The organism is Pseudomonas sp. WS 5051 (genome assembly GCF_012985715.1).
GTDB lineage: Bacteria > Pseudomonadota > Gammaproteobacteria > Pseudomonadales > Pseudomonadaceae > Aquipseudomonas > Aquipseudomonas bubulae.
Genome location: NZ_JAAQWV010000012.1, coordinates 1 through 57,671, shown reverse-complemented (window position 1 = coordinate 57,671; position 57,671 = coordinate 1). Strand labels below are relative to the sequence as shown.

50 protein-coding genes (1 of these 50 running past the window's edge) are annotated in these 57,671 nt (G+C 57.6%); 20 read left to right on the top strand and 30 right to left on the bottom strand.

The window, feature by feature from the left end:
* Window positions 1–1,203, bottom strand: partial view of a DNA helicase II gene (uvrD, locus tag HBN79_RS18170; RefSeq protein WP_094999547.1) — the 5' portion only. 981 nt of this gene lie to the left of the window's left edge; 1,203 of the gene's 2,184 nt are visible here — the first part of the coding sequence; the start codon lies at window positions 1,201–1,203; the stop codon falls past the left edge of the window.
* A gap of 193 nt (window positions 1,204–1,396) precedes the next feature.
* On the opposite strand from uvrD, the gene HBN79_RS18165 reads away from it, so the two are divergent.
* The 3 genes from HBN79_RS18165 (at window position 1,397) to HBN79_RS18155 (ending at window position 4,378) form a co-directional block, all read left to right on the top strand.
* Window positions 1,397–2,932 (top strand): EAL domain-containing protein, encoded by a 1,536-nt coding sequence (locus HBN79_RS18165; protein WP_095024793.1) that lies wholly within the window; start codon window positions 1,397–1,399, stop codon window positions 2,930–2,932.
* A gap of 157 nt (window positions 2,933–3,089) precedes the next feature.
* Window positions 3,090–3,956, top strand: coding sequence for a transcriptional regulator HexR (gene hexR, locus HBN79_RS18160; RefSeq protein ID WP_094999545.1), 867 nt, complete (start codon window positions 3,090–3,092; stop codon window positions 3,954–3,956).
* A 209-nt stretch (window positions 3,957–4,165) separates the two neighbouring features.
* Window positions 4,166–4,378, top strand: coding sequence for a hypothetical protein (locus tag HBN79_RS18155; protein WP_094999544.1), 213 nt, complete (start codon window positions 4,166–4,168; stop codon window positions 4,376–4,378).
* Here the strand turns inward: HBN79_RS18155 and HBN79_RS18150 are convergent.
* Window positions 4,320–5,282: a LysR family transcriptional regulator gene (locus HBN79_RS18150; protein WP_094999543.1), complete on the bottom strand. Its 963-nt coding sequence runs from the start codon at window positions 5,280–5,282 to the stop codon at window positions 4,320–4,322. The genes HBN79_RS18155 and HBN79_RS18150 overlap by 59 nt on opposite strands.
* Before the next feature lie 190 nt (window positions 5,283–5,472).
* Between HBN79_RS18150 and HBN79_RS18145 the strand changes: the two genes are divergently transcribed.
* Both HBN79_RS18145 and oadA read left to right on the top strand, forming a co-directional pair.
* A complete protein-coding gene (locus tag HBN79_RS18145) occupies window positions 5,473–6,888 on the top strand; it encodes an acetyl-CoA carboxylase biotin carboxylase subunit (protein ID WP_016782925.1) in 1,416 nt (471 codons plus the stop codon).
* Window positions 6,889–6,899: 11 nt separating this feature from the next.
* Window positions 6,900–8,708, top strand: coding sequence for a sodium-extruding oxaloacetate decarboxylase subunit alpha (gene oadA / locus HBN79_RS18140; protein ID WP_094999542.1), 1,809 nt, complete (start codon window positions 6,900–6,902; stop codon window positions 8,706–8,708).
* A gap of 341 nt (window positions 8,709–9,049) precedes the next feature.
* On the opposite strand, the gene HBN79_RS18135 is transcribed toward oadA, so the two are convergent.
* Genes HBN79_RS18135 through HBN79_RS18125 form a run of 3 tightly spaced genes read right to left on the bottom strand, consistent with a single transcriptional unit; the run spans window position 9,050 to window position 10,830 of the window.
* Window positions 9,050–9,730, bottom strand: a complete 681-nt coding sequence (locus HBN79_RS18135) for a GNAT family protein (RefSeq protein WP_169916981.1) — start codon at window positions 9,728–9,730, stop codon at window positions 9,050–9,052.
* A 14-nt stretch (window positions 9,731–9,744) separates the two neighbouring features.
* Window positions 9,745–10,194, bottom strand: a complete 450-nt coding sequence (locus HBN79_RS18130) for a GNAT family N-acetyltransferase (RefSeq protein WP_094999540.1) — start codon at window positions 10,192–10,194, stop codon at window positions 9,745–9,747.
* A 6-nt stretch (window positions 10,195–10,200) separates the two neighbouring features.
* Entirely contained in the window at window positions 10,201–10,830 is a 630-nt protein-coding gene (locus HBN79_RS18125; RefSeq protein ID WP_095017943.1) for an FMN-binding negative transcriptional regulator, read from the bottom strand.
* An 89-nt stretch (window positions 10,831–10,919) separates the two neighbouring features.
* On the opposite strand from HBN79_RS18125, the gene HBN79_RS18120 reads away from it, so the two are divergent.
* Entirely contained in the window at window positions 10,920–12,476 is a 1,557-nt protein-coding gene (locus HBN79_RS18120) for a PLP-dependent aminotransferase family protein (RefSeq protein WP_169916980.1), read from the top strand.
* Between the two features lie 102 nt (window positions 12,477–12,578).
* Here the strand turns inward: HBN79_RS18120 and HBN79_RS18115 are convergent, their stop codons facing one another.
* From HBN79_RS18115 to aspA, 5 genes are all read right to left on the bottom strand, one after another.
* The gene (locus tag HBN79_RS18115; protein WP_095020581.1) at window positions 12,579–13,610 is read right to left on the bottom strand and encodes a histone deacetylase family protein; all 1,032 of its coding nucleotides are present in this window, start codon (window positions 13,608–13,610) and stop codon (window positions 12,579–12,581) included.
* Between the two features lie 140 nt (window positions 13,611–13,750).
* Window positions 13,751–14,743, bottom strand: a complete 993-nt coding sequence (locus HBN79_RS18110; RefSeq protein ID WP_094999536.1) for an AraC family transcriptional regulator — start codon at window positions 14,741–14,743, stop codon at window positions 13,751–13,753.
* Between the two features lie 180 nt (window positions 14,744–14,923).
* A complete protein-coding gene (locus tag HBN79_RS18105) occupies window positions 14,924–15,928 on the bottom strand; it encodes an asparaginase (protein WP_094999535.1) in 1,005 nt (334 codons plus the stop codon).
* A 56-nt stretch (window positions 15,929–15,984) separates the two neighbouring features.
* A complete protein-coding gene (locus HBN79_RS18100; protein WP_094999534.1) occupies window positions 15,985–17,406 on the bottom strand; it encodes an alanine/glycine:cation symporter family protein in 1,422 nt (473 codons plus the stop codon).
* Window positions 17,407–17,902: 496 nt separating this feature from the next.
* The gene (gene aspA, locus HBN79_RS18095) at window positions 17,903–19,327 is read right to left on the bottom strand and encodes an aspartate ammonia-lyase (protein ID WP_094999533.1); all 1,425 of its coding nucleotides are present in this window, start codon (window positions 19,325–19,327) and stop codon (window positions 17,903–17,905) included.
* Between the two features lie 180 nt (window positions 19,328–19,507).
* Between aspA and HBN79_RS18090 the strand changes: the two genes are divergently transcribed.
* Window positions 19,508–20,413 (top strand): LysR substrate-binding domain-containing protein, encoded by a 906-nt coding sequence (locus tag HBN79_RS18090; RefSeq protein ID WP_095017945.1) that lies wholly within the window; start codon window positions 19,508–19,510, stop codon window positions 20,411–20,413.
* Window positions 20,414–20,434: 21 nt separating this feature from the next.
* Here the strand turns inward: HBN79_RS18090 and HBN79_RS18085 are convergent, their stop codons facing one another.
* Both HBN79_RS18085 and HBN79_RS18080 read right to left on the bottom strand, forming a co-directional pair.
* Window positions 20,435–21,031 (bottom strand): hypothetical protein, encoded by a 597-nt coding sequence (locus HBN79_RS18085; RefSeq protein ID WP_169916979.1) that lies wholly within the window; start codon window positions 21,029–21,031, stop codon window positions 20,435–20,437.
* Between the two features lie 52 nt (window positions 21,032–21,083).
* Window positions 21,084–21,638, bottom strand: a complete 555-nt coding sequence (locus HBN79_RS18080; protein ID WP_095023128.1) for a reprolysin-like metallopeptidase — start codon at window positions 21,636–21,638, stop codon at window positions 21,084–21,086.
* Window positions 21,639–22,053: 415 nt separating this feature from the next.
* Between HBN79_RS18080 and purE the strand changes: the two genes are divergently transcribed.
* From purE to HBN79_RS18060, 4 genes are all read left to right on the top strand, one after another.
* Entirely contained in the window at window positions 22,054–22,545 is a 492-nt protein-coding gene (gene purE / locus HBN79_RS18075; RefSeq protein ID WP_016782937.1) for a 5-(carboxyamino)imidazole ribonucleotide mutase, read from the top strand.
* Between the two features lie 11 nt (window positions 22,546–22,556).
* Window positions 22,557–23,642, top strand: a complete 1,086-nt coding sequence (locus tag HBN79_RS18070) for a 5-(carboxyamino)imidazole ribonucleotide synthase (protein ID WP_094999530.1) — start codon at window positions 22,557–22,559, stop codon at window positions 23,640–23,642.
* Window positions 23,643–23,748: 106 nt separating this feature from the next.
* On the top strand, window positions 23,749–23,997 hold the full coding sequence (locus HBN79_RS18065; protein WP_016782939.1) for a GlsB/YeaQ/YmgE family stress response membrane protein: 249 nt from the start codon (window positions 23,749–23,751) through the stop codon (window positions 23,995–23,997).
* Window positions 23,998–24,078: 81 nt separating this feature from the next.
* A complete protein-coding gene (locus HBN79_RS18060; protein WP_169916978.1) occupies window positions 24,079–24,615 on the top strand; it encodes a DUF3299 domain-containing protein in 537 nt (178 codons plus the stop codon).
* An 81-nt stretch (window positions 24,616–24,696) separates the two neighbouring features.
* Here HBN79_RS18060 and HBN79_RS18055 read toward each other — a convergent pair whose 3' ends face one another.
* Complete coding sequence (locus HBN79_RS18055; protein ID WP_095017948.1) at window positions 24,697–25,596, bottom strand: D-hexose-6-phosphate mutarotase; 900 nt, start codon at window positions 25,594–25,596, stop codon at window positions 24,697–24,699.
* 22 nt (window positions 25,597–25,618) lie between these two features.
* Window positions 25,619–26,020 (bottom strand): acyl-CoA thioesterase, encoded by a 402-nt coding sequence (locus HBN79_RS18050; protein WP_003438129.1) that lies wholly within the window; start codon window positions 26,018–26,020, stop codon window positions 25,619–25,621.
* A 373-nt stretch (window positions 26,021–26,393) separates the two neighbouring features.
* Between HBN79_RS18050 and HBN79_RS18045 the strand changes: the two genes are divergently transcribed.
* From HBN79_RS18045 to HBN79_RS18015, 7 genes are all read left to right on the top strand, one after another.
* Window positions 26,394–27,683: an MFS transporter gene (locus HBN79_RS18045; RefSeq protein ID WP_094999527.1), complete on the top strand. Its 1,290-nt coding sequence runs from the start codon at window positions 26,394–26,396 to the stop codon at window positions 27,681–27,683.
* 166 nt (window positions 27,684–27,849) lie between these two features.
* Window positions 27,850–28,836, top strand: a complete 987-nt coding sequence (locus tag HBN79_RS18040) for a phosphate ABC transporter substrate-binding protein PstS (RefSeq protein WP_094999526.1) — start codon at window positions 27,850–27,852, stop codon at window positions 28,834–28,836.
* A 217-nt stretch (window positions 28,837–29,053) separates the two neighbouring features.
* Window positions 29,054–31,339: an ABC transporter permease subunit gene (locus tag HBN79_RS18035; RefSeq protein WP_169916977.1), complete on the top strand. Its 2,286-nt coding sequence runs from the start codon at window positions 29,054–29,056 to the stop codon at window positions 31,337–31,339.
* 15 nt (window positions 31,340–31,354) lie between these two features.
* Window positions 31,355–33,025, top strand: a complete 1,671-nt coding sequence (gene pstA / locus HBN79_RS18030; protein WP_095017950.1) for a phosphate ABC transporter permease PstA — start codon at window positions 31,355–31,357, stop codon at window positions 33,023–33,025.
* A gap of 154 nt (window positions 33,026–33,179) precedes the next feature.
* The gene (gene pstB, locus HBN79_RS18025; protein ID WP_094999523.1) at window positions 33,180–34,013 is read left to right on the top strand and encodes a phosphate ABC transporter ATP-binding protein PstB; all 834 of its coding nucleotides are present in this window, start codon (window positions 33,180–33,182) and stop codon (window positions 34,011–34,013) included.
* 85 nt (window positions 34,014–34,098) lie between these two features.
* A complete protein-coding gene (phoU, locus tag HBN79_RS18020) occupies window positions 34,099–34,860 on the top strand; it encodes a phosphate signaling complex protein PhoU (RefSeq protein WP_094999522.1) in 762 nt (253 codons plus the stop codon).
* 77 nt (window positions 34,861–34,937) lie between these two features.
* Entirely contained in the window at window positions 34,938–35,828 is an 891-nt protein-coding gene (locus tag HBN79_RS18015; protein WP_095017951.1) for a response regulator, read from the top strand.
* Window positions 35,829–35,897: 69 nt separating this feature from the next.
* On the opposite strand, the gene HBN79_RS18010 is transcribed toward HBN79_RS18015, so the two are convergent.
* The 16 genes from HBN79_RS18010 to HBN79_RS17935 all read right to left on the bottom strand — a co-directional run bounded on the left by HBN79_RS18010 (window position 35,898) and on the right by HBN79_RS17935 (window position 54,721).
* Window positions 35,898–36,614, bottom strand: a complete 717-nt coding sequence (locus HBN79_RS18010; RefSeq protein ID WP_095017952.1) for a hypothetical protein — start codon at window positions 36,612–36,614, stop codon at window positions 35,898–35,900.
* Between the two features lie 43 nt (window positions 36,615–36,657).
* The gene (locus HBN79_RS18005; RefSeq protein ID WP_095021419.1) at window positions 36,658–37,233 is read right to left on the bottom strand and encodes a hypothetical protein; all 576 of its coding nucleotides are present in this window, start codon (window positions 37,231–37,233) and stop codon (window positions 36,658–36,660) included.
* A 347-nt stretch (window positions 37,234–37,580) separates the two neighbouring features.
* Complete coding sequence (locus HBN79_RS18000) at window positions 37,581–41,198, bottom strand: tubulin-like doman-containing protein (protein WP_169916976.1); 3,618 nt, start codon at window positions 41,196–41,198, stop codon at window positions 37,581–37,583.
* Between the two features lie 104 nt (window positions 41,199–41,302).
* Window positions 41,303–41,713 carry a hypothetical protein gene (locus HBN79_RS17995; RefSeq protein WP_095024788.1) on the bottom strand — a complete coding sequence of 137 codons (411 nt, stop codon included), beginning with the start codon at window positions 41,711–41,713 and terminating at the stop codon, window positions 41,303–41,305.
* A 30-nt stretch (window positions 41,714–41,743) separates the two neighbouring features.
* The gene (locus HBN79_RS17990; protein WP_095031583.1) at window positions 41,744–43,219 is read right to left on the bottom strand and encodes a hypothetical protein; all 1,476 of its coding nucleotides are present in this window, start codon (window positions 43,217–43,219) and stop codon (window positions 41,744–41,746) included.
* Window positions 43,207–44,673, bottom strand: a complete 1,467-nt coding sequence (locus tag HBN79_RS17985) for a hypothetical protein (RefSeq protein WP_095021416.1) — start codon at window positions 44,671–44,673, stop codon at window positions 43,207–43,209. Before HBN79_RS17985 ends, HBN79_RS17990 begins: the two co-directional genes overlap by 13 nt.
* 197 nt (window positions 44,674–44,870) lie before the next feature.
* A complete protein-coding gene (locus HBN79_RS17980; RefSeq protein ID WP_169916975.1) occupies window positions 44,871–46,832 on the bottom strand; it encodes a DUF4105 domain-containing protein in 1,962 nt (653 codons plus the stop codon).
* Window positions 46,829–47,149, bottom strand: coding sequence for a DUF2388 domain-containing protein (locus tag HBN79_RS17975; protein ID WP_016782951.1), 321 nt, complete (start codon window positions 47,147–47,149; stop codon window positions 46,829–46,831). Before HBN79_RS17975 ends, HBN79_RS17980 begins: the two co-directional genes overlap by 4 nt.
* A gap of 26 nt (window positions 47,150–47,175) precedes the next feature.
* Complete coding sequence (locus tag HBN79_RS17970; RefSeq protein ID WP_094999513.1) at window positions 47,176–47,469, bottom strand: DUF2388 domain-containing protein; 294 nt, start codon at window positions 47,467–47,469, stop codon at window positions 47,176–47,178.
* Window positions 47,470–47,673: 204 nt separating this feature from the next.
* The gene (locus tag HBN79_RS17965; protein ID WP_094999512.1) at window positions 47,674–47,991 is read right to left on the bottom strand and encodes a DUF2388 domain-containing protein; all 318 of its coding nucleotides are present in this window, start codon (window positions 47,989–47,991) and stop codon (window positions 47,674–47,676) included.
* 300 nt (window positions 47,992–48,291) lie between these two features.
* Entirely contained in the window at window positions 48,292–48,507 is a 216-nt protein-coding gene (locus HBN79_RS17960; protein ID WP_169916974.1) for a DUF1127 domain-containing protein, read from the bottom strand.
* A gap of 318 nt (window positions 48,508–48,825) precedes the next feature.
* The gene (locus HBN79_RS17955) at window positions 48,826–50,316 is read right to left on the bottom strand and encodes an acetyl-CoA hydrolase/transferase family protein (protein WP_094999510.1); all 1,491 of its coding nucleotides are present in this window, start codon (window positions 50,314–50,316) and stop codon (window positions 48,826–48,828) included.
* Between the two features lie 181 nt (window positions 50,317–50,497).
* The gene (locus tag HBN79_RS17950; RefSeq protein ID WP_094999509.1) at window positions 50,498–51,934 is read right to left on the bottom strand and encodes an NAD(P)(+) transhydrogenase (Re/Si-specific) subunit beta; all 1,437 of its coding nucleotides are present in this window, start codon (window positions 51,932–51,934) and stop codon (window positions 50,498–50,500) included.
* The gene (locus tag HBN79_RS17945; protein WP_003438157.1) at window positions 51,931–52,254 is read right to left on the bottom strand and encodes an NAD(P) transhydrogenase subunit alpha; all 324 of its coding nucleotides are present in this window, start codon (window positions 52,252–52,254) and stop codon (window positions 51,931–51,933) included. The genes HBN79_RS17950 and HBN79_RS17945 overlap by 4 nt, the downstream gene beginning before the upstream one ends.
* Window positions 52,255–52,265: 11 nt before the next feature.
* Window positions 52,266–53,387 carry a Re/Si-specific NAD(P)(+) transhydrogenase subunit alpha gene (locus HBN79_RS17940; RefSeq protein ID WP_094999508.1) on the bottom strand — a complete coding sequence of 374 codons (1,122 nt, stop codon included), beginning with the start codon at window positions 53,385–53,387 and terminating at the stop codon, window positions 52,266–52,268.
* Between the two features lie 437 nt (window positions 53,388–53,824).
* Window positions 53,825–54,721 carry a LysR family transcriptional regulator gene (locus HBN79_RS17935; RefSeq protein WP_169916973.1) on the bottom strand — a complete coding sequence of 299 codons (897 nt, stop codon included), beginning with the start codon at window positions 54,719–54,721 and terminating at the stop codon, window positions 53,825–53,827.
* A gap of 158 nt (window positions 54,722–54,879) precedes the next feature.
* Here HBN79_RS17935 and HBN79_RS17930 point away from each other — a divergent pair, with 158 nt between their 5' ends.
* On the top strand, window positions 54,880–56,061 hold the full coding sequence (locus HBN79_RS17930; protein ID WP_094999506.1) for an acyl-CoA dehydrogenase: 1,182 nt from the start codon (window positions 54,880–54,882) through the stop codon (window positions 56,059–56,061).
* 14 nt (window positions 56,062–56,075) lie between these two features.
* A complete protein-coding gene (locus tag HBN79_RS17925; protein WP_095021413.1) occupies window positions 56,076–57,296 on the top strand; it encodes a CaiB/BaiF CoA-transferase family protein in 1,221 nt (406 codons plus the stop codon).
* The last annotated feature ends 375 nt before the right edge of the window (window positions 57,297–57,671 follow it).

Here is a 57,671-nt window from a genome sequence, read left to right as displayed (position 1 = left end):
TTCGAGCAGGCGCATATAGGCCATGGCATTTTTGATTTCCGCGCGTTCGAAGAAGCGCTGGCCACCATAGATGCGGTAAGGGATGCGCTCGCGCAGCAAGGCTTCTTCAAGCACTCGCGACTGGGCGTTGGAACGGTACAAGATGGCGATATCGCTATGGGCGATGCCGGTTTTCAGAGCGCTTTCGATGGTTTCGACCACGTAGCGCGCTTCGTCATGTTCGTTGAACGCGGCGTACAGATTGATGGCTTCGCCTTCGCCGCCGTCAGTCCACAGCTCTTTGCCCATGCGCCCGGTGTTGTTGGCAATCAGGGCATTGGCCGCTTTGAGGATGCCCGCCGTGGAGCGGTAATTTTGCTCCAGACGAATGGTCTCGGCATCCGGGAAGTCGGTTGAGTACTGATAGATGTTTTCGATTTTTGCGCCGCGCCAGCCGTAGATCGACTGGTCGTCATCACCGACCACCATCAAGCTGTCGCCGCCCTGGGCCAGCAACCGTAGCCAGGCATATTGCACGGCGTTGGTATCCTGGAATTCGTCTACCAGGATGTGCCGGAAGCGTTTCTGGTAATGCGCCAGCAAGCCCGGGTTGTCGCGCCACAAATCAAGGGCACGCAGCAGCAGCTCGGAAAAATCGATCACACCGGCGCGTTGGCACGCGACCTCATAGGCCTCGTAAATATTGCGCATGGTGGCCAGGAACAAGTCGCCGCTGGCCTGGATATGTTTGGGGCGAAGGCCTTCGTCTTTTTGACCGTTGATAAACCACTGGGCCTGACGTACGGGCCAGCGTTGTTCATCCAGCCCCAGCTCACGGATCACACGCTTGACCAGGCGTTGCTGGTCGTCGCTGTCGAGGATCTGGAATGTCTGGCTAAGGCCGGCTTCTTGCCAGTGAGCCCGCAGCAGACGGTGAGCCAGGCCGTGGAAGGTGCCGACCCACATGCCTGCCGGGTTGATACCCATCAACTGCTCGATGCGGTGGCGCATCTCGGCAGCGGCCTTGTTGGTGAACGTCACCGACAGCACGGAGTGTGGGGACGCGTTTTCGACCTGGATCAGCCAGGCGATACGGTGCACCAGCACACGGGTTTTGCCGGAACCAGCGCCGGCCAGGACCAACTGACGCCCGACACTGGCCGTGACGGCCTGACGTTGGGCATCGTTGAGAGAATTTAACAAGAGAGAGAGATCATCGCGCATCGGGGCATTTTAGGGGCTGTTGGTGTTTCATTGCTAGCTGCGTGGCCGCCTTGGGCCGAGCGGTCTAAAAGCCGGACAATAAATGTGCCTGGCTGATTTCATCCATTTAATAGCGCCTGTGCGTTTGGTCACGGGCATTGCTTGTGTATGCTCGGGCGACTTTTTGGCTCATCTACTGATAAGAATTTCGCCGATGGTTCAGAGTTTAAATTCGCCGGGTATTTTTTTCGGCATAGGCATCGGTTTTTTCCTGCTGGCGGGCGGCCTGGGATGGCAGGTCAAGCGGATCAGGCAACGGCGCATGGTGCGCCGCTTGCGGCATCAAGGTTTGCGCGAAGATTTGCAGCAAGCCAATGTCCGTAGTGAGCAACTCAATACCGAGCTTGCCTATGAGGTCGAGCAGCGCCGTTTGAGCGAAGCGCGGGTGCGCCACCTGACCCGTTTTGATGAGCTGACCGGGCTGGCCAACCGCCTTCTGTTCAAGGAACGCCTGGAGGAGGCTAGCCAGCGTGTACGCCAGGGCTCGTGCAACCTGACGTTGCTGCACATCAATCTCGATCGTTTCAAATTGCTCAATGACAATTTCGGGCATGAGCTGGCGGACCATGTGCTGCAAAAAATGGCCGAACGCATCACCAAGGCCTTGCCTGAGGCCGACACCATTGCGCGCCTGTCGGGTGATGAATTTGCAGTGCTGTTTGATGCCTATAACAGCCTGACCAGCCTGGCGCGGGTCGCGACCCGGCTGCTGGACAAGCTCGGTCGGCCGCTGGTGGTGGATGGCCATGAGCTGGTCATCAGTGTGTCAATGGGCATCAGCATGTTGCCCGACAGCGCGCGCGATATTGCCAGCCTGGTCCATCAGGCCAACAAGGCCATGCAGCAGGCCAAGCACCTGGGCGGTGGCAGGTTTCAGTTCTACAGTGACAGCCTGCATGGCAGCTCCCTTGAACGGCTGCAGCTGGAAAACCAACTGCGCAAAGCCATTAGCGAACGCCAGCTCAACGTGTTCTATCAACCCAAGCTGTGCCTGGCCACAGGGCGTCTGCACGCCGCCGAAGCGTTGGTGCGCTGGGATCACCCGCAACTGGGTAACGTGCCGCCAGGCAACTTTATTGTCCTTGCCGAAGAGACCGGCCTGATCAGCGCCATCGGTGAATTTGTACTGCGCGAAGCCTGCCGACAAGCGTGTGAATGGCAACGAGCAGGGCTGGCGCCAATACGGGTATCGGTGAACTTGTCGGGGCATCAGTTGCGCCAGGGCAAGCTGGTCAGCCTGGTGCGCCAGGTACTTGAAGAAACCGGGCTGGCGCCGCACTGCCTGGAACTGGAACTGACAGAAAGCCAGTTGCTCGACAATGTTGAATACGTCATCGCTACCTTCCAGCAATTGCATGAACTGGGGGTGAAGCTGGCAATCGATGATTTTGGCACCGGCTATTCATCGCTCAGTTACCTCAAGCGATTTGCGGTGGATTACGTAAAAATCGATAAAACGTTTATTCACGGCGTGGGCCGTTGCAGCGAAGACGAGGCCATCACCCTCGCAATTATTGCCATGGCCCACAGTCTGGGCCTTAAAGTGGTGGCAGAAGGCGTTGAAAACGAGGCGCAGCTGGCATTTCTCAAGACTCGCCAGTGCGACGAAGTGCAGGGCTATTTGATCAGTCGTCCGATAAACGCAGTGCAATTCAGCGATTTACTGCGTAACGGTGTAGTGGTCTTGTAGTGCCAAAAAGGGCTACATGGCCCTCAAGCGGCTTGAATCAAGGGAGATAACTGGATAGTTGATGGCGTATTGGCTGGGCAGAAAACGAATTCTTGTAGTATAACTACAAGATTGCTACATCCCCGGCGCCCGCCGCTTACAGACCGAGTCCTGCCCTTTGAACCTGCTGCAACATATTGCCCAGTCACGCCACCTGTTACGTAAATCGGAACTCAAGGTCGCCGATCACGTGCTGCTTGATCCTGCGGCTGTAATGCACAGTTCCATGGCCGACCTTGCCCACAGTGTCGGAATCAGCGAGCCGACCATCGTGCGTTTTTGCCGGGCGATAGGCTGTTCCGGGTTTCAGGACCTGAAGCTCAAGCTGGCGCAAAGCCTGGCGGCCGGCGCCAGTTTTGGTCAGTTCGCGATCCATGAAGACGATTCGGTAGCGGACTACAGCCTGAAAATTTTCGACACCACGCTGCATACCTTGATGGACGTGCGCGAGAAGCTCGATCCGATAGCGCTGCAGCGTGCCGTGACAGCCATGTCGCAAGCGCAGCGTGTCGAGTTTTATGGGTTTGGTGCCTCGGGCGCGGTTGCGGCGGATGCCCAGCACAAGTTTTTCCGTCTGTTGCTGACCGCGGCGGCCTATTCCGACCCGCATATGCAAGCGATGTCGGCCGTGACCTTGAAGCCTACCGACGTGGCGATCTGCATTTCCCAGTCGGGCCGTTCCAAAGACTTGCTGATCACCGCCAACCTGGTGCGTGAAAGCGGCGCGACCCTGATTACCTTGTGCCCGAGCCAGACGCCGCTGGCGGAGCTGGCAACCGTCAATCTGGCGATCGATGTGCATGAAGACACCGAAATCTATACCCCGCTGACCTCGCGTATTGCCCACCTGGTAGTGATTGACGTGTTGGCAATGGGTGTTGCCATGGCCCGAGGCCCGAGCCTGGTCAACCACCTCAAGAGCGTCAAGCGCAGCCTGCGCAGCTTGCGTCTGTCGCCTAAATCACTGAAAAGCCACGAAGATTAAAAGCGCACAACATCTTCTGTGGGAGCGGGCTTGCTCGCGATAGGGAATGCCGCCGTGTGACAGACACACCGCAGCGCCTGAATCGCGAGCAAGCCCGCTCCCACGCAGAGCTCACATTCAGCGTTCATCCCCCTGTCATCCCACCTTCGCCAAGTCGTCATAAACAACGTGCATCGTAAAGCTCCCGTACACGCCTTGGGAGACTCGAAATGGCTCAGCCTTACGAAGAACGCAATAGCGCCGTCAAAACCCGCCGTCAGCAAGAAGACCAGCGCCGCATGGCCTTCCGTCGCGCGATTGAAGACCATACGAGCCAGCGCCAACTGCGTCTGGAAACCTCTGACTACCCTGACCTCGGGTCGATCAACTACTGGCAGTCTGCGTCGGCAAGTGACCGTCGAAGCGCTCAACCAACGCGCTGATTTGCAGGCGCTCACTGCGAATAAACCCCAGAAATGCATGCGCTACCGGTGACAGGCGCTTGGCCTTGGCCTGCACCACGCACCAGCTGCGATACAGCGGCAACTCCTCGACCGGCAGTTCGCACAGCAGGCCGGTCGCCAGCTCCAGGCTGACGGCGTGGCGGGTCAATAACGCCACGCCCAACCCGGCTACCGCGCACTCGCGCTGCGACTCGTTGGACGACACTTCCAGCGTCTGATTGAAGTGCACGCGCTTTTCCTTGAAATACTCCTCACACGCCATGCGCGTGCCCGAACCCTGCTCGCGCATCAGCAAGGTATAAGGCTCCAGATCCTGCAAATGCAGCGGACCCCGGTTGCACAACGGATGATCAGCGGGAGCCACGGCCACAATCGGGTTGTTCAGAAACGGCAAGAATTCCAGGCCCATGTCCTGGGGCACCATCGACATGATCACCAGATCATCGCGGTTATCTGACAGCCGACGAACGGCCTGCGCCCGGTTGACCACCGTCAGTTGCAAATTGACTTCCGGATGCTGGCGCTTGAAGGCCGCAAACAGATGCGGCACAAAATATTTCGCGCTCGACTCTACGGCCAGTTTCAACTGGCCTTGCAATGACCCGAGCATGTCGGAAAGTTGCATGTCGAGGTTTTCCAGCCGGCCGAAAATATCCCGACTGGCCAACTGAAGCGCTTCAGCGGCTTCGGTCATGTACAGCTTTTTGCCGACGTACTCGAACAATGGTTGGCCAACCAGCTCTTCAAGCTGACGAATTTGTAGACTTACGGCGGGTTGCGTCAGCGACATTTCTTCTGCTGCGCGGCTGTAAGAACGCAAATCACAGACTTCGTTAAACACCTGTAATTGGCGAAAAGTGATACGCATCAATGACTTACGCATTTTTATAAAATTATCCGAAGCGACAAGTGATCTGACTATAAGTTGTTACTTATGCACGACCCAAGAATTATTGATTTTTGTTTATCACTGCGTGGGTCTAGTGTGACGACACAACGGTTCAGACACATTTGGACACGTGCCGACCTGGTCTAGCAGGTCGTTTGTTCCATAGGCTTTAGGGAAAATCCAAGTGATAAAAAAGATCCTGATCGCCAACCGCGGAGAAATCGCCGTCCGCATCGTGCGTGCCTGCGCCGAGATGGGGATTCGCTCTGTAGCGGTCTATTCCGAAGCTGATCGGCATGCCTTGCACGTCAAGCGCGCCGACGAAGCACACAATATCGGCGAAGACCCGCTGGCCGGTTATTTGAATCCGCGCAAGCTGGTGAACCTGGCGGTTGAAACCGGTTGTGATGCTCTGCATCCCGGTTACGGTTTTTTGTCAGAAAACGCTGAGTTGGCTGATATCTGCGCCGAGCGCGGGATCAAGTTCATCGGTCCGGCTGCTGAAGTCATTCGCCGTATGGGCGACAAGACTGAAGCGCGTCGCAGCATGATCAAGGCCGGTGTGCCGGTCACGCCGGGCACTGAAGGCAACGTTGCCGACATCCACGAAGCCTTGATTGAAGGCGAACGCATTGGCTACCCGGTGATGCTCAAGGCCACCTCGGGTGGTGGCGGTCGCGGCATTCGTCGCTGCAACAGCCGTGAAGAACTCGAGCAAGCCTTCCCGCGGGTGATCTCGGAAGCGACCAAGGCCTTTGGTTCGGCCGAAGTGTTCCTCGAAAAATGCATCGTCAACCCCAAGCATATCGAAGCGCAAATTCTCGGCGACAGCTTTGGCAACGTGGTGCATCTGTTTGAGCGCGACTGCTCGATCCAGCGTCGCAACCAAAAGCTGATCGAAATCGCCCCGAGCCCGCAGCTGACCCCGGAACAGCGTGCCTATATCGGCGACCTGTCTGTGCGCGCAGCCAAGGCCGTGGGTTACGAGAACGCCGGTACCGTGGAGTTCCTGCTCGCCGAGGGCGAGGTGTACTTCATGGAGATGAACACTCGGGTGCAGGTGGAGCACACCATCACCGAAGAAATTACCGGCATCGACATTGTTCGTGAACAGATTCGTATCGCCTCTGGCCTGCCGCTCTCGATCAAGCAGGAAGACGTGCAGCATCGCGGCTTTGCCCTGCAGTTCCGGATCAACGCCGAAGACCCGAAAAACAACTTCCTGCCCAGTTTCGGCAAGATCACCCGTTACTACGCGCCCGGCGGCCCCGGTGTACGTACCGACACGGCGATCTACACCGGCTATACCATCCCGCCGTATTACGACTCCATGTGTCTGAAACTGGTGGTGTGGGCCCTGACCTGGGAAGAAGCGATGGACCGTGGTTTGCGCGCCCTCGACGACATGCGTCTGCAAGGGGTCAAAACCACCGCCGCGTATTACCAGGAAATCCTGCGTAACCCGGAATTCCGTAGTGGCCAGTTCAACACCAGCTTCGTAGAAAGCCACCCTGAGCTGACCAACTACTCGATCAAGCGCAAACCCGAAGAGTTGGCCCTGGCCATCGCTGCCGCCATCGCCGCCCACGCAGGCCTGTGAGGAAAAGAATAATGAGCAAGAAGATTTTCGTAACTGACACCATCCTGCGTGACGCCCACCAGTCGCTGCTGGCCACCCGCATGCGCACTGAAGACATGCTGCCGATCTGCGACAAGCTCGACAAAGTCGGCTACTGGTCCCTGGAAGTCTGGGGCGGCGCGACCTTTGATGCCTGCGTGCGTTTCCTCAAGGAAGATCCGTGGGAGCGTCTGCGCCAACTGCGTGCCGCCTTGCCCAACACGCGTCTGCAAATGTTGCTGCGCGGCCAGAACCTGCTGGGCTATCGCCATTACAGCGACGACGTGGTCAAAGCCTTCGTCGCCAAAGCAGCAGTCAACGGCATCGACGTGTTCCGCATCTTCGACGCCATGAACGACGTGCGTAACCTGCGTGTGGCCATCGAGGCGGTCAAAGCTGCCGGCAAGCATGCCCAGGGCACCATCGCCTATACCACCAGTCCGGTACATACCACCGAGGCGTTTGTGGCGCAGGCCAAGCAGATGGAAGCCATGGGCTGCGACTCGGTCGCCATCAAAGACATGGCTGGCCTGCTGACGCCGTACGCCACGGGTGAACTGGTCAAGGCGCTGAAAGCCGAAATCACTCTGCCGATCTTTATTCACTCCCATGACACCGCCGGTCTGGCTGCCATGTGCCAGCTCAAGGCTATCGAGAATGGCGCAGACCACATTGATACCGCGATCTCCAGCTTCGCGTGGGGCACCAGCCACCCGGGCACCGAGTCGATGGTTGCCGCGCTCAAAGGCAGTGAATACGACACCGGTCTCGATCTGTCGCTGTTGCAGGAAATCGGCATGTACTTCTACGCAGTGCGTAAGAAGTATCACCAGTTTGAAAGCGAATTCACCGCTGTAGATACCCGTGTTCAGGTTAACCAGGTGCCGGGCGGGATGATTTCCAACCTTGCCAACCAGCTCAAAGAGCAGGGTGCGCTGAACCGCATGAGCGAAGTGCTGGCCGAAATCCCGCGTGTGCGTGAAGACCTCGGTTACCCGCCGCTGGTGACACCAACGTCGCAAATTGTGGGTACTCAGGCATTCTTCAACGTATTGGCGGGTGAGCGTTACAAAACCATCACCAACGAAGTGAAGCTCTACCTGCAAGGCGGCTACGGCAAGGCGCCGGGCGTGGTCAACGAGCAACTGCGTCGTCAGGCCATTGGCAACGAAGAGCTGATCGACGTACGCCCTGCGGACCTGCTAAAGCCCGAAATGGTCAAGCTGCGTGCTGAAATTGGTGCCCTGGCCCAGTCGGAAGAAGACGTACTGACCTTCGCCATGTTCCCGGATATCGGTCGCAAGTTCCTTGAGGAGCGCGCTGCAGGCACTCTGACCCCAGAAGTGCTGCTGCCTATCCCTGAGGCTGGCGGTGTCACCAAGGCGAGCGGTGAGGGCGTGCCGACCGAGTTCGTGATCGACGTGCACGGTGAGAGCTATCGCGTTGACATCACCGGTGTGGGCGTCAAGGCTGAAGGCAAGCGTCACTTCTACCTGTCCATCGATGGCATGCCGGAAGAGGTGGTGTTCGAACCCCTCAACGAATTTGTTGGTGGCACCTCAAGCAAGCGCAAGCAGGCCAGCGAGCCAGGCCATGTGAGCACGGCAATGCCAGGCAACATCGTTGATGTACTGGTCGCTGTAGGCGATGTGGTCAAGGCGGGTCAGTCGGTACTGATCACCGAAGCGATGAAAATGGAAACTGAAGTCCAGGCCGGCATCGCAGGCAAAATCGTCACCATCCATGTAATCAAGGGTGATCGCGTTAATCCGGGCGAAATTCTGATCGAAATCGAAGCCTGATACTGTCTTTGATGTAAACGCTTTAAACCTCGGGGGGGCATGTGCTCCCCTTTTTTTTGCTCTTGAATTGAGGCTTTTTCGCAGGTTCGATTCAAGGAGTCTGGCGACGACAAGGCTGGAAAAGCGCCTGTAGCGCCTAGCAAGTAGGGCGAGGTGTGGTGTGCCCGTACGAGGCGTTAGACATAGGTCGCTGAGCCATGGTGTTTCAGGTGCATCGCGCTGCTACGAGTGTTTGCGCTTCTCCCTGTGCAACAGGGGTATCAAGCGGTCGCGTAGCGCAAATGTGTTTATTCCAAGCACAAAAACGCCCAGCAGTCCTTGCTGGGCGTATTGATCAAATTTTATACAACTGTGGCTCTGCATTCTTCCAGGGTCTTTATTTGGCCGCTTTCTGGTTGGTTATCCAATGCCAGCCATTTTTCGAAACCTGCCGCTAGTGGGGGCCATTCCGTACTAATAATGCTGTACCACGTGGTATCACGGTTTTTGCCTTTAACCACCATATGGTGGCGGAAAACGCCTTCGTATGTGTACCCCAATCGTACTGCAGTACGCTTCGATCTTGCGTTATCGTTGTTGCACTTCCATTCCAGACGCCGGTTGCCCAGGGCGAAGGCTTCCTTGGCGAGCAGGTAGACCGCCTCCGTGCTTTTCGGTGAGCGTTGCATGGGTGCGCCAAAGGCGACGTGGCCGATCTCGATACGCCCGTGCTCCGGGACGATGCACATCAGGCTAAGCAAGCCTTGTGCCTCACCGCTGGGCTTGTCGATAACGGCATAGAAATGTGGATCACGGCTATCGGCATGCTTTTGCAGCCAAGCGTCAAAGGTCGGACGCTCGTTAAATGGACCGTAGGGCAGGTAGTCCCACAGCTTGGGATCGGCCTGCGCCCCTTGTAAGGCTAGCCATAGTTCATCGCCATGACGTTCGGGGTCGAGCTTTTCCAGACGAATGAATCGCCCTTCGAGGGTGCGGGTATCCGGGGTTTTAGCCGCCAGCCAACGTTCTAGAGAGTCGGGCATTGCGCGTTCCTTATTTATGACAAGGTTTTGCGAAACTGGATAAAGCCGGGGCGCTCGCCAATGCGCTCATACAACTGAATAGCCGTGGCGTTGGTTTCCTGGGTGAGCCAATGCACTTTGCAGCAGTCCTTGGCGCGGGCGGCTGCGTATACATGCTCGATTAACTGACGACCCACCCCCTTGCCGCGCACATCGGGACTGACAAACAGGTCTTGAAGATAGCAGGCGTCTTTGATGCTCCAGTTGGTGCGGTGATAAACGCACTGCACCATGCCCACCGCTTTGTCGTCTTGCCAGGCCAGGGCCAGGGTGGTCGGTTCTGCCGGGTCGAGAAAACGCGCCCAGGTGGATTGGCTGATTTCGTCGGATAGCTCGGTTTTGTAGAAGCGCAAGTAAGCTTGCCAAAGTGGTAGCCACTGTTCGCGATCGGTGGCGGTGGCAGTTTTGATCTGGATTTGAGCCATTTTCAGTTATTCCTTAACCATTAAATGAGCGAGTGCGTGGTCTTGCGGGTTGGGGTTGGCCAGCAGGCCCTGGCGCACACCAGCCTGGTCGCGGGCGTCGCGGTTCTGGCTGAGTTTGCGTTTGCCTTGCAGGCGGGTGATAGGCAGGCGAAAGCCCACAATGGCCTTGAGCATGCTGTCGACATAGTCGGCGGGGGCGTCGCTGACAGCCCAGGGCGCGGGGCGATTGGCTTCATGCCTGTCGCTCAGGCGGCTGACCAGTGCCAGCAAACGTTCGGCATCATCGAACACCTCGGCCATGCCATAAGCGTGTACGGCCAGGTAATTCCAGGTGGGTACGGCTTTTCCGTGGTCGGCCTTGCCTGGGTAAAAGGTAGGGCTGATATAGGCCTGTTCGCCGGCAAAGATCACCAGTGCTTCCGTGCCTTGGGCCAGGTCCTGCCAGTGTGGATTGGCCCGGGCCAGGTGCCCGTACAATGTGCCGCACGGGCCTTCGTCGGGGTTCAACAGCATAGGCACATGACTGGCGAGCAGGCCCTGGCTGGCATGTGTGACCAGCACGGGCAGGGGGGAGGCCTGCATCTGCTGGTGCAGGATTTTAATGTCGTCTACGGCGAAGGCGCGGGGTACGTACATGGAAATTATCCTTGGCGATTGGCTTTATCCTAGGCAGGCTATTGGTTGGTTGTAAGAGCCATTAATGGTCAATTTCATAGGTCCAATCCATGAAGGATTCAGTTCTTTCCATCGCCTTCAACCCCGCCGGGATCGAGCTTGATCCCAAAAAGGGTCTGAGCCGCCAGCTGTATCTGGCATTGCGCCAACGTGTGCTTGATGGTCGTTTGAATGGCGGCTCGCGCTTGCCCGCCAGCCGTGACATGGCCGGTGCCTTGGGGATTTCCCGCAATAGTGTGATGCGGGCCTATGACCAGTTGTATGCCGAAGGATTTATTGAGGGGAGAGTTGGGGACGGTACCTATGTCGCCAAATTGCCAGAAAAAGCCCTGCCGCTAAAAAAGTTGTCCACCAACTTATCCACAGGCTTTTCAACAGGCTTATCCCCAGGGTTATCCACAAAACAGCCTGAAATACCTGTAATTACATCCAGTAAAGTTATCCACAGCACGGCTCTGAGCAGGGTTGCAACCCATGCATTGGACCTGCCACCCAGTGGTGTTCCCCGCGCATTTCGGGTGGGTGTTCCGGCGTTCGACTTATTCCCTTTCGAGGTATGGAGCAAGCTGCAGGCGGCTTTTTGGCGTAAGCCGGAGTTGCAGCATCTGTGCTACGGCGATCCTGCAGGTGATGAGCGTCTGCGTGCATTGATTGCGGCTTATTTGCGTACTTCACGAGGTTTATCGTGTACGGCTGAGCAAATTTTGATCACCAGTGGCGCGCAGCAAGGAATTAGCCTTTGTGCACAGCTGCTGGTGGAGCCGGGCGAAGGGGTGGCTGTGGAAAACCCCGGCTATCGCGCAGCTGCCTATGCCTTTGCGATTGCCGGGGCGAATGTGCAGGGCGTGGCGGTGGATCAGGACGGTATGGACTGTTCGGCGCTGGCGCATTTGAGCAACTGCCGGCTGGCCTATGTCACGCCCTCCCATCAATACCCCTGCGGGGTCACCATGAGCCTGGCCCGGCGCCTGGAACTGCTGGCCTGGGCCGAGCGTACAGAGGGCTGGATTGTCGAAGACGACTACGATGGCGAGTACCGCTATAGCGGTGCGCCGCTGGCCCCGCTGGCAGCACTGGACCGCAGCGGGCGGGTGATTTATGTCGGTACCTTCGGCAAGGTGGCGTTTCCGGCGTTGCGCCTGGGGTATCTGGTGCTGCCCAAGGGGCTGATCGAGCCGTTTGCCCGCCGGCGCTCGCTGGATATGCGCCATTCGGAGGTCGGCACTCAGGCGGTGATGGCCGAGTTTATGGCGGCGGGGCATTTTCAGCGGCATATACGGCGGATGCGTCGCGCGGCTTTGAGTCGCCGTGATGTGTTGCTGGCCAACTGGCCACAGGGGTTGGCGGAGGTTGGGGCCATGCCGGGTATCGCGGCGGGCTTGCATGTGGCGGTGCCGGTGGCGAGTTTGGCGCGTGAGCAGCAACTGCTGGCGCAGGCCCGGGCAGTGGACGTGGAGATCAACGGGCTGAGCAGTTATTGGTTGCAGGATTCGAGTGAGCCTGTGGATAACCGCGCGGGATTGGTGCTGGGGTTTGCAGCGGTACCCGAAGTGGAGATCAAAGCGGCGCTGGAGCGCCTGGGCAAGGTGTGGAATGGCAGCCGTTGAACCTGTGGGAGCGGGCTTGCTCGCGAGGGGGGCACCGCATTAATTCAGACAGACCGCACCGGCTGAATTGCGAGCAAGCCCGCTCCCACAGGAAGGGCTTGATCATTGTGCGCTTTCAAACCCCTCCAGCACATTCACCGCATTCACGCCGATTTCCTCTACGGCGTAACCACCTTCCATCACAAATAGTGTCGGTTTGCCCAGCCGCGCAATACGCTCACCCATGCGCAGGTAGTCCGGGCTGTCGAGTTTGAATTGGGAGATTGGATCGTTCTTGAATGTATCCACACCCAGAGAAACCACGATTACGCCAGCGTCATAGCGCTCGATTTCAGCGCAGGCCAATTCCAGCGCCGCGCTCCAGCGATCCCAGGCCGAACCCGCAGCCAGCGGGTAGTTGAAGTTAAAGCCTTCCCCGGGCCCTTCGCCCAGTTCATCTTCATACCCTAAAAAGAACGGAAACTCGGCCTCAGGATGGCCGTGAATCGAGGTAAACAGCACGTCGTTACGTTCATAGAAAATCGACTGCGTACCATTGCCGTGATGGTAATCAACGTCGAGGATAGCCACCTTGCTGTGGCCTTGATCGAGAAAGGCCTGGGCTGCTATGGCGGCGTTATTCAGGTAGCAGTAACCGCCCATCAAGTCGCTGGCGGCGTGATGCCCCGGTGGCCGGCAAAGTGCGAAAGCACTGTGGGCGCCGTTTTGAATTTCGGCTTGGGCAGTCAGGGCTACTTGCGCTGCACTGTAAGCCGCTTGCCATGTGCCCGCAGTAATCGGCGCTCCGCCGTCGAAGCTGTAATACCCAAGCTGGCCATGCAGGCTGGTGGGCAGAACGGCACGTAAAGTACGGGCAGGCCAGGTATAAGGCAGCAAGTCACCGTCGCGGCCATGTTGGGCCCAGCGGTCCCAGGCACCCTGGAAAAAGTCCAGGTAGGCCGCACTGTGAATCCGCTCGATAGGCCCGCGGCCGAAGTCTTGCGGGGCGCTCACTGGGCCGAGTTCACGGGTTTGTACACGTTGCAAAATATGGTCGGCCCGTGATGGCATTTCAAAGCAGGGCAACAGTTGCCCGTCCATCAACTCACAACGGCCATGATGCAGGTGGTGATCGTCCGAATAGATCGTCAGCATTGTCTTGTTCTCCCAGGGCATGAGCGGTTGGCTACAGTCTTGCGGCGCCGGGGGTTTGAGAGAACGGCAGGAGCGGCCAAAAGGAGATGTATGTGGCCAAAATGGTTGACCGTAATTGGCCCCTGCCCATCCCCTCTGAATCAGGCCCGGAACTGGCTGGGTGCAACCCCGCTCCAGCGCACGAAGGCATGGCGGAAGCTCGCGGTTTCACTGAAACCCAGGGTCTCGGCAATCTTGTAAATGGGCCATTCGGTTTCGTTGAGCAGCAGCTTGGCGCGCTCAAAACGCAGGTCATCGAGCAGCGTCTGGTAGCTGCAACCCATATCGTGCAAGTGGCGGCGCAGGGTGCGCGGCGAGCAGTTCATGTGCTCGGCCAGCCCTTCGAGGCCGGGGGCTGCATGCAGTTGTGCGGCCAGCAACTGGCGGATGCGTTCCAGCCAGGTTTGTCTCCCGGTGAACTCCAGATTCTGTTTGCGGCAACGCTCGGCCATCGCTTGATGGGTCACCGCATCGGCCAGTGGCAAAGGCTGGTCGAGCCATCGCTTGGCGAAGGCGAAAGCATTGCTGTCGGCATCGAACTGACGCGGGCAATCGAAGCTTTGCCCGTAGCTGGCGTGGTAGTCGGGTGCGCTGTGGATAAAGCGTGCACCCAATAGCGGCAGCGATTGGCCTAGCAAGTCTTCGCATATAACCTTGAGCGAAACCAGGCATAGCTCGGTATTGAACACCGCCATTTGCGGGCTCTCGGCATAGCCATTGGCACAGAACCGGACCTGTTCGCCCTCGACCTCCAGGCTCAGCTCAAAAAGTGTTCCCAGCAGCGCCGGGTAGCGTAAAGCTAGACGCAATGCGTCACCTAAGGTGGCACTGGTGAGTAGGGCGTAACCGAGTATGCCGTAGGACGACACATGCATGCGTCGCCCTAGTTCAAGGCCGATTTCGCGGCGCAGAGCCACGGCATTGGCGCACACGCGCATTTCCTGATTGGTGGTGATGCGAGTGTCTGCACGGCTCAGGTCCGCCGCCCGAATGCCGCTGCCGGCCAGCAGCATCTCGCTGGGCAAGCCTTCTGCGTTGAAGGTGCTGAGCACCAGGGATACGGCGTTGAGCGTTGTGAGATGGGAGTGGAGCATGCTCGTTTCCTGCCTGGGAGGTGCAGGAAGCGAGCAAGTTGTGTGCCGGGGGATGTACACCGAACCTGTAGCCGCTGCCGCAGGCTGCGATAAGGGCCGCAGGACCTTCAATCAAGGCGGGTCTGGTGCACAGTCCATCACAGCCTGCTAGAGCGGCTACATAGGCCGGGTTATGGGCTTTTAGGCCAGCTCCCCGCACACATCCAGTTCGATCAGGCGGCGCACCTCGGCCAGCGGCAGGTCAGCGCCAAGCAAGGCATGCAGTTTGCCGAACACGGCCTCGCGGGTCATTCCGCCACCTGACAGCACACCCGCCTCACGCAAGCGGCTGCCAGCTTCGTACACGTCCAGTTCTACACCGCCTTCATGGCATTGGGTAATGGCCACGATCACAATGCCATTTTCCTGTGCCCGTTGCAGACTGGCGAGAAAGTCCGGGTTGTCGCCAGGGCCGGTGCCACTGCCGAAACACTCCAGTACCAGGGCTTCGATCCCGCTGTTGAGCAAGGCATCGAGCTGGGCGGCGCCAATCCCTGGCACCAGTGGCAGCACGCCTACGCTGGCCTGGTGTTTGGGGTAGCTGTAGGCCAGTTCTGCCGGGAGGGTGCTGGCCCTGGTCCCGCCGCCGTTGCGTGTCAGCGTCACAAACGGGTTACGGCCAAAGCTGCGCACTTTGGCGCAGCGAGTTGGAGCCATCAGCTTGCCGTGGAAGTACAACTGCACGCCGTTAGGCTGGCCCTGGCCCAGCGCCTGCAAGGCACCGCTGATGTTTTCCCAGGCATCGCTGTCAGGTACGCCCGCTGGCAGCATGGAGCCGGTGAAGAGTACCGGTGCAGGCAAGCCCAGCAGTTGAAAGCACATCGCCGCAGCGCTGTAGGCCAGCGTGTCAGTGCCATGTAGGACCAGTACAGCATCGCAGCCATCCTGCTCGACCGCTTCGATGATCGCGCTGCGCAGGCGTAGCCAGTAGGCAGGCGTCATGTTGGCGCTGTCGATCAGCGGGCTCATTTCGCGAAAGGCCCATTGCGGTACTTGCAGCTGCGGTTGGCTGGCCAGGTGCTCGCGCATGCGTGCCTCAAAACCCGAGGCTGGTGCCAGACCGCTGGCGCTGGCCTGCATGCCGATGGTGCCGCCGGTGTAGAGCACCATGACGTGTTGGCAGGTGTGATGAGTGGCTGCGGTCATTATTGAGTCTCCATAAGCAAAAACGCGGCGGTTCTGGAGAACCGCCGCGTCAAGTATCAGCGTTTTGTTTCGTCGACCTGGGCGGCCGGCTTTGGCGGCCAGGCCTTTAGATCGAGATCCAGATCCGGGAATTTACTGGAATCGAAGACAGGTGTCTTGATCCCCGCGCGGCGCTGGTCATCGTAGTCCTTGAGCACGCGCATGCAGATCTTGAACAGCATCGCCAGCGCAACCAGGTTAACGAAGGCGAGCATGGTCATGGCAATGTCGGCGAAAGCGAAAACCGTTTGCAGGTTTTCGATCGACCCCCAAAAGATCAGCACCAGTACCAGTGCGCGATAACCCATCAGTGCTTTGCGGCTCTCTCCAACCAAAAAGCGCAGGTTGTTCTCGCCCAGGTAGTAGTTGTAGAGCATCGAAGTGAACACGAACAGCGCCAGGGCCACGCTGATAAAGACACGACCCCATTCGCCGACCACGGCTGCCAGGGAGTTCTGGGTCAGGGCAATGCCGTCGCCTTCAAAACCTGGGGTGTAGAAGCCCGACAACAGAATCAGCAAAGCCGTACAGGTGCAGATCACAAAGGTGTCGAGGAATACGCTGAATGCCTGCACCACGCCTTGGGCGATCGGGTGCTCAACATCGGCCACGGCAGCCACGTTCGGGGCGCTGCCCAGACCGGCTTCGTTGGCGAAGACGCCACGTTTGACGCCCATCACGATTGCACTGCCGATCAGGCCACCGAACACAGGGTCCAGGCCGAAGGCGCTCTTGACGATATGGCCCAGCATGGCGGGTACGTGGTCGAACTGCAGTACGATCACATACAGGGTGACCGCAATATAGGCCAGGGTCTTGACCGGTACCAGCAGGTCGGCCACCGAAGCGATACGCTTGATCCCGCCGATAAACACCAGGCCCAGCAGGATGGCGATGGCCAGCCCCGAGTAGTTGACCTTGAAGCCGAAGGCGTCTTGCAGCGAGTGGGTCACGGCATGGGCTTGCAGGCCCATGAAGGCAAAACCGAAGGTGATCAGCAACAGCACGGCCATCAGTTTGCCCATCCACACTTTGCCCAGGCCGTACTTCATATAGAAGGACGGGCCGCCGCGCAGTTGGCCTTCCGAATCACGACGCTTGTACAGCTGGCCCAGGGAGCATTCGATCAGGCTGCTGGACATGCCGACCAGGGCGGTCACCCACATCCAGAACACGGCACCGGGGCCACCCAGGGTAACGGCAATACCGACGCCGGCAATGTTGCCCGCGCCGACACGGCCGGCCAGGCTCAGCATCAATGCCTGAAATGAGCTCAGCTCACCGGCGCTGCTGCGCAGGCTGTCCTTGAAAACCGAAAACATGTGCAGAAAGTAACGAAACTGAACGAAACGCGAGCGGATCGTGAAGTAGCCACCGAGCCCGACCATGAGCACGATTAGCACTTTCCCTGAGAGGAAGTCATTGATGACTTCAAGCATGGATTATTCCTCGCTGTTTTTATCTGATGGCAACACGGCCGGATCGAAATATCGCGTTACACCTGCTTGAGCAAGGCATAAACGTAGGCGATCAGTGTGACCCTGGCCATGTTGCTGCTTGGTTTACGATGCTGTTTCCGTGCTGACGATGGCCGCTGGTGCTGGGGCCGGGCACAGGAAGAGGGGCGGCACTATACCTAGGAGCGCAGGAAGCGTCTGCATAAGTGACTGAATTTTCATGTGTGAGTTGTCCGATATGGCTTTGTTTATTGTCAAATTGCCCTCACCCCAGCCCTCTCCCTGAGGGTGAAAGGGCTCGATTTGTGGCGTTAATCAGATCTGCTTTTGCCTTTAGTCTTCTCTCCCTCTGGGAGAGGGGGGAGGGGTTTCAAAATTCCAGGGCCAAAAAAAAGGGCCTGCAGACGTATCTGCAAGCCCTCAAAAGGTGAGAGGTGTCTAGTCCCTCGACCTGGTGAGCGTTGAGCGTGTTACAGCATCAGGCCTTGAGTGGCACCAGACGCGGAGCAATCATGTTTTCCGGGCGCAGGATGTCGTCGAGCATGGCGTCGTCGAGCAAGCCTTCTTCGCGCACCAGTTCCAGTACGCCGCGGCCGCTTTCAAGAGCGATACGGGCGATACGGGTGGCGTTTTCATAACCGATGTACGGGTTAAGTGCAGTCACCAGACCAATCGAGTGCTCGACCAGTTCACGGCAGCGCGCTTCGTTGGCCGTGATGCCGGTGATGCAGTGTTCGCGCAGCATGTCCATGGCGCGTTGCAGCAGACGAATCGAGTCGAAGATCTTGAACGCGATCAGCGGCTCCATAACGTTCAGTTGCAGCTGGCCACCTTCGGCAGCGATGGTCAGGGCCAGGTCGTTACCGATGATCTGGAATGCCACTTGGTTCACGGCTTCCGGGATAACCGGGTTGACCTTGCCTGGCATGATCGAACTGCCTGGCTGACGTGCTGGCAGGTTGATTTCGTTGATGCCGGTACGTGGGCCGCTGGACAGCAGGCGCAAGTCGTTGCAGATCTTCGACAGCTTGACCGCGGTACGCTTGAGCATGCCGGAGAACAGTACGAAGGCGCCCATGTCGGAGGTGGCTTCGATCAGGTCGGCCGCCGGTACCAGCGGGTGACCGCTGATGGTGGCCAGGCGGTTCACGGCCAGCATCTGGTAACGCGGGTCGGCGTTGATGCCGGTACCGATGGCGGTGCCACCCAGGTTCACTTCAGTCAGCAGCTCTGGTGCCAGGGTTTTCAGGCGAGCCAGGTCTTCACTCAATGTAGTGGCGAAAGCGCGGAACTCTTGACCCAGGGTCATTGGCACGGCGTCTTGCAGCTGGGTACGGCCCATTTTCAGGACGTGGCTGAACTCGGCGCCTTTGGCTGCAAACGACTGGATCAGGCTGTCGAGGCTGGCCAGCAGCGCGTCGTGACCCAACAACAAGCCCAGACGAATGGCCGTCGGGTAGGCGTCGTTGGTCGACTGCGCCATGTTGACGTCGTTGTTCGGGTGCAGGTATTGGTATTCGCCTTTCTGATGGCCCATGGCCTCCAGCGCGATGTTGGCGATCACTTCGTTGGCATTCATGTTGGTTGAAGTGCCAGCGCCGCCTTGAATCATGTCCACCACGAACTCTTCGTGGAAATCGCCGCGGATCAGACGTGCACACGCTTCGCTGATGGCAGCGTGCTTGGCGTCGCTCAGATGACCCAACTCGCGGTTGGCGTCAGCAGCGGCTTGTTTAACCATGGCCAGGCCCACAACCAGCTTCGGGTAATGCGAGATCGGAACGCCGGAGAGACGGAAGTTGTTCACCGCTCGCAGGGTCTGGATGCCGTAATACGCTTGAGCGGGTACTTCGAGTACGCCAAGCAGGTCTTTTTCGGTACGGAAAGATGCAGCGGAGGACATGATAGAAATCATCTCGATATGAACCCGGTCTGGGCCGGAACGCTGCGAATCCTAGGCCTGCAGACTATTTTGGGCCAATGCCTTTAAACACTAACCTATGCATAAACGGCATAATAGCGACGTGACGCGGCAGGCGCGTCGAGCGTGTGACCCATTTTGGTGCGCGTCCGGGAGGACTCGATGAATCTCGAAAGTAAATGGTTAGAGGACTTCAGTGCCCTGGCTGCTACCCGCAGTTTTTCCCAGGCAGCAGAGCGCCGTTTCGTCACTCAGCCGGCCTTTAGTCGGCGAATTCGCAGCCTTGAAGCGGCGCTTGGGCTGACCTTGGTGAATCGTTCCCGCACCCCGGTGGAGTTGACTGCGGCCGGTCAGCTGTTTTTGGTTACCGCACGTACGGTCGTCGAACAGTTGGGTGAGGTGCTGCGTCATCTTCATCACCTCGAAGGCGGGCAGGGTGAGGTCATGCAAGTGGCTGCCGCTCACTCCCTGGCCCTGGGTTTTTTCCCGCGCTGGATCGCCCAGTTGCGCAATGAAGGGCTGAACATCGCGACACGACTGGTTGCGACTAACGTCGGAGACGCGGTGCATGCTTTGCGCGAAGGTGGCTGCGATTTGATGCTGGCTTTTTACGATCCGGATGCGGCCTTGCAGATGGATCCGGAAATTTTCCCGTCCTTGCACCTGGGTAATACCGAAATGCTGCCGGTATGTGCTGCCGATGCCGACGGCAAGCCGTTGTTCGATCTGGAAGGCGATGTCAGCGTGCCGCTACTGGCCTATAGCGCTGGCGCATTTCTGGGCCGCTCGGTGAATTTGCTGCTGCGCCAGCGCAGCCTGCGCTTTACCACTATTTATGAGACCGCGATGGCCGACAGCCTTAAAAGCATGGCGCTCGAAGGGTTGGGCATCGCCTGGGTGCCGCATTTGAGCGTGCGCGCCGAGCTGGCGCGGGGCGAGCTGGTGGTGTGTGGAGGCCCTCAATGGCATGTGCCGCTGGAGATTCGCCTGTACCGCTGTGCCCTGGTGCGCAAGGCCAACGTACGTTTGTTGTGGCGCAAGCTGGAAAGTGGAACTCAACCGGAGTGAATGGGTTTTTTGTTATGGGTTTTAAGGGGCTTTTTTTAGGTGCTGCTTTATGTTGGCGTAATTTTCACTGCTAAAGCTGAAGATAGAGCAAGCACCCTCCTCGCGGCCCGTTGCCATAAAGGTTGCACAGTGAGAAGGATCATTACGTTCGGGCTCACGATACAAGGCAACATCCTCATGGGTAGCGCCGAGGCAGTGCCCTATTTCATGGGCCACCACCGTTCGTCCAAGTGTCGTGGCGATAGCGATGTTGGCCTCTGGAATAGCCATGCCCTCCACCCCCATTGAGGGCATGAGGAGTCCATCAATCAGGATCAGGTATAAATCGGCAGGTTTTCCGGCCCGCCGATGTTCAGCCATGTATGCAGCAAAGACGGCTTTAATGGCCGTGCTCAGCGCTTCAATAACTGGCTCAATATCCAGACGGTTATCTGAGAAGGACAGGTAGTCAAAATTTGTGATGTCGGGAATATCCCGTAGAAATACAACGTTAACCGAACGGCCAGTCATCTTTGATAGCTGGGGCGTAAAAATATCGAAAAATAAATATTTTAGGTGGCGATCGTTTTTCTGAAGAACAGTGTCATGAACAAATGTATATATATTGATCGGTCGCATTTTTAGCCCTTCATTCAGGTGACGACTGATAAGTCTGTTAGAAACTCCGGTCTTAGGGGGCATCACTTAAGAATGCCCTTATGTTGCCTCTGTTTTCCGGCGTGAAACGGTAACAATTACTTCGAAAAGTTGAAGCGTTGGGAAACATGAACGTTTCACACACGCTTCCCCATGGATTGTGGCCGAGTGCTGCATTGTTGTGGGATGCATTGAAGCTGTGGCCTACTTCATGGGCGATCACTTGATAGTGTTTAAGGCTGGCAATGACGGCGGGTTGTCCGGGGTAAGCGCAGCCCAGGGTGGTTTCGTTGAGCGGGGATTGAGTAACCAGAATGTAGCGTTCGGTTTTACCCCACTTCAACCCCTGTTGGTTTTTGTACCGGATGGCCGCCAACTGCCATCGATGAAGAACATCGTCTATGGACTGACTTTTATAGTTGAAGTCAGTCATGCCCTGCACGTTACGTATGTCCTTGAATATAAAAGATCGTTTTGTAATTGCCGTGATTTCGTCGGTAAACTCTTTGAAGTATGCACGCCCCAATGTGTTGATGGCACGGTGCGGGACATCGTTGTGGATAAAAATATAAAGTGTGATCGGTTGCATGGGAAATATCCTTTTAATAAAGAGCCTGCAATCCTTGCAGGACTGTTTACGTTTTTGCTGTTACCGGTTTGAATTTAAGTGAAGACGTTAATTCCAGGTTTCGCCGTGGCTGGAATTCGTCGAGTTAGGTCGTTTCTATCTCTGTGCAATGTAGGCGTGGCACCTGATGATCAGAGGCCGTAGCCGAGGAGGCGTGTTTTGACCTGAAGGTCAATAAAACCGGGGGATTCAGGATTATCCGATGTGCATGACAGATGGTCGTCAAAGGTGCTTTCAAGGCACATGTTTGGGGTATACTGCGCGGCCTTCGGCTGGCTTGACCGGCCTTAATTCCTATAACAAGCCACGTCGGATCCTCCACGTGGCTTGTTGTTTTTTGACGCGCCTGCGGGCGCCCAAGAGAAGAGGCGCGACGATGAGTGCACTGGTAGGCGTGATCATGGGCTCCAAGTCCGATTGGTCCACCCTCAGCCACACCGCCGATATGCTGGAAAAACTCGGCATTCCTTACGAAGTGAAAGTGGTCTCTGCCCACCGCACTCCGGATCTGCTGTTCCAGTATGCCGAAGAGGCCGAAGGCCGCGGGATCGAGGTCATCATCGCGGGTGCCGGTGGCGCAGCCCACCTGCCAGGCATGTGTGCAGCCAAAACCCATTTGCCAGTGCTCGGTGTACCGGTGCAGTCGGCGATGCTGTCGGGCGTAGACTCGCTGCTGTCGATCGTGCAAATGCCGGCGGGCATCCCGGTTGCAACCCTGGCCATCGGCAAAGCGGGCGCGATCAACGCTGCCCTGTTGTCGGCGAGCATCCTGGGCGCCAAGCATCCGCAGTTCCATACCGTTTTGAAAGCATTCCGTGCTGAACAGACAGACAGCGTGCTGGACAATCCAGACCCGCGCGTAGCCTGAGGTTTCTGACGATGAAAATCGGTGTAATCGGTGGCGGTCAATTGGGCCGCATGCTGGCTCTGGCGGGCACTCCGCTGGGGATGAACTTCGCTTTCCTGGATCCGGCTCCTGATGCCTGTGCCGCCTCGCTGGGTGAACACCTGCGTGCGGACTACAGCGACCCGGACCATTTGCGCCAGTTGGCTGACGAAGTCGACCTGGTGACGTTCGAGTTCGAAAGCGTTCCCGCTGAAACCGTGGCTTTCCTGTCGCAATTCGTCCCGGTATACCCGAGCGCCGAAGCGTTGCGCATTGCCCGCGATCGCTGGTTCGAAAAGAGCATGTTCAAGGATCTGGGCATTCCGACGCCGGCATTTGCCGACATCCAGTCCCAGGCTGATCTGGACGCAGCAGTGGCCACCATTGGCCTGCCTGCCGTGCTCAAGACCCGCACCCTGGGTTATGACGGCAAGGGCCAGAAAGTGCTGCGCACCCCTGCCGATGTCGTGGATACGTTTGCTGAACTGGGCAGTGTGGCGTGCCTGCTGGAAGGGTTTGTGCCGTTCACCGGCGAAGTGTCGCTGATTGCCGTACGCGGCCGTGATGGCGAAACGAAGTTCTACCCATTGGTACACAACACTCACGACAGCGGCATTCTCAAGCTGTCGGTTGCCAGTACCGATCACCCGTTGCAAGCCCTGGCTGAAGACTACTCCAGCCGTGTGCTCAAGCAGCTGGATTACGTTGGGGTGATGGCATTCGAATTCTTTGAAGTCGACGGTGGCCTCAAGGCCAACGAAATCGCCCCGCGTGTCCATAACTCCGGGCATTGGACCACCGAAGGTGCCGAGTGCAGCCAGTTCGAAAACCACTTGCGCGCCATCGCCGGCCTGCCGTTGGGTTCGACAGCCAAAGTGGGCGAAAGCGCCATGCTCAACTTCATCGGCAGCGTGCCGCCGGTTGAGAAGGTGATTGCGATTGCTGATTGCCATCTGCATCACTATGGCAAGGCGTTCAAGGTCGGCCGCAAAGTCGGTCACGCCAACCTGCGCTGCGCTGATATGGCGACGTTGCAAGCGCAAATCCTCAAGGTTGAAGCCCTGATCGACGAAGCGTAAATCGCTTTGTACGGAACCATTGGGTTGTCGCTGCTCTCTGATGGCGTGATGCCAAAGTGCTGACTAGGCTTTGGTTGTAACGCCATTTAATTTTGAGGGAGCGTCCATGGGCATCATCGGAACCATTTTTATCGGCTTGATCGTTGGCCTGCTGGCTCGTTTCCTGAAACCGGGTGACGACAGCATGGGCTGGATCATGACCATCCTGCTGGGTATCGGCGGCTCGCTGGCGGCTACCTATGGTGGTCAGGCGATTGGTATCTACAAGGCAGGCGAGGGTGCCGGCTTTATAGGTGCCGTGGTGGGTGCCGTGATCTTGCTGGTGATCTACGGCCTAGTGTCGAAAAAGTCCTGATTAAACGCTTTGGCTCTCTCTGCGCCAGCCGCAGAGAGGGTTAAACTGCGCGCGTTCAATCCTTCTTTTATCGAGCCTTGCATGCGCCGTCTTCTACTGACTTTTCTTTTGCTGGGTTCAGGCCTGGCACATGCGGCAGAGTTGCCCGAAACCGACTGGCTTGAACTGATGCCCAAGTCGGATCAAATAGCCCTTGAGCAAATGCCCGAAATTGACCATGACTCGCCCGAGGCCAATAGTACGTTTACCGACAAGGGTGGTTTGAAGCAGAGCAAGGGCCTGCCCGCGGTGATGTACTCCAGCAAGACAGTGGCCAGCATGAACGGCAAAAATATCCGTTTGGGTGGCTACCCCGTGCCTCTGGAAACAGACGCCAAGGGTCGCAGCACGCTGTTTTTCCTGGTGCCGTACCCGGGCGCCTGCATTCATGTGCCGCCTCCGCCGCCCAATCAGTTGGTGTTGGTGCGCTATCCAAAAGGCTTGAAGCTGGATGACATCTACACGCCGTTGTGGGTGATGGGCTCGCTGAAGGTCGAGAAGGTCAGCAATGACCTGGCCGATGCGGCCTATGCGCTGGATGCGAGCAAGGTGCGGGTAGTGGTTGAGGAAGACTTGTAGGGATCAGACCAATTGTGGGAGCGAGCCTGCTCGCGAAAACACACTTCGCGAGCAGGCTCGCTCCCACAGGTTTTGGTTGTATCAGGTTTTCAGGCGCTCGCTGCCAATACTCACACTCAGCGTATGGCTGGCGCCCGGCTCCAGGGTGATGATGTCATCCATCACATTGGCGGTTTCGATGCACAGCATGCGCTGCCAGCCATCTGCGGCCATATCGCCGAGCGTGGCGGTCTTGTCGATCCAGGGATTCCAGATTACCGCCGAGCGCGAGCCGCGGCTGGTCAGCTCGAGCGTGCGCGACCAGTCCGGGTCGACGATGCTCAACTGCTGCGGGGTATCGAGGTAGATACGATCGGTTTCGCCGCTGAAGGTCAAATCGCCCGCTTGCGCAACACGTTTCCAGTCGTCGAGTGTGTCGATGTAGGTCAGGCCGTCGACTCCTTTGACCTCAACCTTGCGCACGTCGCTGACCGCAAAGTAGCTGTGCAGGGCCTGGCTGATGCTCACCGGGATGCTGCTGCGGTTATGGCTGGTGAGGCTGATATGCAGTTGGCTGTCGAGGCGGATGTTCAGGGTCAGCGCCACGTCGTGGGGCCAGCCGGGCAGGCCGCCTTCGATGTGGGGCAAGCCCAGCGCTATATGCAGCGCCTCACCGGCGTCATCGATCTCCAGCACTTCCCATTCGCGCGTACGTACCAGGCCGTGGGCCGTGGCGGGTTCATCGCTGTGGCGCATGGCCTGCACGCTTTGCGGGTTGAGTGCCAGGTTGCCAAACCAGGGCCAGCACACCGGCACGCCCGTGCGGATGCCATGGCCTTGCTTGAATTGGGCTTTTTCGTTGAGCCAGATGATCGGCGGCTCATCACCTACCTGATAACTGAGAACCTGCGCGCCCTGTTTGGCGACCAGCAGTTGGGCCTGGCCATGCTGGAAGTGCCAGCACTCCAGTTCATCCAGGGTGACTGACTCAATGTGGTGCATGGCAGGTTCTCTATTTATAGGTTTAACGACGTGGCGGAACGGAGCGGGTGCGGCCGCTGCCATCGATGGCGACAAAGACAAAGACCGCTTCGGTCACTTTACGCCATTCGCTGGACAACGGGTCGTCACTCCACACTTCAACCATCATCTGGATCGAGCTGCGGCCGATCTCAAGTGCCTGGGTGTAGAACGACAATTGTGCGCCCACGGCCACGGGTACCAGAAATGCCATACGATCAATAGCGACAGTGGCTACACGGCCACCGGCAACCTTGCTGGCCATTGCGGTACCGGCCAGGTCCATTTGAGAGACCAGCCAGCCGCCAAAAATATCGCCGAAACCATTGGTCTCGCGCGGCAGGGCGGTGATTTGCAAGGCCAGATCGCCTTGCGGAATTGGATCTTCTTGTTCGAGCTCTAGCATGCCTAAGGGCCTCTGACCCGTGATTCATCATAAGTACTGCGGGTGAAAAAGCGTCTTTAGAAAAACGATTCAGCCCGAACATACTACGTTCGTCACGTTCTTCATAAGCCGCACCAAGGGGAAACTCTGCGAAATCGGCTGAAGTGGCCAGCGGACGTTTTCGCACAGCAACCTCAGAAGTTACCAAGTGTTTCTTACAGCATGAGTATATCGGGGGACAGCCTGGCCGACGACCTCCTGATTCTGCTTTTTGGATGCGCTGCACGTCTAGCTCTGTGCTTTTGTAAACAATTTGTTATCTTTCAAAACCTGCCCAGCCCCTGCCGGCGAAGTTGCAGCTTTTTGCCGTGCCTAATAAGAGAAGCAATACCCCATGATCACAGAGCCTTCCAGTGCTGCACCGCCTTCGCGGCCGTTAACCCGTAATGACTATAAAACCTTGTCGCTGTCTGCCTTGGGTGGTGCGCTGGAGTTTTACGATTTCATTATTTTTGTATTTTTTGCCACCGTGGTCGGGAAACTGTTCTTTCCGGCGGACATGCCCGAGTGGCTACGTCTGATGCAAACCTTCGGTATTTTCGCTGCGGGTTATCTGGCGCGTCCTTTGGGCGGCATTGTCATGGCGCACTTTGGTGATTTGCTGGGGCGCAAAAAGATGTTCACGTTGAGCATCTTCATGATGGCTGTACCGACTTTGATCATGGGCTTGCTGCCGACCTATGCGCAGATTGGCATGTGGGCACCGATTCTGTTGCTGCTGATGCGCGTGATCCAGGGCGCGGCCATTGGTGGTGAAGTGCCCGGGGCCTGGGTGTTCGTGGCCGAGCATGTGCCGCCACGGCATGTGGGCTACGCCTGCGGCACCCTGACCTGCGGGTTGACCGCGGGCATCTTGCTGGGTTCCCTGATGGCCACGGCGATCAATACGATCTATACGCCGGCTGAAGTGTCTGACTTTGCCTGGCGGATTCCATTCCTGATGGGCGGCGTGTTCGGCCTGTTCTCGGTGTACCTGCGTCGCTGGTTGCACGAGACACCGGTATTTGCCGAGTTGCAGCTGCGCAAGGCGCTGGCTGCGGAAGTCCCGCTCAAGACCGTGCTGCGCGACCATCGCGGGGCGATTGTGGTCTCGATGCTGCTGACCTGGTTACTGTCTGCCGGGATCATCGTGGTCATTCTGATGACGCCCACGGTGCTGCAAACCATTTATGGTTTTTCAGCGACCACCTCGTTGCAAGCCAATAGCCTGGCGATCGTCTTTTTGAGTTTGGGTTGCATCGCTTCGGGCGCCCTGGCTGACCGCTTTGGTGCGGGCAAGGTGTTTGTGGTGGGTTGCGCCGGGTTGCTGATCACGTCGTGGACCTTCTATCACAGCCTGCTGCAGCATCCGGACTGGCTGTTCCCGCTGTATTCCCTGAGCGGTCTGTTTGTCGGCACCATCGGTGCCGTCCCTTATGTGATGGTTAAAGCTTTTCCGCCAGTGGTGCGTTTCAGTGGCCTGTCGTTTTCCTACAACCTGGCCTACGCCATCTTTGGCGGTCTGACCCCAATGGCCGTGACCCTGTTGCTCAAGGAAAGCCCGATGGGGCCGGCGTATTACGTGGCCATTATCTGCACGATGGGCCTGGTGGTCGGTGCTTATTTGTGGAAAAAGGGCCGCTGAGACATCGCTCAGTGGCCATGACACTTCGCTAGCCTCTCCCCGAAGGCCATCATTTGTAACGAATGATGGCCTTTCATCTAATTGTCACAATCGGTTCATAGAGTAGTCACATGGCCTGCAGATACTGGCCCCCGATTCATCTAACCCCGTTTGCTAGGAGTAAGGCATGAAACTGAAGCGTGTGATGGCGGCCCTGACTTTTGTCGCCGCAGGCGTTGCAACTGCCAATGCGGTTGCCGCTGGTGTTGACCCGGCTATTCAGCCCTACGTGAAGACCACTGGTGTGTCGGGCAACCTGTCCAGCGTTGGTTCCGACACCCTGGCGAACTTGATGACCTTGTGGGCTGAGGCGTACAAAAAAGAATACCCGAACGTAAACATCCAGATTCAAGCTGCCGGTTCTTCGACCGCGCCGCCTGCGATTACTGAAGGCACCGCTAACCTGGGCCCGATGAGCCGCAAAATGAAAGACAACGAACTGGCTGCCTTCGAGCAGAAGTACGGCTACAAGCCTACCGCCATCCCGGTGGCAGTGGATGCCCTGGCCGTGTTCGTGCACAAGGACAACCCGATCAAGCACCTGACCATGGAACAGGTTGATGCGATCTTCTCTTCGACCCGCCTGTGCGGCGCCAAAGCCGACGTTAAAACCTGGGGCGACCTGGGTGTGACCGGCGACCTGGCCAACAAGCCGGTTCAACTGTTCGGTCGTAACTCGGTATCCGGCACTTACGGCTACTTCAAGGAAGAAGCCCTGTGCAAAGGCGACTACAAGCCTAACGTGAACGAACAGCCGGGCTCGGCTTCGGTTGTGCAGTCGATCAGCAGCTCGCTGAACGGCGTCGGTTACTCGGGCATCGGTTACAAAACCGCCAGCGTGAAGACCGTGCCTTTGGCTAAAAAAGGCAGCACCGAGTTTGTCGAAGATACCGAAGAAAACGCACTGAACGGCAAATACCCGCTGTCGCGTTTCCTCTACGTGTACGTGAACAAGGCGCCGAACAAGCCGCTGAACCCGCTGGAAGCCGAGTTCATCAAGCTGGTCCTGTCCAAGCAAGGTCAGGAAGTGGTCGTGAAGGATGGCTATATCCCTCTGCCAGCCAAAGTCGCTGCCAAAGCATTGGCTGACCTGGGCCTGAAAGAAGGCGCATAAGCAGACGCCATGTGGGAGCGGGCTTGCTCGCGATGCAGGCAACTTGGTACATCAGACCTATTGAGTTGACGCCATCGCGAGCGAGCCCGCTCCTGCAGGTTTGCCTCGCAACCGCTTCACCAAATTTTCCATTCCGCTGCCAGCACCGTTGGGCGGCGGATTTTTTGCGTCACTGCTTTGTCATCTTTCTGTCATACAGGACCGCTAGGGTGTGCGCATGAATGATCTGGCCAATTCCCCAATGACTACGACATCCGCTCCCAAGCGCATTGATTTCAATACGCCTGAACTGCAACGCAAGCGCCGTATCCGCGCGTTTAAAGATCACCTGACCCGCTGGTATGTATTTATCGGCGGTCTTGCCGTGCTTGGCGCAATCACTCTGATCTTCTTCTTCCTGGGCTATGTGGTTTATCCACTGTTCCAGGGTGCCGACCTGAACGCCAAACAGGCGATTACGCCGGTGTGGATGCAGGACGCCGGCAAGCCGCTGATGATCTCCATCGAAGAGCAGAATCAGGTCGGTATGCGGGTGTCCGACAAGGGCATGGTGTTGTTCTTCAATGCGAAGAACGGCGAAGAGCTGTCGCGGGTCAACCTGCCGTTGCCGGCCGGCACTCAAGTGACTTCTCTGGGTGAAGACCAGCCGGGTAATCCGATGGCGGTGCTGGGCCTGTCCAACGGTCAGGCGCTGGTGTTCCGTCACAGCTATAAAGTCAGCTACCCGGATGGCAAGAAGACCATCACCCCGGCAATCGAATACCCGTATGGCGAAACGCCAATCGTCCTCGACCCGCAGGGTGGTGCACTGGATCACGTCAACCTCAGCGTCAACGATTCAACGCTGGTGCTGGCCGGTTCCTCGGGCGCGCAACTGAACGTGCTGTCACTGGCCCGCGAAGAAAACATGATGACCGACGAGGTCACCAACACCGAGACCCGTATCGACCTGCCGCAGATGACCGCGAAGGTCAAAGCGCTGTATATCGACCCGCGTCAGCAGTGGTTGTATGTGATCAATGATCGCGCCCAGGCCGATGTCTTCAGCCTGCGCGACAAAAGCCTCAACGGTCGCTACAAGCTGGTGGATGACGCAACCACCGAGATCACCGCCAGCACACAACTGGTGGGCGGTATTTCGCTGATTTTTGGTGATTCCAAGGGTGGCCTGAGCCAGTGGTTCATGGCTCGCGACCCGGATGGCGAGCAGCGCTTCAAGCATATCCGCAGCTTCCAGATGGGCACGTCGCCGATTGTTGAAATCACTGCCGAGCAACGCCGCAAGGGCTTCCTGGCTCTGGACGCGGCCGGCGAGATCGGTGTGTTCCACAGCACCGCGCATCGCACCCTGCTGGTCGAGAAAGTGGCAGAAGGTCCGGGCGTCATGGCGTTGTCGCCGCGTGCCAACCGCATCATCGTGGAAGAGGGCGGCAAGCTGCTGCCACTGACCCTGAAGAACCCGCACCCGGAAGTGTCCTGGAGCGCGCTGTGGAGCAAGGTCTGGTACGAGAACTACGACGAGCCTAAATACGTCTGGCAATCGACAGCCGCCAACACTGACTTCGAACCGAAAATGAGCCTGGCGCCATTGACCTTCGGTACCTTGAAAGCAGCGTTCTACGCGATGTTGCTGGCGGCACCTCTGGCCGTTGCCGCAGCCATCTACACCGCTTACTTCATGGCTCCAAGCCTGCGCCGCAAGGTCAAGCCGGTGATCGAGCTGATGGAGGCGATGCCGACGGTAATCCTCGGTTTCTTCGCCGGTCTGTTCCTGGCGCCGTATGTGGAAGGCCACTTGCCGGGGATTTTCAGCCTGCTGGTGCTGATGCCGATCGGCATTCTGGTGGCGGGCTTCACCTGGAGCCGCCTGCCCGAGTCGATCCGCCTGCGTGTGCCTGACGGTTGGGAAAGCCTGATCCTGATCCCGGTGATTCTGTTTGTATGCGGCCTGTCGCTGTATATGAGCCCGTTCATGGAAGCCTGGTTCTTCGGTGGCGATATGCGCCTGTGGATCTCCCACGACCTGGGCATTACTTACGACCAGCGCAATGCTCTGGTTGTGGGTCTGGCAATGGGCTTCGCGGTGATCCCCAACATCTACTCGATTGCTGAAGATGCCGTGTTCAGTGTGCCTCGCGGTCTGACCCTGGGTTCGCTGGCGCTGGGTGCCACACCGTGGCAAACCATGACCCGCGTGGTCATCCTGACGGCCAGCCCGGGGATCTTCTCGGCACTGATGATCGGTATGGGCCGTGCGGTCGGCGAGACGATGATTGTGTTGATGGCCACCGGTAACACCCCGGTCATGGAAATGAACCTGTTCGAAGGCCTGCGTACCCTGGCGGCGAACGTGGCGGTGGAAATGCCGGAGTCGGAAGTGGGCGGTAGCCATTACCGCGTGCTGTTCCTCTCGGCGCTGGTGCTGCTGTTGTTCACCTTCATCATGAACACTCTTGCCGAACTGATTCGTCAGCGTCTGCGCAAGAAATATTCGTCGCTTTAAGGAAGGTAGAAGTCTGTGAAACAGAACTCCCTCAAAGGCTGGTTCAAGAGCGGCGCTCCAGGCGTCTGGATCAGCGGTGGCGCAGTGTCCATCGCCGTCATCATGACCATCGGCCTGCTCTCGGTGATTGCCGTGCGTGGCTTGGGCCACTTCTGGCCGGCCGACCTGATCCACGCTGAATACAACGTGCCGGGTGATGCCAATCACCTGGTGATCGGCGAAGTGGTGCAAAAGGAAGAAGTGCCCCGCGAGCGCCTGAAAAGTGCGGGCCTGCCGGTGCCTGAACAAGGCCCGGAGTTCATGACCCGGGAGCTGATCAAGGTCGGCAACCGTGACCTGAACGGTAATGATTTTACCTGGGTGGTCGGCGAGTGGTTGACGAACCAGAGCACGCCGCCCGAGTTGATGGCCATTGAGCGTCGCGAGTGGGGCAACTTCTACGGCTACCTGGTTAACGTCAAGGAAAACGGCAAGGTGGTGGCAGAAGGTGCCGCGGCCTGGCCGGAGCTGCAAGCCCGGGTCAAGCGTGTCAATGACCTGGCCGCGCAACTGAGCCAGCTTGAGAAGAAAGACATCGGCGCGATCAACTACGGTCTGGAGCGTATCCGCCTGCACGGTCGCAAGCTGGAGCTGGAAGGCAAGCTGACCCCGCAAGCACAGGCTGACATGGAAACCGAGCGCGCCGAGCTGAATGCCCGCTACAAGGCCATCGAGGACCGCCTGGGCGAGTTGCATGCACAGTTTAACCGTGACAGCCTCACGGCCCGGGATGCCAACGGCAAAGAGCTGGAAATCGGCATCGGCAAGGTGGTCAAGGTGTACCAGCCGAACGCGATGAACAGCTGGCAGAAACTGGCGATGTATTTCAGCAATATCTGGGAATTCCTGAGCCAGGATCCACGTGAAGCCAATACCGAGGGCGGGATCTTCCCGGCTATTTTCGGCACGGTAATGATGACCCTGATCATGGCGGTGATCGTGACGCCGTTTGGCGTACTGGCGGCGGTTTACCTGCGTGAATATGCCAAGCAAAACACCCTGACCCGGATCATCCGTATCGCGGTGAACAACCTGGCAGGCGTACCGGCCATCGTTTACGGCGTATTCGGCCTGGGCTTCTTTGTGTATGTGCTGGGCGGCTCGGTTGACCGCCTGTTCTTCGCAGAAGCATTGCCTGCGCCGACCTTTGGTACACCTGGCCTGATGTGGGCTTCGCTGACCCTGGCGCTGCTGGCCGTGCCGGTAGTGATCGTGGCCACCGAAGAAGGGCTGGCGCGGATTCCGCGTACAGTGCGCGAAGGCTCGCTGGCGCTGGGTGCAACCAAATCGGAAACCCTGTGGAAAATCGTGCTGCCGATGGCCAGCCCGGCCATGATGACCGGCATGATCCTCGCCGTGGCCCGTGCCGCCGGTGAAGTGGCACCGCTGATGCTGGTGGGCGTGGTCAAACTGGCGCCGTCGCTGCCGCTGGACGGCAACTACCCGTACCTGCACCTTGACCAGAAGATCATGCACCTGGGCTTCCATATTTATGACGTCGGCTTCCAGAGCCCGAACGTCGAAGCCGCCCGACCGCTGGTATACGCCACGGCGCTGCTGCTGGTGCTGGTGATCGCGACCCTGAACCTGTCCGCCGTGTGGATTCGTAACCACCTGCGCGAGAAGTACAAGGCGCTGGATAGCTGATAGACACATGACCTGTGGGAGCGGGCTTGCCCGCGATGGTATCGGTAAGGTTTCAGCGTGAAACCGAGGTGCCTGAATCGCGAGCAAACCCGCTCTCCAGAAGAAACCCGGTTACTGAAAAACCGAAACGAATTTTTAGCGTATGGAGCAACCCATGCAGCATGAATCCTCAACCCACGGCATCAACATGTCCGCCTTGGGTCGCACCAAACAAAGCTTGAACCTGGCAAACGAAGAAGTCGCTATTGAAGTCCCGGGCCTGAATCTTTACTACGGTGAAAAACAGGCTCTATACGACGTCAGCCTGAATATCCCGAAACAACGGGTCACGGCGTTTATCGGTCCGTCCGGCTGTGGCAAGTCGACGCTGCTGCGTACCTTCAATCGCATGAACGACCTGGTGGACGGTTGCCGCGTAGAAGGCGAGATCAACCTGTACGGCAACAACATCTACCGCAAGGGCGAGGATGTAGCCGAACTGCGTCGCCGCGTCGGCATGGTATTCCAGAAGCCCAATCCGTTCCCCAAAACCATTTACGAGAACGTGGTTTACGGCCTGCGCATCCAGGGCATCAATAAAAAGCGTGTGCTCGATGAAGCCGTCGAATGGGCCCTCAAGGGCGCGGCGTTGTGGGACGAAGTCAAAGACCGCCTGCACGACTCGGCACTGGGTTTGTCCGGTGGCCAACAACAGCGTCTGGTGATTGCCCGTACCATCGCGGTAGAGCCCGAAGTGTTGCTGCTCGATGAGCCATGCTCGGCACTCGACCCGATCTCGACGTTGAAAGTCGAAGAACTGATCTACGAGCTCAAGTCCAAGTTCACCATCGTGATCGTAACCCACAACATGCAACAGGCAGCCCGTGTCTCGGATTACACGGCGTTCATGTACATGGGCAAGATGGTTGAATATGGTGACACTGACACGCTGTTCACCAACCCGGCCAAAAAGCAGACCGAAGACTACATTACCGGGCGCTATGGCTAGTTTGAGCGGCATTGCCCGTTCTATGTCACGATAATTCGGCTGGCCGCTAACCGCGTGCAGCTCACAGCTTTTGCGGAGCAGAACCATGATTTCAAAGGATGGCCTCACCCATCACATTTCCGCGCAGTTCAACGCGGAACTCGAAGACGTGCGCAGCCACCTGCTGGCGATGGGCGGCCTGGTCGAGAAGCAGGTCAACGATGCGGTGACCGCACTGATCGAGGCCGACTCGGGCCTGGCGCAACAGGTGCGTGAGATCGATGAACAGATCAACCAGATGGAGCGCAATATCGACGAGGAGTGCCTGCGTATTCTGGCCCGTCGTCAGCCTGCGGCGTCTGACTTGCGATTGATCATCAGCATTTCCAAGTCGGTGATCGACCTGGAACGCATTGGTGACGAAGCGACCAAGATCGCCCGTCGGGCCATTCAGTTGTGCGAAGAAGGTGAGGCGCCGCGCGGATACGTTGAAGTGCGCCATATCGGTGACCAGGTGCGCAATATGGTGCGTGATGCACTGGATGCGTTTGCCCGCTTTGACGCCGATCTTGCCCTGTCTGTGGCGCAGTACGACAAAATCATCGACCGTGAGTACAAGACCGCGCTGCGTGAGCTGGCCACTTACATGATGGAAGATCCGCGTTCGATCACGCGTGTGTTGAGCATCATCTGGGTGCTGCGCTCACTGGAACGTATCGGCGACCACGCCCGCAATATCTCGGAGCTGGTGATTTATCTGGTACGCGGTACAGACGTGCGGCACATGGGTCTCAAGCGCATGCGCGAAGAAGTTCAGGGCACGGGTGCCGATAACGCTAATGTTGCGTCGTCGCCTGACGATAAATAAGGCAGCCCGATCTAAAAAACGCCCGGCTCAATGCCGGGCGTTTTGGTTTTCGGGCGTTCATATCCAAGGAGCAGTCGATGAGCAAGGTTAGTGTGCTGGTGGTAGATGACGCGTCGTTTATTCGTGATCTGGTTAAAAATTGCCTGCGTAACTACTTCCCGGGCATCAGGATCGAAGACGCGGTCAACGGCCGCAAAGCCCAGGCCTTGCTGTCCCGTGAAGCCTTCGATCTGGTGCTGTGCGACTGGGAAATGCCGGAGATGTCCGGCCTTGAGCTGTTGACCTGGTGCCGCGAGCAAGACCGTCTGAAAACGCTGCCTTTTATCATGGTCACCAGCCGTGGTGACAAAGAGAACGTGATCCAGGCCATTCAGGCCGGAGTTTCGGATTTCGTCAGCAAACCCTTCACCAATGAGCAGTTACTGTCGAAGGTGAAGAAGGCGTTCACCAAGGCGGGATTGCTGAGCGCCGTGATGGCCAGCATCCCGACGCGGGTTAATTCGGCCTTTGGCAATGATTCGCTGAATGCATTGACCGGTGGCAAGGCGCAGGTCGTGACCCCAACGACGGTGACATCTGCCCCGGTTGCTCCGGCACCACGGCCGGCACCTGTCGCGGCACCGGCGCTGACCAGCCGTGGTCAGGGGCAACTGCGTTTGCCCAGCGGTACCCAAACCTGCGTGATCAAGGCGTTGAGCCTCAAGGAGGCGCTGCTGGTGGTGCGTCGTGGCGAAGTGCTGCCTCAGGTACTGGACAGTGCCGTACTCGACCTTGAGCAGGGCGAGAACGCCGAGGTGGCGCGTTTGAACGGTTATCTGCATGCCATCGTGGCATTCGAGCCAAAACCGGACAGTGCGTGGTTGCAACTGACCTTTCGCTTTGTCGATCAGGACGCCGACAAAATGAACTATCTCTCGCGGCTGATCGCCCACGGCACGGCGCAGAAGCATTTTGTGCCGGGTGCGTGATGACAGGAGCCTGTGTAGCCGCTGCCTGGTTTCTTCAGCAGCGGCTACAGGGCGAATGCAACCCGCCAGCTATCGATCCAGAAATGCCAGCTGATAGGTCTCGCGATCAATCATCACCAGCTGCACATTGTTGATTCGGGTGTTGGCCGGCTTGCCGTTGACGGCCACTGATGTTTCGATCCGGTAGATACCCTGCGGCGCACGCTCATCGAGGGTGATGGTGAAGGTGTTCTCGTAACCGCCACTGCCGCCTTTGGTGTTCGCGATCTTGCTGCCTTCTTTCAACGGCTTGGCCTCGTTGGGCGCAAACAGGCGGATCTCTTCCTTGATTTCGCTGATCGGCTGGGTCGCGCCGTTGATCGCAACAATATTGGAAACCACGGTAATCGGTTGACCCCGTTTGATGGTCATACCGGGCTGGATACTGGTGTCGTAGCTAACCAGTTCTGGCTGGGCCGGTTGTTTCTTGCCCGAGGTTTTATATTGTTGTTCAACTTCTTGAGCGGTTTTGGTCTGTACCGACTTGGCATTGATCGCGAAACAGGCGGCCATGCCGGCAACCCCGCCAATCAATACGCCTGCGCCTTTATCGTTGGCACCGCTCACAGCAGCACCCGCTGCCGCACCTGCTGCAATTGCCAGCCCGCACTTCATCCAGTCGCTGCCACTCCAGTTGGTCGGGTTGATGCTGGCAGAGTCGATATTGGCGCAGCCTTGCAGACCCAGTAGCGAAGCCAGGCCCAAGGCCAGCAAGCGTTTATCCAAAGAGTTGGAGGGCAATTTCATCAGTAACTTCCAAGTAAGAGAGGGGAAAACTCATACACCCTGATTATTCGATCCGGGTTCGATTCAGTGCTTCTTTGAGTTGTTGTTCAGCCTGGCGGATGATGTTGCGCGCCCGACTATTGTTTGGGTCCATACCTAGCACGACCCTGGCCACGGCAATTGCAGACTGGTACTCCCCGGCATTGAGCGCGTTTTGCGCTTGTTGCAGGGAGGCATTAACAGCTTTGGCAGCCTGTTGCTGCTGTTGGTCACGCACCTGGCGATCGGCCGCTTCCTGGCGCTGGCGCTCAAGAGCTTGCTGTTCGCGCAAGGCATCGGCTTGTCGCGCCGCCTCGGCGGCCTGGGCTTTGAGCAGCTGCTGTTTTTGCGCCGCATCCTGCAATTGTTGCTGGCGCGCCTGGGCGGCCTGCGCACGCTGCAGCAGACTCAAGGCGCGAGGGTCATTGCTGTCCTGTTGCAAGGCGAGCCCGGCATTGTCCAGCGCGCAAGCAAAGTCCCTGGTGTCAAAACAGCTCTGACCGGTTTGCAAAAAGCCATCGAGCTTTTGCTGGCTTTGCCCGGCCATCATCTTGATTGCAACGTAGCCGCCCACCACCACTGCCAGAGTTACAACTGCCATTATCAGGGCCGGTTTTCTGTTGGTGGGCGCTGGTGTTGCGGCAGGCGGCGCAGGTGGGGGAGCCGCCGGACCTGGTACAGGTGTTGGCGCTGCAGCAGGTATGTCCCGGGCTGGTGGAGCACTGGCAGGTGTGACGGTTGCTTTGGGTGCAGGGGTGGCTGGCCGAGCCTTGGGTTCAGCTGCAGGTACCGGGGTAACCGCTGCGGGCGCCTGCTGAAGCGGGGCGCCGCAGAACGGGCAGTATTTAACTGGGCCGCAGAGCCCCTGACCGCAGGCGCTGTTGGCGCATGAGGTCGGGAATGCAGAGGCTTTGGCTGACGATGCGGACATGGTCTTCTCGTGTGCGCTCAAGGTGCTGGCGGTGGAGCCGGGGCTGTCAGAGGAGGGCCGCCCACGGCTGGCGCAAACAGGTGCGCAAGCTCCATGATTTGCCCGGCCGTCTGCCAGGCAGGCATGCCTTCACGCCACAGCAGGCTGTCGCGGGTGATTTGCCCGGACTGCACATATTGCTGCAATTGCTGGGTGTTGTAAGGGCCGTAATTGGTCCCGCTGACACTCAGGTGGTAGCTGTGCTGTGGTGCGGCGAACGGTGGTGGTGGGGCCATGCCAGGGGCTGCAGGTGCAGTGCTTGCCTGGGTGGACAGATTTTCCAGCCAGCCGTCGGTGAAGAACTCTTTATTTACCGTGAGTTTTTCGCCGTGATCACCCTCAACTTCATCGTGATAGACGTCGGCTTTTGAGCCTTCGATCCGCTGCCCCCATTGCTCCATAAGGGTTTCAGCGCGGTCTTTGAGGTTTTTCGCATCAGTCGGTGCCTGACGGTCAAGGCGTTCCAGATACTCTTGCTTTAAGAGTTCTGCGATGTTGCATGGGAAGGCTTTGAAATTATATGAGCGTCCGCCTTCATCTTTCTTTTTCGGCTTATAGGCCGTGCTGCTCATGTCTTCGAAAATCGTCGCCAGCACCGCAACTTGGAAGGCGTTAAGGCCTTTGGCCTTGTCGTTGACCTGACGTTCGATGTCGGCACGGTGGATGCTATGGAACCGGCTTTGGCGAATAGAAAACTCATCGCCCACGGTGAAGTTGTCCTTGGCCAGCATGAACTCATACAGCCCGTTGTTCAGACGCTTGAGGACGCCCAAGCCAATGGCATGCAAGTAGAGTTTGAAATCCTCAGCGAACTCGCGGTACTGCTCTTGATTGAACTGGATCGGTTGTACGAATTGGCTAATGCGTTTATGGATATGCAGGGGGATGGAGGCGCTTTCTTTACGATAGCTGGCTAGGTACGTCGACAGCTGGGTGATAGCTGGGATCGGGAACCCGCTCAATTCGGTGTAGCACACCAGTTTGCCGGGCATGCCTGATTCAAAGAAATTGATTTGTCCTGCTGTGATACCCGCGCCTTGTGGCAAGCATTCCGCAATTTGAGCGCCAAACAAGCGGTTGAATTCAGTCGAGTTGTGTACGCCAATCAGGCAGGTATAGAGGTCTTTGTGGATATTGAAATCACCATTGAGGTTAAGCGGTACCCATGGCATGGCCCGCAGCAACAACATCCTGAACTTCTCTCGCTGTTCTTCGGGGGGTAGTGCCGCCAATGCGGTCATCAACGGATCCACATCCGCTTGATTTTTAGGTAACTGATGCACTGCTTTATTGCGCAGCGCCTGTAGCAGTTCCTCTTGACCTTCTTTGGTCTGCAACTTGCCAAACAAGGCTTTTGAGCCACCAAAGTCTTTGAAAGCGTCCTTGGCCCACTCGCGTACTTGCTGGCTGTCGACGGGATGACGGTCGTCACTTTGCACCAGTTTTAGCGGAATCAGCGTGGCGTGTTGAGTCTGAAGCCCGGCATTGATTTTGGCGATGTTTGAGTCGATGCGATGCAAAAGATGATCAACTGCGTTACGGCCGTCCTGCAGGCGTCCTACAAAACCGCTCCACACAGGGCGACCGTTGACGTCTACTGGTCCTTTGCGGCCCAACCATTCAGAGATATCACGCAGCAACTGAGCCGCTTCGCGCGCGGCAATCGAACGTACGTAGAACAACAGGCTTTCACGCAGGGTATCTTTGACCTGGCTGATCACAGTGTCGGCTTGTTTATCTTTACCGCTCAGTCGCGCCAATAGTCCTTTGCCAGTCGTTTCTTTCAGGCGCTCGAACTCGCGTGCCAGCTCAGATGATTCGAGCTTTTCCGACAGTTCTTTAAAGCGTCCGGCATTTTTCTCCAGCGCAGGGATGATGCCATTGTCGTTTTCAAGGCGGTCTTTGATCATTTCGACCAGTGCCAGGGTGTAATCCAGCCCTCCGCGCTCGTCATCATCCAGACGACGGAACAATTGCTCCGGCAAGCTATCTTCGCGTGTCCATTGTGCGAAACGTTTCAGTCGGTTTTCCTTGATCCGCACTTCATGGTTACGCTCGGCGCTGTCGATAGAGCTGCCTTTGGTGTCACGCTCAAGCTGCTGTTGAATCTCGCGGACCAGGGTCAGCCATTGATCCTTATCGGCGCCGCCATTTTGCAAGCGCTCGAACAGAGATTCGACTTTGTGCTCAATTTGCGCAATGACACTGTTGTCACCTTCTACCTGTAGCAGATCATCGGCGATCTGATAGTGAGTGAACTCGCCAGTGGCTTGGGTTAACTCCACACGGGACAGAAATTCTGGCAGGTCGGTGAAGGTACGTGCCGTGATGGTGAGTTGTTCCTTCAGGAATTCGTCACGCTCTTTATCGGTTGGACGATTACTGATGACTTCGCTATTGGCGACGCCGAAAAACGCCTTAAGCATGTGCTGCACTTGCTGATTCAGACGTACGTTCTGGCGGGCGTCAATTTGTGTGTCGAGAACGGCCTGCCCGACCGAGGAGTAGATACGAGGAAACTGCAGTGTGTTGTTGTCGCCATAGTCGCGCGGCAGGCTGACATCAAAGTTCTCGGTCTTGAACAGGTTTTGGTTTACGGAAACTGATCGCTTTTTGTTGGCGAAGTCTTGTGAAGTGAAGTCGGTGAACAAGATGTCGGAAAGCATTTCATAGACGTCTTCCTGATTCTCGGTTCTTGCTTGTGCGACGTTGCTGTTGTCTAGGATGAAAACGTCATCGTAGGGGCGACTGTCGATAAACAGATTGTCGGAGGCGTCCCAATGTTTTAGCAGGGGATTGCCGCGCATGCAGGTTTCCATTTCCATCAATGCAGCGTAGCCGTTCGCTTGAACACGCTCGCTGTTGAAGGCTTGGAAACCGCCTGGCAGGACGAGGAACAAGTCGACCTTGCCAACAATGTTTTTTTCTTTAAGGATGGCCTTGGCCAGATAGCCCATGTCCAGGAATGCACCGGAGCCGGTACCCCCGGCGGCTGAGCCGGTAATAACGATCCGCAGTTTTCCCGGTTCGATTTCCAGACCAAGTTTTTTCAGCTTGTCTGCTTGAGTACCAATGTTATTGAGCAAACGCCCGACTTTGTCGCGCATTTTGTCGCGGATTTTTGGATATTTGTCGAAGAAATACAGGCGTGACAGTGCACGAATCTGCCCTGCCCCCTTGGAGGGGTCGATGCCTAAAGCTTTGATTTTATCTGGTGTCAGCGGGAACCATTCGGCCACTTCACGGTGGCGATTGAGCTCATCCATGGAGTGGGTGTATTTGCTCAGATGCAGAGGCTCAATGACTTTCTCTTCAGAGGTGAAGGCCACTTGCTCGGCCAGCACGTCGGTTTTTACTGACTTACCATCCTGGGTTACTTCACCTGAATCGAGGTCGAAATTGATGAACTGCACCAGCGGGAAATCCGAGATATGTTGGACTTGATTATTGCCTCCCCAGATCGCATTAAGGATGCGCCGGCGCAGGCGAATATTGACCTTCATACCGGTGCCGCCAAGAGCGATAAACAAAGTGGGGTATATTTTGTCGCAGACCGGAGGGGTTGCAGGGCCGGTCAGTTCTTCACTCTTGTCCATCTCAAACTCCATGAGCCCTTGGGGGCAACCGATGCTTTCGGTGTGTTAATCCAGTATTCAGGTCAGGCGGGCCAAAGACAGGTGTCTGCCAACGGCCGATGAGCTCAGCGTTTAGCCGAAAACGTCATCAGCCATGCCACCAGCGAGATGGCAGCTACGCCACCCAACGGTGCGATGTAGAGCGGCGCAAGGAACTGCCCCGAGTTGAGTACGGCGAGCACGGCCATGATGGCGATCATCAACAGGCCCAGAAACAGGAACCAGCCCGAAGCATTGGCCCGGCTTGGCGCTACACGCTCACGCACGCGCCAGTTGGCATAGGCGTTTTTGATTACGAAAAACACGATTGCCAGTACTACCAGCACCGCTACGCCAATCAGGGCATCGCGACTGTCGACTTTCTTCGCCCCAAGATCCAGGCCCAACGGTTGTGGAGCAGCCAGAGTGGTCGTGGTGGGCGACGGCGCAGGGGCTTCGCTTTCAATCGGTGCTGGCAATGTGCTGGTCTGTGCCATGTATAAAACTTCCTTGCTGTGCGTGTGGGGTTACTTGAGGCGTACGGCGATATTGGGTTCTATGTTTTCCAGGCGCGCGCCAAACAAACCGCGCTTGAGAGTCGCGACCTTGTTTTGCTGTGCGTCGTATACGCCCGCCTTGCTGAAGGGCTTGAGCGGATAAGACTGGGGCACACCTTCGACGATCACGGTCAGGGTCTTTTTGCCTGCAATCAGCAAGGCAGCCAGCAGGGCGCCAATCAAGAGCAGAACAAACAGCCCCAGCAGCATGAGCACCGGACCGAGCGGGTAGCTGATTTTCAGCACAACCGGCAGACGGGTCTCGGAAGTAGTGGCTTCACCGGAGGGGATAAATACGTCAGGCAGGGCGTCACCGGGGAACAGTTCATTCATGCGCGCAATGAACCCCTGGGAGATACGCAGTTGTTGCTCGCTGAGGTTGATGCTGATGCTGCCGGCGCGTTGGTAACCGCTGGAAAAGATCACATCGCTGGACCATTGCGATGGCAGGGGTGGCAGTTGCAGGCTGATCTTCAGCTCGTCGGAGCGGGCGCCGGGCTCGAGGTCTGTCAGGCGGTCCAGCGATATATTCGAGTTCAGGGCTTCGCCCGGCATGTCCAGGGTCATGCCTATTTTCGCGTCATGAATCTGGTAAGGGTTGAACTGGTTTTCGAATTTGCCCAGCAGCACTGCCGTTTTCGGCGAGCTGTCGACGTTGATATTGAGGATGACCGTTTGCTGGTCGGGGGCCAGTTCGGCACTCACATCCCGAGTGTCTTCAACACCGGTAGGAATAAAGCGCACGGCAGCCTGGGTCAACGGCTTTAACCGTACCCGGTCATCTTTAAGCAAGCTGGCGAGGGCAGGCTGATTGAGCACCTGCTCCAGTGCCACGCCGGCTTTTTGACCATAGGCCAGAGCGTAGATCATCAACCCGTTGGCTTCGTAGTTGGGGCCTTTGACCGGCATTTTCTGCGGGAAGGCGGCAATCCGGGTGATAGCTGCTTCGCTATGCAACAGGTCGTAGAATTCGCGGTTTTTGGCCTGGGTTTCGCTGCTGTTGTTCGGGCTGTTTTTATTGTTGGTGATGATCCAGACAATACCCTCGCGACCTTCCAGCCCGGTGGTGATTGAGGCCAGCAAAGCCTCTTTGAAGTCCGTGTCGGCATAGGCACCGCTGGCTTTGCGCTCCAGCTTCAAGCCATTGACGTAGTTGGGCAGTGCAGCGTGGTTGGCCGGGCCGCGATAGATCCACTCGGGCGAAGGGTGCTGACTGTCAGCCTGGTTGAACCCGCCAATGACGACTTCTGCGCTGCCGGCAGCAGTGCCCACCAGTTGGGTGACCATCGACTTGAACGGCGATGACGGATCGCTGTAGAACGGCTCCATCCAGCCTGAATTTTGTACCAGGAATACCTGGCGCAGAGGCTCTGCGCTGGCCACGCTGCTGGCAAGTACGAGGGAGAGCAACAGGCAGCGGCGCAGCCAGAAGGTCAAGCATTCCATCGGTAAAGCGCTCCGCATGAGTCGATATACAGCCACATTGCGTTATCAAAAAAGAACCACTGGGCATTCCAGGGTTCGCTGGCGCGAGCGCGGAATACAAATGACTGATCGCCGACTTGCTCGAAGCAGTAGTCGACATCCATAGGCTGGTGGTTATCGAAAAAGGCTTCCAGCGGGCTGGATTGTTTGGCTTTCATTGATAGCAGGCGTTTTTGCCCGCTGAATTCGATAAAGGGGTAAATCACGTCGCGGGTCGTCGGCGTGAAGTTCTCGTCGTACTCTTCCCAAGGGCGTTCGAGCCGCACGTTGTATTTAAAGCTCAAATGACCGGTGCTCAGGCGATACCCCTTGATGGGCATCGGCAGGTCGGTAGCACCCGGATCCAGTTGCAGGTAATGCTGACCGTCGGCATCGAAGATCAGCTGCCACAGGCCCCTGCCGTCCAGAAACGGTGGCCCTTGCTCGGGATGGGCGGTGGCGTTGTTGGGCCACGGATGCCATTGGGCCTTGAGTTCGCTGCCTTGGGTCAGGCTGAGGTAGCCGTGTTCACCGATCCACAACAGGCGGCGGGAGGCTGCGTCGAGAATCGGCGCCGAGAGCCGGGTCATGCGCTCATGGTCAGCGCCTTCAACCAGGCAACGGTCCCACCCGTAGAGGCTGGCAGGGTTGACGATGCAAACGTGGCCGCTCTTGAGCTGAGGCAAATAAGACTGGCCTTCCAGTGTGCCAGGGCCGGCCAGCGGGCTGCCGTCGTCGCGCAAGGTTTGGTAACGCAGTGTGAGTGGGTCGACACTGACTAACGTCGCTCCGCTATCGCTGGAGAGCAACAGGTGCTGCTGGTTTTCGTCCACGTGAAGGGCGACTGACCAGGCCCAGCTTTCCAGGCGAGAGCGACCGATGGGTTCGCTCTTTGGCAGTAACTCAAGCCACTTGCCCGAGCCTCTTTGCCACAGGAACAAGCTGCCTTCGCGGCTTAGTGCGTACAGGGCTTCGCGATGCCCGCCGAGGTTGGCGGCGAGGAAGTTGAGGCCGTTCTTGCGAGGCAACTCAATAATCAGCTTGCGACTGTTCAGGTCACCCTGGCGGGTATCGAGCAACTGGCTGTACAAGCGCGAGCTGATCTCCTCGGCCGAGGACAGTTTGCAGCGCTCATTGATCACGCGAGAGCCACTGCCATCGCCATAAGGCGGTAGCCAGCGGGTAGTTGTCTGGTAGGCGACCTTCGGCAGTTCTTTGCCTGTGCTGGGGCAAAACGCGAATGCAGCAGGCAGGTAGTTGCCGGGAGAGGTATCAGGCGCGGGTGTTGCCCCGACCAGATAATCCAGATCAACCAGCTCGGCCGGGGGCTTGGTACCAGCGACCTGGTGCAGAGAGAATGTACCGTCATCTGCTTGCAGCCACTCCTGGTCGCCTAGCGTCCAGACAGAGGTGCGGTCGTTTCTGGCTATCTCCATATAATCCTGCCGATACCTGTAAACGGTGCATGCCAGTCCCTGCCGGGGTTATGGCAAGCACTTCACAAATGAGAGGGTGTGACTCAAACGATGGTGTGGCCAACGGCATTGATCAGTGCCGAATAATGGCGCGGTGCCACTTTCCATCGCGGAATAGTGGCAGAATGATAGGGCTTGTCAACCGAACTTTAGTTCGGTCAGGGCAGCTGCAAACCGCCGGATGCCTTGTGGATTGTCCGTAGATGTTCGCCGATCAGTTTGACGTTGGCTTCGGTGGCTGCAATTTCGGCTGCACGGGCAGGTTCCAGCAGGCTGCGCACCTCCTTGTCCAGATCAGTGGTCAGACGCAGTAGCTGCTGCTGGCGCTGGCTGCTTTCTGATTCGAGCTTTTCCCACTCTCTGGTTTGCGGCAAGCCGTAGCCGTCGCTGCCGAGCAACTCTGCCGGGCGGCTGAGAAAACCGCTGCTGGCAAGAATTTCCTGCAGGGTCTTGTTGGCTTTGTCCATACCGCCATCCTTGAGCTGGCGTGCGCCCAGGTACTTTTGCTTGACCTCATCCTGTGCCAACAGCAGTTGCCGACGAAAGCTGGCTTGTTCCAGCAGCAACAATGCCGCACTGGCGCGCAGATCGGCTTGCTCAAGCCATGGGCGGCGTTCTGCTGCATCAAGGGCCAGCCAGTCTTCGACTGTGGTTTGCTTGATCGGCAAGCGGGTTTTGAGAACATCAAACATCGCCTGGTAGCGATCACGGTAGGAGTCGAAGCGATAGCCCAGGCGCAACGCCTCTTTGGGATCCTCCAGCACGCTGGTATCGGCCAGACCGCGAGCCTTGAGCACTTCGAGCAAACCATTGGGCACAATGCTGTCCAGGCCTTTGAGCCGGGCATTGTCGCTGCCGCTGCGCAGCAGTTTGAGGGTTTCAACCGCACAGTTATTGGAGATGAAGTAGTAGTCGCCGTCATAGCTCCAGTGCATCTCGGCGGCGTGTTCAACCACTTCTTCGATTTCAGGGCGGCTCAGTTTGAGCGGCACGGAAGCCAGGCTGCGCAGTTCGGTCTTGATGTATTCGTCAATTACCTGGGCCAGCGGCAAAACGAAAAGGCGCGATGGGTAAGCGCCTGTCAGGCCGTCCCAGCTTGAGAGCTGTACGTCATTGACGAATGCCCGGTAGGACAACACCAAGTGTTCTTGCAGGTCGAGTCGGCAGTCCGGCCCGCGTGGGCGGCCCGGGGCACAGATCACCAGGCGCAACATGCTATGGCCCCAGCGGCTGGCCCATTCCTGATTGGCCTCAGCCAGCAGGTAGTCGACGGCGTAGACCCGCTCGGGATCGACGGTACCCAGTGGCTGTTTGGCGAAATCGTTGCCGGCATTGAGGAAGGCAAAACCCTTCGGGCATTCGTCTCTGGCGGCAGGCGCCCAGCCGAAATGCTGCTGGTAGTAGCGATACAGTGCCGGGCGGCGGCAGGCGTAAGCCGGGTCGAGGAGGAAATACTCCATGTTGACTGCGACAAATTCCTTGGGGCTGCTGACTTCGTACAGGTCCGGGCTGCGCACCACCTGATGATTGTCTTGCTCGCGCTCGCCCCGGCGCCCCACGTATTGCTGCCAGCCGGCCAGATCAAGCAGACGCGGGTCATCGCTGAGGGTGAAGCGGCGTCCGGCTTGCCCGCGGCATTGGTCGGGCAGGCCAATCAGCCCCGTGTTGCTGTTTTGGCGGGTGCAGCGGCGTATCAGCGTGCGCTCGTCCGCGGGCCAGAGACGGGCACGGTCATATAGGTGTGTCAGCTCGTGCAAGACGGTAGCGAGCATCTCCCGGCGCACAGTGCCGTGGGGGCGGTTGGTCTGCAGGCGGGCAGCGGAACCATCGGTCAGCCCGGCCAGCAGCTTGCGATTAAGGTCCAGCTCGGAGGTCAGCGAAGCCTGGCCGTAAGCGTTGGCGGGCATGTCATCGGTCCACCCCACCAGGACTTGCCGGTCCAGTTGTTCGATAAAACGCGGTGGCAGTCTCTGCATGGCTTCATCAAGCAGGGCTTGGCTGGCCTGTTGCTCGGCCGGGCTCAGGCCCTCGGTCTTGAGTTGCAGATGCAGCGCGGCCTGGGCGCTGCTGGCAATCAGCAGCAGGCCACAGGCGGCGAGCCAGCGCGTTAACGGCCTCACAGTGCGAGTATGGCTTCGGCGAGGTCGTGATCGCTGGCGTTACGGGCTTCAGGCACGCGGTCGCGCAAGGTGCTGAAGGCTGCTTCCAGTTGTACACCGCGAATATCGCCTTGGCTGGCAACGAAAGTGGCGGCGTCGTCGTGGGCTTCGCGCACTACTTTAGAGTCACGGATGGAGGTAGTTGTATCGGACGTAAAATCGATGGTGCGGCCAAAAGCACGCACGATGATGTTACTGGTCTGCACGACGGTCTGTGCCTGTGCCACATCGGCAAGCAGCAAAAGGCCAAGAGTGGCGACAATCAAAGGGCTACGCATGAATTTTCTCCAGAAAAAGCGGGTATTTATTGGACGAGAATTGTCTGTGCCAGTTCAAGGTCGCTGGCACTCAATTTTGGCTGGTTCTGGCGCAGATAACGCAGGGCAGACTCCAGCTGTGCGCCTCGCGTCTGGCCATCACTGGCAATAAAGACGGCGGCATCATCCTGGGCGGCACGTATCAGTTTGTGATCAAAAGGCGCGGACGTCACTTTACTGGTGACATAACCACTGAGCACCACATTTTGCGTGGTCAGGTCGAAGGCGTTGGCTGATTGAGTCCAGCAGAGTGCAAGCAGAGCTAATAAGGAAAAACGCATGGGTCTCGAGGCTGTTTGAATGAGCGCCAAGGCTAGCGTAATGGCCGGGGCAGGGCCAGCGTGGGGGTGTTGTTGAAATTTTTTTCATGCCTGCACGGTATATGTGGGAGCGGGCTTGCTCGCGATTGTATCGGCGCGGTTTACCTGAGAAATCAGGGCGCCTGAATCGCGAGCAAGCCCGCTCTCACAGAGTACTGACCCCGATCAGATCGTCAGGATCGCCTGGGCCAGCTGTGCATCGGTGGCCTGCAGCTGTGGTGCTTGCTGGCGGATGGCATCGAAGGCGCTTTCCAGTTTCACGCCACGGATGGCGCCTTCGCTGGCCACAAAGCTGGCAGCGTCGTCACGGGCTGCGCGCACGATCTTGTTGTCACGAAACGAGCCGGTAGCATCCGATGTCAGGTCGGTGGTGGCTTTGAGCGTACCCACGATGCCATCGGTGGTGGCGATGAAGCTCGTGGCGTTGGCGCTTGCAGCAACAGCCAGCAGAACTGCGGCACTAAGTAGGCGAAGAGTGGGCATGGTAATACTCCTGAACATGAACTAATGAAAATAGACGGTTATGGGCCGAATAGTAGGCTCAGGGTTGCTTCAGGCAAAGGTTGTTTTGTCCGAAGCGCGTATCAGGGTGCTCTGAATCAGGTATCAGGCAAGCTGTACCTGTGGTATTTCAATTAATTTAAAACTGTACTTGTCACTTTGCAAGTGGGCAAAACTCGGCCCTAAAACGACAAAACCCGTCAGCGGTAATCCGCGACGGGCTTTGTTTTTTCAATTCAGGTTGCTGGCGGTGGACCGGTGGTCAGGGCCAGCGAGCGCTAATCAGCGCCAGAACGGCTTGCTCAGCTCTTCGTAACGCTGTGCTTCGCTAATCCCGGCATCAGCCAGAAGACGCGAGTCCAGGCGAGCCAGTTGAAGGCGGCTGGAGATGCGGCGCTGCCACAACATCAGGTTGGCAAGTACGCGCAAAGGCATGGAAGCCTGGGAGTTTACAGTGCTGCTTTCGCTGAACAGTTCGGAACTGAGTGTACGTTCCATGGTGACATCCTTCCGCTTGTGGCGGCATTGGCTAGTGGTTTAACTGATGCCAATGATCCTCCTCTTTGTCCAGGGTCTCTAGATACAGTTCGGCTGTATTGCGATGGGCCAGTTAACTGTTTATGCACGCTGTACGGGCACAAATAGACTCAACTGTACCTGTCCGCACCTAAGTGGTGCGAAATTGGCCCGAAGGTGAGTCAAAGGGAGTGTTACGGGTGGGAAATGACCAGTACAGCAGTACAGTTTTTGAAATATAAAGCATAAAAAAGCCGCTGACGTAACAGTATTTACGTCAGCGGCTGTCTAGCTCGCGGGTTACGGCAGCATTTTCCCGGTTTCTTCCAGGTTGATATGCCAGCTCAGGGCTTCGCGCAGGATGTGCGGGGTGTGGCCGCCAATCGCACAGGCCTTGGCGAAGTAGTCATTGAGAGCTTCACGGAAGTCCGGGTGCACACAGTTGTCGATAATGACCCGTGCGCGCTCACGCGGCGCCAGGCCACGCAGGTCGGCCAGACCCTGTTCGGTAACCAGGATGTCGACGTCATGTTCGGTGTGGTCAACGTGGCTGACCATTGGCACCACGCTGGAGATCGCACCCGCCTTGGCAATGGATTTGGTCACGAAGATCGCCAGGTGCGCGTTGCGGGCAAAGTCACCCGAACCGCCAATGCCGTTCATCATCCGCGTGCCGCACACGTGAGTGGAGTTGACGTTGCCGTAGATGTCGAACTCCAGGGCGGTGTTGATGCCTATGATACCCAGGCGACGAACCACTTCAGGGTGGTTGGAAATCTCCTGCGGGCGCAGGACCAGTTTGTCCTTGTAGCGCTCCAGATTGCCAAATACGTCCGAGTTGCGACGCTCCGACAGGGTGATGGAGCTGCCCGAAGCGAAGCTCATCTTGCCCGCGTCGATCAGGTCGAAGGTCGAATCCTGCAGTACTTCGGAGTACATGGTCAGGTCTTCGAACGGCGAGTCGATCAGGCCGCACATCACCGCGTTGGCGATGTTGCCGATACCGGCTTGCAGCGGGCCGAGCTTGTTGGTCATGCGCCCGGCTTCAACTTCGGCTTTAAGGAAGTTGATCAGATGAAAGGCGATACCGTCGGTTTCGCTGTCCGGCTCGGACACGGTGGATGGCGAGTCCGGCTTGTTGGTGATCACGATGGCGACGATTTTTTCCGCCGGGATCGGGATTGCGGTGCTGCCGATACGATCGTCGACCTTCACCAGCGGGATCGGTGTACGCGTCGGACGGTAGGTCGGAATATAGATGTCGTGCAGACCTTCCAGGTTCGGGTTATGCGCCAGGTTGATCTCGACGATCACTTGCTTGGCGAAAATCGCGAAGCTGGCGGAGTTGCCCACGGATGTGGTCGGAACAATATGACCTTGTTCGGTAATGGCCACTGCTTCAATAACTGCAATGTCCGGCAGCTTGAGCTGATTGTTGCGCAACTGCTCAACGGTTTCGGACAAATGCTGGTCGATAAACATCACTTCACCGGCGTTGATCGCCTTGCGCAGAGTGCTGTCTACCTGGAACGGCATGCGACGGGCCAATACGCCGGCTTCCGTCAGTTGCTTGTCGAGGTCGTTGCCCAGGCTGGCGCCGGTCATCAGGGTGATTTTCAGCGGCGACTTCTTGGCCCGCTCGGCCAGGGCCTGGGGGACGGCTTTGGCTTCGCCGGCACGGGTAAAACCGCTCATGCCGACAGTCATGCCGTCTTGGATAAGGGCGGCGGCTTCTTCGGCGCTCATGACCTTATCGTGCAGGGAGTTCAGGCGAATACGTTCACGGTACATGGATTGTTATCTCGGGCAACGGAAGCAAGAGGCGCAGTCTATTCATTTTCAGAGCCTTGCGTCCCGCTACCATGGTCGAATGCCAGCGGCCGATTTAGAGCCTTTGGTCGGGTTCCTTGGAAAAAGAAAAACCCCGGCCAATAGAGCGCCGGGGTTCTCGATGTTGCGTTGGTGCGCGATGTTACTCGACAGCTTTAACCATATCTTCAATAACTTTCTTGGCGTCACCGAAGACCATCATGGTTTTATCCAGGTAAAACAACTCGTTATCCAGACCGGCATAGCCGCTGGCCATTGAGCGCTTGTTCACGATGACAGTCTTGGCTTTATAGGCTTCGAGGATCGGCATGCCGGCAATCGGCGATTTTGGATCGTTCTTGGCCGCCGGGTTGACCACGTCGTTGGCGCCCAGTACGAGCACCACGTCGGCCTGGCCGAACTCGGAGTTGATATCTTCCATCTCGAACACCTGGTCGTAAGGCACTTCGGCCTCGGCCAGCAGTACGTTCATATGGCCTGGCATGCGGCCCGCAACCGGGTGAATCGCGTACTTCACGGTCACGCCGCGGTGAGTCAGCTTTTCCGTCAGCTCTTTAAGTGCGTGTTGTGCCCGTGCCACGGCCAGGCCGTAACCCGGGACGATGATTACGGTGTCGGCGTTGGTCAACAGGAAGGTGGCGTCGTCCGCCGAGCCGGATTTCACCGGACGGGCCTCTTGCGCACCGGCCGGGCCACCGACGTCGGTTGCACCGCCAAAGCCGCCGAGGATCACGTTGAAGAACGAACGGTTCATCGCCTTGCACATGATGTACGACAGGATCGCGCCCGAAGAACCTACCAGCGAGCCTGCAATGATCAGCATCGAGTTGTTCAGCGAGAAACCGATACCGGCAGCCGCCCACCCCGAGTAGCTATTAAGCATCGACACCACCACCGGCATGTCGGCGCCGCCAATCGGGATAATGATCAGCACACCCAGCACGAACGCCAGAGCCAGCATCAGCGCGAAAGCATTGAGGTTGCCGGTCAGCATAAACGTGATGCCCAGGCCCAGCGTGGCCAGGCCCAGTACCAGATTGAGCTTGTGCTGGCCGCCGAATTGTACCGGTGCACCCTGGAACAGGCGGAACTTGTACTTGCCCGAGAGTTTGCCGAAAGCGATCACCGAACCGGAGAAGGTGATTGCACCAATGGCCGCGCCCAGGAACAGCTCCAGACGGTTGCCCGCCGGGATGGCGTCGCCCAGGTGTTTGACGATGCCCAGCGATTGCGGTTCGACCACGGCTGCAATGGCAATAAATACCGCCGCGAGGCCGATCATGCTGTGCATGAAGGCAACCAGCTCAGGCATTTTGGTCATCTCGACCCGCTTGGCCATGATCGAGCCTGCTGTACCGCCGACCAACAGGCCAACAATGACGTAGCCGATACCAGCGGTGGCAATCTCGGCGCCCAGCTTGTAGATCAGGCCAACCGTGGTAATGATCGCCAGACCCATGCCGAGCATGCCGAACAGGTTCCCGCGACGAGAGGTGGTGGGGTGCGACAGGCCTTTGAGGGCCTGAATGAAGCAGATCGACGCAACCAGATACAGAACAGTAACCAGGTTCATGCTCATGGCTTGCGCACCTCTTCTTTGGCTTTAGGTGCTTTCTTCTTGAACATTTCCAGCATGCGCCGGGTGACCAAAAATCCACCGAATACGTTTACGGCAGCCAGCGCGACTGCCAGGGTGCCCATAGTTTTACCCAGGGGGGTAACGGTCAGCGCGGCGGCGAGCATGGCGCCTACAATCACGATCGCCGAGATGGCGTTGGTAACGGCCATCAGCGGGGTGTGCAGCGCAGGTGTAACGTTCCAGACCACGTGATAGCCCACATAGATGGCCAGCACGAAGATGATCAGGTTGTAGATACCGGGGGAGATGAGCTCTTCCATTATTATTGTCCTCAGCCGTTTTTGCGCACGACTTGACCGTCGCGGCACATCAGGCACGCGGCGACGATGTCGTCTTCAAGGTTGATCTGGAACTGCCCTTCGGAGGTGAAGACCAGCTTGAGGAAGTCCAGCAGGTTGCGGGCGTAGAGTGCCGAGGCGTCCGCAGCAACCATGGCGGGCAGGTTGGTGTGGCCGACGATGGTTACGCCGTGTTCAACCACGACCTGATCGGCGACGGTCAGCGGGCAGTTACCGCCCTGGGCTGCAGCCAGATCGATGACCACTGAGCCCGGCTTCATCTGGGCTACGGTTTCTGCGCTTAGCAGCACCGGGGCTTTACGGCCCGGGATCAGGGCTGTGGTGATCACGATGTCAGCCTGCTTGGCGCGCTCATGCACGGCCAGTGCCTGGCGCTGCATCCAGCTGGCAGGCATCGGGCGGGCGTAGCCGCCTACGCCAACGGCGCACTCGCGTTCTTCGTCGGTCTCATAAGGCACGTCGACAAACTTGGCTCCAAGCGATTCGATCTGCTCTTTAACCGCAGGTCGCACATCGCTGGCTTCGATTACGGCACCCAGGCGCTTGGCGGTGGCAATGGCCTGCAAACCTGCAACACCGGCACCCAAAATAAGCACGCGAGCGGCTTTGACGGTACCGGCGGCGGTCATCAGCATCGGCATAAACCGCGGATAGTGGTGAGCGGCGATCAGGACGGCTTTATAGCCGGCGATATTGGCTTGGGATGACAGCACATCAAGACTTTGCGCACGAGAGGTTCGTGGAGCAGCTTCGAGAGAGAAGGCGGTGATCCCGCGCTCGGCCAGTTTGGCAATGGTTTCATTGCTGAACGGGTTAAGCATGCCAATCAGCACGGTGCCGGTTTTGATCAGGGCCAGTTCGCTGTCGCTGGGGGCGACAACCTTGAGAATCAGCTCTGCGCCGAAAGCATCTGTAGCGTTGCCAATAGTTGCGCCGGCGGCTTCATAAGCACTGTCGATAACGCTGGCATTAACGCCGGCGCCGCTTTGAACAGTCACTTTATGGCCTTGGCCGATCAGCTTCTTGATGGTTTCCGGGGTTGCAGCAACCCGCGTTTCACCCGTATGGGTTTCGAGAGGAACACCAATGTGCACGTCATATCTCCTGCGTGATCTTTTATAAGAAAGCCAGCGCACTACGGATGGTGCGACTGGGGCGGCCGATCAGCACGATCCCACCAAAAGTATGGGTGGGGCGGGGCATTCTGCTGGCAATTTTTTTGCCCTTCAAGGACTTATGGAGGATGACGAGATACAAACTACAAGTCATGCAGTGACCGAATGTCGCAATGGTCGGCTGTATGCCTTTAAATACGTGGCTTACAGAAGATTTGACGTTTTTTTGAGTTTTTTTCAGATTTCTTTTGGTTATCGCTGCATAACTTTGAGAAATACCCTGTAGGCCGCGTGGTTACTGGCCTGCAGGTTTGTCCAGTTAGACCAAAGTCACGAGTGTCAAAACGCGACATTTACTTATATATGTAGTGACTTTTTATGCTGCGCTACATAGTTCGTGCGGACGATGCGATCCTTTAAATCAGGCTGTAGCCCTCGGCCTGCTTGATCAGCCAGTCCCGAAAGGCCTGCAATGAAGCCGACTCAATTTTGCGTTCGGGGATCATCAGGTAGTAAGCCCTGGTGCTGGGCAGGCTGCTGTCATTGGCAATCACCAGGCGTTTTTCGGCCAATTCGCGCTGAATCAAAAAGGGCGGGATCAGGGCGACCCCCATTTCATGCATGGCGGCCTGAGCCAGCATTGAAAAAAGCTCATAACGTGGGCCGCTCATGTCGCGTGGCACATTTATGTCCTGGGCGTTGAACCATTGGCGCCAGGCGTAGGGGCGGGTGGTTTGCTGCATTAGGGGGAGTTCGGCGAGGGTGTGCGGGGAGAGGCTCTTATGCGGGCCCAGCAGGTTAGGACTACACACGGGTACCGGGTTTTCTCCCATCAGGCGGTAGGACGAAGTGCCGGACCAGTCAGCATCACCGAAGTAGATGGCAGCATCGAAGTCGGTATCTGCGAACAGAAAAGGGCGTGTGCGGTTGGTCAGGTTGACCGTGACATCCGGGTGCTGTTGCTGGAAGTCCTTGAGCCGGGGCAGCAGCCATTGCGTGCCGAAGGTGGGCACCACGGCCAGTTCGATCACGTTGGCGCCTTGTTGGCCCATGACGGACAGCGTGTCCCGTTCTACAGCATCCAGTTGGATTGCAATGCGCCTACTGTAGGAGATGCCGGCTTCTGTCAGTTTTACGCCACGCTTGGAGCGTCGGAACAGTTCTACACTCAGAAACTCTTCCAGGCTGGCGATCTGTCGGCAAATAGCCCCTTGAGTGATGGAAAGCTCTTGTGCGGCCTTGGTAAAGCTTTCATGGCGCGCAGCCGCTTCGAAGCTGATCAGGGCGGTTGTGCTGGGGATCTTGCGGCGCATGTACGGCTTCCTCACTAAATACAGTCAGAAATGGCTTTCATGTGGTTCACGGAGTGAGAAATTATCACAGCATCGTGTCGAATCCTCGTTTGTCCTTCTATATAGAGGGAGCCTAGGATCAGTGCACGATATTTGATCTATTACGCGAGGGTTCTCTCATGGCGGGTAAAGCAAGCTTCAACTGGATTGATCCACTGTTGCTGGATCAGCAGCTCACTGAAGAAGAGCGCATGGTGCGCGACAGTGCCGAGCAGTTTGCTCGGGACAAACTGGCGCCGCGTGTACTTGAGGCTTTCCGCAATGAGAAGACCGACCCTGCAATTTTCCGTGAGATGGGTGAGACCGGTTTGCTGGGCGCGATGATCCCTGAGCAGTACGGCGGCAGTGGCCTTAACTACGTCAGCTACGGCCTGATTGCCCGCGAAGTGGAGCGTGTCGACTCGGGCTACCGTTCAATGATGAGCGTGCAGTCCTCCCTGGTAATGGTGCCGATCAATGAGTTCGGTACCGAAGCGCAGAAGCAGAAGTACCTGCCTAAGCTGGCATCTGGCGAGTGGATTGGCTGCTTCGGTCTGACTGAGCCAAACCACGGCTCTGACCCTGGTGCGATGATTACCCGTGCGCGTTCGGTAGAGGGTGGCTACAGCCTGACGGGCAGCAAGATGTGGATCACCAACAGCCCTATCGCCGATGTGTTTGTAGTGTGGGCGAAGGACGATGAAGGCGACATTCGTGGCTTTGTTCTTGAAAAAGGCTGGAAGGGTCTGACTACACCTGCGATTCACGGCAAGGTCGGTTTGCGTGCGTCCATTACCGGCGAAATCGTCATGGACAACGTATTTGTGCCGCAAGAGAACATCTTTCCGGATGTGCGCGGCCTGAAAGGTCCTTTTACTTGTCTTAATTCGGCTCGTTACGGCATCTCCTGGGGGGCGCTGGGCGCAGCCGAGTTCTGCTGGCACACCGCGCGCCAGTACACCCTTGACCGTCATCAGTTTGGCCGGCCTTTGGCTGCGACCCAGCTGATCCAGAAAAAACTGGCTGACATGCAGACCGAGATTACGCTGGCCCTGCAGGGTTGCCTGCGTCTGGGGCGGATGAAGGATGAAGGTACCGCGGCGGTTGAGATCACTTCGATCATGAAGCGCAACTCGTGTGGCAAATCCCTGGATATCGCACGCATGGCTCGCGACATGCTGGGTGGCAACGGAATCTCCGATGAGTTCGGCGTGGCGCGCCATCTGGTCAACCTGGAAGTCGTGAACACCTATGAAGGTACGCATGATGTGCATGCCTTGATCCTTGGGCGTGCGCAGACCGGTCTTCAGGCGTTCTATTAACAGGAGCTCGGCTCATGGGTGCTTTATCGCATTTGCGGGTGTTGGATTTGTCTCGTGTGCTGGCGGGGCCGTGGGCGGGGCAGATACTGGCTGACCTGGGGGCTGAGGTAATCAAGGTGGAGCGCCCGGGCAATGGTGATGACACCCGGGCCTGGGGGCCCCCCTTCCTTAAAGATGCTTATGGTGAGAGTACGGGGGAGGCTGCCTATTACTTGTCAGCCAACCGCAACAAGCAATCGGTAACTATTGACTTCACCAAGCCGCAAGGCCAGCAACTGGTTCGCGAGCTGGCAGCCAAATCCGACATCCTGATCGAGAACTTCAAGGTGGGTGGTCTAGAGGCGTATGGCTTGGACTACGCGTCGCTCAAGGTATTGAATCCGGACTTGATCTACTGCTCGATTACGGGGTTCGGCCAGACTGGCCCTTATGCCAAGCGGGCCGGCTATGACTTTATGGTTCAGGGGCTGGGTGGGTTGATGAGCCTGACCGGGCGGCCTGAGGGTGATGAGGGTGCGGGGCCGGTGAAGGTGGGTGTTGCGCTGACAGATATCTTGACCGGGCTCTACTCGACGGTTGCGATCCTGGCAGCCCTTGCCCATCGTCAGCATGATGGTGGCGGGCAGCATATAGATATGGCGTTGCTGGACGTGCAGGTCGCTTGTTTGGCTAATCAGGCGATGAACTATTTGACTACAGGTGTGGCTCCGCAACGCCTGGGTAATGCCCATCCAAACATCGTGCCTTATCAGGATTTTCCGACGGCAGATGGTGACTTCATTCTTACTGTGGGAAATGACAGTCAATTCCGCAAGTTTGCTGAAGTAGCTGGCCGACCGGAGTGGGTCGATGATCCGCGTTTTGCTACCAACAAGTTGCGTGTGGCGAACCGGTCGGAGCTGGTACCGCTCATCAGGCAGGCAACGGTGTTTAAAACCACCGCTCAGTGGGTTGCACAGTTGGAGGCTGTCGGCGTGCCTTGTGGGCCCATCAATGACCTGGCGCAGGTGTTTGCTGATCCTCAGGTTCAGGCCAGAGGGTTGGCGATGCAGTTGCCCCATGCGCTGGCGGGGCTGGTACCCCAAGTGGCGAGCCCTATCCGGTTGTCCAAAACCCCGGTGGAGTATCGCAATGCTCCTCCTTTGCTGGGTGAGCATACCCGGCAGGTCCTGGAGCAGGTACTGGGGTTGAAGGCAGCAACGGTGGAGGCTTTAAGGCGGTCGGGTGTTGTGTAGCTATATAGAGGGGGCGTTAGCCCCCTCTATATAGCTGTATTACGGGTGTTTCTGGATTAAGTGATAGAGTCGCTCAATTAGTCCTTGACTCAGTTTTGTAACTGTCTATAATTCGCCCCACTTCCGGCGCAGTCGAAACGGAAAACTCCTTGAGTTTCAATGAGTTGGACGGTTTTCGGCGGTGTCAGCTTCAAGTCATCGAAGCAGGAAATGAGGTGTTGACAGCAGCGTGTAACGCTGTAGAATTCGCCTCCCGCTAACGAGAGATCGAAAGCGCAAGTGGTTGATGTTACAGAGGAAACTTTGAAAACATCTTAAAATAACCGCTTGACAGATACAGAGGCTGCTGTAGAATGCGCGCCTCGGTACAGCGAA

Excerpts from the sequence above, each read along its gene's own strand:
- HBN79_RS17985 (WP_095021416.1), bottom strand. The coding sequence starts at position 44,673 with ATGGAGATAGCCAGAAACGACCGCACCTCTGTCTGGACGCTAGGCGAC.
- purE (WP_016782937.1), top strand. The coding sequence starts at position 22,054 with ATGAGTGCACTGGTAGGCGTGATCATGGGCTCCAAGTCCGATTGGTCC.
- HBN79_RS17995 (WP_095024788.1), bottom strand. The coding sequence starts at position 41,713 with ATGGCACAGACCAGCACATTGCCAGCACCGATTGAAAGCGAAGCCCCT.
- HBN79_RS18055 (WP_095017948.1), bottom strand. The coding sequence starts at position 25,596 with ATGCACCACATTGAGTCAGTCACCCTGGATGAACTGGAGTGCTGGCAC.
- HBN79_RS18040 (WP_094999526.1), top strand. The coding sequence starts at position 27,850 with ATGAAACTGAAGCGTGTGATGGCGGCCCTGACTTTTGTCGCCGCAGGC.
- HBN79_RS18130 (WP_094999540.1), bottom strand. The coding sequence starts at position 10,194 with ATGGCTCAAATCCAGATCAAAACTGCCACCGCCACCGATCGCGAACAG.
- HBN79_RS18155 (WP_094999544.1), top strand. The coding sequence starts at position 4,166 with ATGGCTCAGCCTTACGAAGAACGCAATAGCGCCGTCAAAACCCGCCGT.
- pstB (WP_094999523.1), top strand. The coding sequence starts at position 33,180 with ATGCAGCATGAATCCTCAACCCACGGCATCAACATGTCCGCCTTGGGT.
- HBN79_RS18005 (WP_095021419.1), bottom strand. The coding sequence starts at position 37,233 with ATGGCAGTTGTAACTCTGGCAGTGGTGGTGGGCGGCTACGTTGCAATC.
- HBN79_RS18120 (WP_169916980.1), top strand. The coding sequence starts at position 10,920 with ATGAAGGATTCAGTTCTTTCCATCGCCTTCAACCCCGCCGGGATCGAG.
- HBN79_RS18015 (WP_095017951.1), top strand. The coding sequence starts at position 34,938 with ATGAGCAAGGTTAGTGTGCTGGTGGTAGATGACGCGTCGTTTATTCGT.
- HBN79_RS18110 (WP_094999536.1), bottom strand. The coding sequence starts at position 14,743 with ATGCTCCACTCCCATCTCACAACGCTCAACGCCGTATCCCTGGTGCTC.
- HBN79_RS18135 (WP_169916981.1), bottom strand. The coding sequence starts at position 9,730 with ATGCCCGACTCTCTAGAACGTTGGCTGGCGGCTAAAACCCCGGATACC.
- HBN79_RS18165 (WP_095024793.1), top strand. The coding sequence starts at position 1,397 with ATGGTTCAGAGTTTAAATTCGCCGGGTATTTTTTTCGGCATAGGCATC.
- HBN79_RS17930 (WP_094999506.1), top strand. The coding sequence starts at position 54,880 with ATGGCGGGTAAAGCAAGCTTCAACTGGATTGATCCACTGTTGCTGGAT.
- HBN79_RS17935 (WP_169916973.1), bottom strand. The coding sequence starts at position 54,721 with ATGCGCCGCAAGATCCCCAGCACAACCGCCCTGATCAGCTTCGAAGCG.
- HBN79_RS18000 (WP_169916976.1), bottom strand. The coding sequence starts at position 41,198 with ATGGACAAGAGTGAAGAACTGACCGGCCCTGCAACCCCTCCGGTCTGC.
- HBN79_RS18125 (WP_095017943.1), bottom strand. The coding sequence starts at position 10,830 with ATGTACGTACCCCGCGCCTTCGCCGTAGACGACATTAAAATCCTGCAC.
- HBN79_RS18080 (WP_095023128.1), bottom strand. The coding sequence starts at position 21,638 with ATGCAACCGATCACACTTTATATTTTTATCCACAACGATGTCCCGCAC.
- HBN79_RS18115 (WP_095020581.1), bottom strand. The coding sequence starts at position 13,610 with ATGCTGACGATCTATTCGGACGATCACCACCTGCATCATGGCCGTTGT.
- HBN79_RS17975 (WP_016782951.1), bottom strand. The coding sequence starts at position 47,149 with ATGCGTAGCCCTTTGATTGTCGCCACTCTTGGCCTTTTGCTGCTTGCC.
- HBN79_RS18060 (WP_169916978.1), top strand. The coding sequence starts at position 24,079 with ATGCGCCGTCTTCTACTGACTTTTCTTTTGCTGGGTTCAGGCCTGGCA.
- HBN79_RS17945 (WP_003438157.1), bottom strand. The coding sequence starts at position 52,254 with ATGGAAGAGCTCATCTCCCCCGGTATCTACAACCTGATCATCTTCGTG.
- HBN79_RS18035 (WP_169916977.1), top strand. The coding sequence starts at position 29,054 with ATGAATGATCTGGCCAATTCCCCAATGACTACGACATCCGCTCCCAAG.
- HBN79_RS18065 (WP_016782939.1), top strand. The coding sequence starts at position 23,749 with ATGGGCATCATCGGAACCATTTTTATCGGCTTGATCGTTGGCCTGCTG.
- HBN79_RS17950 (WP_094999509.1), bottom strand. The coding sequence starts at position 51,934 with ATGAGCATGAACCTGGTTACTGTTCTGTATCTGGTTGCGTCGATCTGC.
- HBN79_RS18010 (WP_095017952.1), bottom strand. The coding sequence starts at position 36,614 with ATGAAATTGCCCTCCAACTCTTTGGATAAACGCTTGCTGGCCTTGGGC.
- HBN79_RS17970 (WP_094999513.1), bottom strand. The coding sequence starts at position 47,469 with ATGCGTTTTTCCTTATTAGCTCTGCTTGCACTCTGCTGGACTCAATCA.
- HBN79_RS18090 (WP_095017945.1), top strand. The coding sequence starts at position 19,508 with ATGAATCTCGAAAGTAAATGGTTAGAGGACTTCAGTGCCCTGGCTGCT.
- HBN79_RS17960 (WP_169916974.1), bottom strand. The coding sequence starts at position 48,507 with ATGGAACGTACACTCAGTTCCGAACTGTTCAGCGAAAGCAGCACTGTA.
- HBN79_RS18070 (WP_094999530.1), top strand. The coding sequence starts at position 22,557 with ATGAAAATCGGTGTAATCGGTGGCGGTCAATTGGGCCGCATGCTGGCT.
- aspA (WP_094999533.1), bottom strand. The coding sequence starts at position 19,327 with ATGTCCTCCGCTGCATCTTTCCGTACCGAAAAAGACCTGCTTGGCGTA.
- HBN79_RS17990 (WP_095031583.1), bottom strand. The coding sequence starts at position 43,219 with ATGGAATGCTTGACCTTCTGGCTGCGCCGCTGCCTGTTGCTCTCCCTC.
- HBN79_RS18050 (WP_003438129.1), bottom strand. The coding sequence starts at position 26,020 with ATGCTAGAGCTCGAACAAGAAGATCCAATTCCGCAAGGCGATCTGGCC.
- HBN79_RS17965 (WP_094999512.1), bottom strand. The coding sequence starts at position 47,991 with ATGCCCACTCTTCGCCTACTTAGTGCCGCAGTTCTGCTGGCTGTTGCT.
- HBN79_RS17955 (WP_094999510.1), bottom strand. The coding sequence starts at position 50,316 with ATGTACCGTGAACGTATTCGCCTGAACTCCCTGCACGATAAGGTCATG.
- HBN79_RS18085 (WP_169916979.1), bottom strand. The coding sequence starts at position 21,031 with ATGCGACCGATCAATATATATACATTTGTTCATGACACTGTTCTTCAG.
- HBN79_RS18100 (WP_094999534.1), bottom strand. The coding sequence starts at position 17,406 with ATGCTTGAAGTCATCAATGACTTCCTCTCAGGGAAAGTGCTAATCGTG.
- phoU (WP_094999522.1), top strand. The coding sequence starts at position 34,099 with ATGATTTCAAAGGATGGCCTCACCCATCACATTTCCGCGCAGTTCAAC.
- HBN79_RS18105 (WP_094999535.1), bottom strand. The coding sequence starts at position 15,928 with ATGACCGCAGCCACTCATCACACCTGCCAACACGTCATGGTGCTCTAC.
- oadA (WP_094999542.1), top strand. The coding sequence starts at position 6,900 with ATGAGCAAGAAGATTTTCGTAACTGACACCATCCTGCGTGACGCCCAC.
- HBN79_RS18045 (WP_094999527.1), top strand. The coding sequence starts at position 26,394 with ATGATCACAGAGCCTTCCAGTGCTGCACCGCCTTCGCGGCCGTTAACC.
- HBN79_RS18150 (WP_094999543.1), bottom strand. The coding sequence starts at position 5,282 with ATGCGTAAGTCATTGATGCGTATCACTTTTCGCCAATTACAGGTGTTT.
- HBN79_RS17925 (WP_095021413.1), top strand. The coding sequence starts at position 56,076 with ATGGGTGCTTTATCGCATTTGCGGGTGTTGGATTTGTCTCGTGTGCTG.